The sequence below is a fragment of the Paenibacillus jilunlii genome, assembly GCF_900102965.1.
In the GTDB taxonomy this organism is placed as follows: domain Bacteria; phylum Bacillota; class Bacilli; order Paenibacillales; family Paenibacillaceae; genus Paenibacillus_AQ; species Paenibacillus_AQ jilunlii.
The window spans coordinates 1-57,671 of the sequence record NZ_FNGM01000029.1; the positions used below are offsets into that span (position 1 = coordinate 1).

General features: G+C 51.7%; 49 protein-coding genes (1 of these 49 running past the window's edge). 10 read left to right on the forward strand and 39 right to left on the reverse strand.

Features of this window, described 5'->3' with window-relative positions:
• The 4 genes from BLQ82_RS29015 to BLQ82_RS29060 form a co-directional block, all read right to left on the reverse strand.
• On the reverse strand, window positions 1-291 hold a 291-nt coding region (locus BLQ82_RS29015), incomplete at its 3' end, for a transposase (protein WP_074648789.1).
• A gap of 187 nt (window positions 292-478) precedes the next feature.
• Window positions 479-2,767 carry a helix-turn-helix domain-containing protein gene (locus tag BLQ82_RS29020; RefSeq protein WP_062519811.1) on the reverse strand — a complete coding sequence of 763 codons (2,289 nt, stop codon included), beginning with the start codon at window positions 2,765-2,767 and terminating at the stop codon, window positions 479-481.
• 295 nt (window positions 2,768-3,062) lie between these two features.
• Window positions 3,063-6,950, reverse strand: coding sequence for a X2-like carbohydrate binding domain-containing protein (locus tag BLQ82_RS31190; protein ID WP_083351124.1), 3,888 nt, complete (start codon window positions 6,948-6,950; stop codon window positions 3,063-3,065).
• A 1,086-nt stretch (window positions 6,951-8,036) separates the two neighbouring features.
• Complete coding sequence (locus BLQ82_RS29060) at window positions 8,037-8,555, reverse strand: MarR family winged helix-turn-helix transcriptional regulator (protein ID WP_062519817.1); 519 nt, start codon at window positions 8,553-8,555, stop codon at window positions 8,037-8,039.
• A gap of 207 nt (window positions 8,556-8,762) precedes the next feature.
• Between BLQ82_RS29060 and BLQ82_RS29065 the strand changes: the two genes are divergently transcribed.
• The gene (locus tag BLQ82_RS29065; protein WP_082722529.1) at window positions 8,763-10,394 is read left to right on the forward strand and encodes an MDR family MFS transporter; all 1,632 of its coding nucleotides are present in this window, start codon (window positions 8,763-8,765) and stop codon (window positions 10,392-10,394) included.
• A gap of 152 nt (window positions 10,395-10,546) precedes the next feature.
• Here the strand turns inward: BLQ82_RS29065 and BLQ82_RS29070 are convergent, their stop codons facing one another.
• Window positions 10,547-11,020 carry a MarR family winged helix-turn-helix transcriptional regulator gene (locus tag BLQ82_RS29070; RefSeq protein WP_062519820.1) on the reverse strand — a complete coding sequence of 158 codons (474 nt, stop codon included), beginning with the start codon at window positions 11,018-11,020 and terminating at the stop codon, window positions 10,547-10,549.
• Window positions 11,021-11,109: 89 nt separating this feature from the next.
• Window positions 11,110-11,544 (reverse strand): MarR family winged helix-turn-helix transcriptional regulator, encoded by a 435-nt coding sequence (locus tag BLQ82_RS29075; protein ID WP_062519822.1) that lies wholly within the window; start codon window positions 11,542-11,544, stop codon window positions 11,110-11,112.
• A 135-nt stretch (window positions 11,545-11,679) separates the two neighbouring features.
• Here BLQ82_RS29075 and BLQ82_RS29080 point away from each other — a divergent pair, with 135 nt between their 5' ends.
• Window positions 11,680-12,135, forward strand: coding sequence for a CBS domain-containing protein (locus BLQ82_RS29080; protein ID WP_062519824.1), 456 nt, complete (start codon window positions 11,680-11,682; stop codon window positions 12,133-12,135).
• Between the two features lie 130 nt (window positions 12,136-12,265).
• Here BLQ82_RS29080 and BLQ82_RS29085 read toward each other — a convergent pair whose 3' ends face one another.
• A complete protein-coding gene (locus BLQ82_RS29085) occupies window positions 12,266-12,868 on the reverse strand; it encodes a TetR/AcrR family transcriptional regulator (RefSeq protein ID WP_062519826.1) in 603 nt (200 codons plus the stop codon).
• 168 nt (window positions 12,869-13,036) lie between these two features.
• Between BLQ82_RS29085 and BLQ82_RS29090 the strand changes: the two genes are divergently transcribed.
• The 3 genes from BLQ82_RS29090 to BLQ82_RS29100 all read left to right on the forward strand — a co-directional run bounded on the left by BLQ82_RS29090 (window position 13,037) and on the right by BLQ82_RS29100 (window position 16,130).
• Window positions 13,037-13,930, forward strand: coding sequence for an ABC transporter ATP-binding protein (locus BLQ82_RS29090; RefSeq protein WP_062519828.1), 894 nt, complete (start codon window positions 13,037-13,039; stop codon window positions 13,928-13,930).
• A complete protein-coding gene (locus tag BLQ82_RS29095) occupies window positions 13,927-14,739 on the forward strand; it encodes an ABC transporter permease subunit (protein WP_074648793.1) in 813 nt (270 codons plus the stop codon). Before BLQ82_RS29090 ends, BLQ82_RS29095 begins: the two co-directional genes overlap by 4 nt.
• Before the next feature lie 185 nt (window positions 14,740-14,924).
• Window positions 14,925-16,130: an ROK family protein gene (locus BLQ82_RS29100; protein ID WP_244281051.1), complete on the forward strand. Its 1,206-nt coding sequence runs from the start codon at window positions 14,925-14,927 to the stop codon at window positions 16,128-16,130.
• 30 nt (window positions 16,131-16,160) lie between these two features.
• On the opposite strand, the gene BLQ82_RS29105 is transcribed toward BLQ82_RS29100, so the two are convergent.
• The 3 genes from BLQ82_RS29105 to BLQ82_RS29115 form a co-directional block, all read right to left on the reverse strand.
• Window positions 16,161-17,816 (reverse strand): DUF6138 family protein, encoded by a 1,656-nt coding sequence (locus BLQ82_RS29105; RefSeq protein ID WP_062519879.1) that lies wholly within the window; start codon window positions 17,814-17,816, stop codon window positions 16,161-16,163.
• 481 nt (window positions 17,817-18,297) lie between these two features.
• A complete protein-coding gene (locus tag BLQ82_RS29110; RefSeq protein ID WP_082722530.1) occupies window positions 18,298-19,323 on the reverse strand; it encodes a CapA family protein in 1,026 nt (341 codons plus the stop codon).
• 62 nt (window positions 19,324-19,385) lie between these two features.
• Window positions 19,386-20,258: a PhzF family phenazine biosynthesis protein gene (locus BLQ82_RS29115; protein ID WP_062519834.1), complete on the reverse strand. Its 873-nt coding sequence runs from the start codon at window positions 20,256-20,258 to the stop codon at window positions 19,386-19,388.
• Window positions 20,259-20,352: 94 nt separating this feature from the next.
• On the opposite strand from BLQ82_RS29115, the gene BLQ82_RS29120 reads away from it, so the two are divergent.
• Window positions 20,353-20,859: a hypothetical protein gene (locus BLQ82_RS29120; protein WP_062519836.1), complete on the forward strand. Its 507-nt coding sequence runs from the start codon at window positions 20,353-20,355 to the stop codon at window positions 20,857-20,859.
• A gap of 839 nt (window positions 20,860-21,698) precedes the next feature.
• On the opposite strand, the gene BLQ82_RS32465 is transcribed toward BLQ82_RS29120, so the two are convergent.
• The 13 genes from BLQ82_RS32465 to BLQ82_RS29190 form a co-directional block, all read right to left on the reverse strand.
• Entirely contained in the window at window positions 21,699-25,088 is a 3,390-nt protein-coding gene (locus BLQ82_RS32465) for a glycosyl hydrolase (protein ID WP_208810632.1), read from the reverse strand.
• An 8-nt stretch (window positions 25,089-25,096) separates the two neighbouring features.
• Window positions 25,097-26,098 carry a glycoside hydrolase family 130 protein gene (locus BLQ82_RS29135; RefSeq protein ID WP_062519842.1) on the reverse strand — a complete coding sequence of 334 codons (1,002 nt, stop codon included), beginning with the start codon at window positions 26,096-26,098 and terminating at the stop codon, window positions 25,097-25,099.
• A 122-nt stretch (window positions 26,099-26,220) separates the two neighbouring features.
• On the reverse strand, window positions 26,221-27,057 hold the full coding sequence (locus BLQ82_RS29140; RefSeq protein ID WP_062519844.1) for a carbohydrate ABC transporter permease: 837 nt from the start codon (window positions 27,055-27,057) through the stop codon (window positions 26,221-26,223).
• Between the two features lie 13 nt (window positions 27,058-27,070).
• Window positions 27,071-27,973, reverse strand: coding sequence for a carbohydrate ABC transporter permease (locus tag BLQ82_RS29145; protein WP_062519846.1), 903 nt, complete (start codon window positions 27,971-27,973; stop codon window positions 27,071-27,073).
• Window positions 27,974-28,080: 107 nt separating this feature from the next.
• A complete protein-coding gene (locus BLQ82_RS29150) occupies window positions 28,081-29,478 on the reverse strand; it encodes an ABC transporter substrate-binding protein (protein ID WP_062519848.1) in 1,398 nt (465 codons plus the stop codon).
• 181 nt (window positions 29,479-29,659) lie between these two features.
• Window positions 29,660-29,872, reverse strand: coding sequence for a hypothetical protein (locus BLQ82_RS29155; protein WP_062519849.1), 213 nt, complete (start codon window positions 29,870-29,872; stop codon window positions 29,660-29,662).
• Window positions 29,873-30,255: 383 nt separating this feature from the next.
• Window positions 30,256-31,887, reverse strand: coding sequence for a response regulator (locus BLQ82_RS29160; RefSeq protein ID WP_062519851.1), 1,632 nt, complete (start codon window positions 31,885-31,887; stop codon window positions 30,256-30,258).
• Complete coding sequence (locus BLQ82_RS29165; protein ID WP_062519853.1) at window positions 31,874-33,703, reverse strand: cache domain-containing sensor histidine kinase; 1,830 nt, start codon at window positions 33,701-33,703, stop codon at window positions 31,874-31,876. The genes BLQ82_RS29160 and BLQ82_RS29165 overlap by 14 nt, the downstream gene beginning before the upstream one ends.
• Before the next feature lie 18 nt (window positions 33,704-33,721).
• Window positions 33,722-33,847, reverse strand: a complete 126-nt coding sequence (locus BLQ82_RS33030) for a hypothetical protein (protein ID WP_280117263.1) — start codon at window positions 33,845-33,847, stop codon at window positions 33,722-33,724.
• Between the two features lie 417 nt (window positions 33,848-34,264).
• Complete coding sequence (locus BLQ82_RS29170; RefSeq protein WP_062519856.1) at window positions 34,265-34,930, reverse strand: SGNH/GDSL hydrolase family protein; 666 nt, start codon at window positions 34,928-34,930, stop codon at window positions 34,265-34,267.
• Between the two features lie 728 nt (window positions 34,931-35,658).
• On the reverse strand, window positions 35,659-36,054 hold the full coding sequence (locus BLQ82_RS29180; RefSeq protein ID WP_062519858.1) for a VOC family protein: 396 nt from the start codon (window positions 36,052-36,054) through the stop codon (window positions 35,659-35,661).
• Between the two features lie 124 nt (window positions 36,055-36,178).
• The gene (locus BLQ82_RS29185) at window positions 36,179-36,631 is read right to left on the reverse strand and encodes a DUF3888 domain-containing protein (RefSeq protein WP_244281052.1); all 453 of its coding nucleotides are present in this window, start codon (window positions 36,629-36,631) and stop codon (window positions 36,179-36,181) included.
• A gap of 501 nt (window positions 36,632-37,132) precedes the next feature.
• A complete protein-coding gene (locus BLQ82_RS29190) occupies window positions 37,133-37,792 on the reverse strand; it encodes a TetR/AcrR family transcriptional regulator (RefSeq protein WP_062519859.1) in 660 nt (219 codons plus the stop codon).
• Between the two features lie 242 nt (window positions 37,793-38,034).
• Here BLQ82_RS29190 and BLQ82_RS29195 point away from each other — a divergent pair, with 242 nt between their 5' ends.
• Entirely contained in the window at window positions 38,035-39,027 is a 993-nt protein-coding gene (locus BLQ82_RS29195) for an aldo/keto reductase (RefSeq protein ID WP_062519861.1), read from the forward strand.
• A gap of 39 nt (window positions 39,028-39,066) precedes the next feature.
• On the opposite strand, the gene BLQ82_RS32245 is transcribed toward BLQ82_RS29195, so the two are convergent.
• From BLQ82_RS32245 to BLQ82_RS29205, 3 genes are all read right to left on the reverse strand, one after another.
• Complete coding sequence (locus tag BLQ82_RS32245) at window positions 39,067-39,333, reverse strand: hypothetical protein (RefSeq protein WP_163704254.1); 267 nt, start codon at window positions 39,331-39,333, stop codon at window positions 39,067-39,069.
• Window positions 39,334-39,655: 322 nt separating this feature from the next.
• A complete protein-coding gene (locus BLQ82_RS29200) occupies window positions 39,656-41,053 on the reverse strand; it encodes a helix-turn-helix domain-containing protein (RefSeq protein ID WP_062519864.1) in 1,398 nt (465 codons plus the stop codon).
• 149 nt (window positions 41,054-41,202) lie between these two features.
• Window positions 41,203-43,881: a YhgE/Pip domain-containing protein gene (locus BLQ82_RS29205; protein WP_062519865.1), complete on the reverse strand. Its 2,679-nt coding sequence runs from the start codon at window positions 43,879-43,881 to the stop codon at window positions 41,203-41,205.
• Between the two features lie 222 nt (window positions 43,882-44,103).
• Between BLQ82_RS29205 and BLQ82_RS29210 the strand changes: the two genes are divergently transcribed.
• Window positions 44,104-44,631, forward strand: a complete 528-nt coding sequence (locus tag BLQ82_RS29210) for a hypothetical protein (protein ID WP_062519867.1) — start codon at window positions 44,104-44,106, stop codon at window positions 44,629-44,631.
• 606 nt (window positions 44,632-45,237) lie between these two features.
• On the opposite strand, the gene BLQ82_RS29215 is transcribed toward BLQ82_RS29210, so the two are convergent.
• The 5 genes from BLQ82_RS29215 to BLQ82_RS29235 form a co-directional block, all read right to left on the reverse strand.
• Window positions 45,238-46,200 (reverse strand): glycoside hydrolase family 43 protein, encoded by a 963-nt coding sequence (locus BLQ82_RS29215; RefSeq protein ID WP_062519869.1) that lies wholly within the window; start codon window positions 46,198-46,200, stop codon window positions 45,238-45,240.
• 219 nt (window positions 46,201-46,419) lie between these two features.
• Window positions 46,420-47,898: an alpha-N-arabinofuranosidase gene (locus tag BLQ82_RS29220; RefSeq protein ID WP_062519871.1), complete on the reverse strand. Its 1,479-nt coding sequence runs from the start codon at window positions 47,896-47,898 to the stop codon at window positions 46,420-46,422.
• Window positions 47,899-47,929: 31 nt separating this feature from the next.
• A complete protein-coding gene (locus BLQ82_RS29225) occupies window positions 47,930-48,844 on the reverse strand; it encodes a carbohydrate ABC transporter permease (protein ID WP_062519873.1) in 915 nt (304 codons plus the stop codon).
• 51 nt (window positions 48,845-48,895) lie between these two features.
• Complete coding sequence (locus BLQ82_RS29230) at window positions 48,896-49,774, reverse strand: carbohydrate ABC transporter permease (protein ID WP_020429502.1); 879 nt, start codon at window positions 49,772-49,774, stop codon at window positions 48,896-48,898.
• Between the two features lie 80 nt (window positions 49,775-49,854).
• Window positions 49,855-51,057, reverse strand: a complete 1,203-nt coding sequence (locus tag BLQ82_RS29235) for an extracellular solute-binding protein (RefSeq protein ID WP_062519882.1) — start codon at window positions 51,055-51,057, stop codon at window positions 49,855-49,857.
• Window positions 51,058-51,524: 467 nt separating this feature from the next.
• Between BLQ82_RS29235 and BLQ82_RS29240 the strand changes: the two genes are divergently transcribed.
• Window positions 51,525-52,478 (forward strand): ArsR/SmtB family transcription factor, encoded by a 954-nt coding sequence (locus BLQ82_RS29240; protein ID WP_062518960.1) that lies wholly within the window; start codon window positions 51,525-51,527, stop codon window positions 52,476-52,478.
• A 146-nt stretch (window positions 52,479-52,624) separates the two neighbouring features.
• Window positions 52,625-52,783: a hypothetical protein gene (locus BLQ82_RS29245; RefSeq protein WP_025705470.1), complete on the forward strand. Its 159-nt coding sequence runs from the start codon at window positions 52,625-52,627 to the stop codon at window positions 52,781-52,783.
• Between the two features lie 143 nt (window positions 52,784-52,926).
• Here the strand turns inward: BLQ82_RS29245 and BLQ82_RS29250 are convergent, their stop codons facing one another.
• The 8 genes from BLQ82_RS29250 to yqeH all read right to left on the reverse strand — a co-directional run.
• Entirely contained in the window at window positions 52,927-53,697 is a 771-nt protein-coding gene (locus BLQ82_RS29250; protein WP_062518962.1) for a class I SAM-dependent DNA methyltransferase, read from the reverse strand.
• A 142-nt stretch (window positions 53,698-53,839) separates the two neighbouring features.
• The gene (locus tag BLQ82_RS29255) at window positions 53,840-54,775 is read right to left on the reverse strand and encodes a CvfB family protein (RefSeq protein ID WP_062518964.1); all 936 of its coding nucleotides are present in this window, start codon (window positions 54,773-54,775) and stop codon (window positions 53,840-53,842) included.
• On the reverse strand, window positions 54,772-55,119 hold the full coding sequence (gene rsfS / locus BLQ82_RS29260; protein WP_062518966.1) for a ribosome silencing factor: 348 nt from the start codon (window positions 55,117-55,119) through the stop codon (window positions 54,772-54,774). The genes BLQ82_RS29255 and rsfS overlap by 4 nt, the downstream gene beginning before the upstream one ends.
• Window positions 55,116-55,694, reverse strand: coding sequence for a bis(5'-nucleosyl)-tetraphosphatase (symmetrical) YqeK (gene yqeK, locus BLQ82_RS29265; protein ID WP_062518968.1), 579 nt, complete (start codon window positions 55,692-55,694; stop codon window positions 55,116-55,118). The genes rsfS and yqeK overlap by 4 nt, the downstream gene beginning before the upstream one ends.
• Window positions 55,666-56,268, reverse strand: coding sequence for a nicotinate-nucleotide adenylyltransferase (locus tag BLQ82_RS29270; protein WP_062518970.1), 603 nt, complete (start codon window positions 56,266-56,268; stop codon window positions 55,666-55,668). The genes yqeK and BLQ82_RS29270 overlap by 29 nt, the downstream gene beginning before the upstream one ends.
• 62 nt (window positions 56,269-56,330) lie before the next feature.
• Entirely contained in the window at window positions 56,331-56,624 is a 294-nt protein-coding gene (gene yhbY / locus BLQ82_RS29275) for a ribosome assembly RNA-binding protein YhbY (protein WP_039838004.1), read from the reverse strand.
• Window positions 56,625-56,726: 102 nt separating this feature from the next.
• Window positions 56,727-57,596: a shikimate dehydrogenase gene (gene aroE / locus BLQ82_RS29280; protein WP_074648798.1), complete on the reverse strand. Its 870-nt coding sequence runs from the start codon at window positions 57,594-57,596 to the stop codon at window positions 56,727-56,729.
• A 21-nt stretch (window positions 57,597-57,617) separates the two neighbouring features.
• Window positions 57,618-57,671, reverse strand: the 3' portion of a protein-coding gene (yqeH, locus tag BLQ82_RS29285; RefSeq protein ID WP_062518984.1) for a ribosome biogenesis GTPase YqeH. Its footprint extends 1,065 nt past the window's final position; the window shows 54 of its 1,119 coding nt (coding positions 1,066-1,119); its start codon lies off the right edge, out of view — the gene reads right to left on this strand; it ends in the stop codon at window positions 57,618-57,620.

The following is a 57,671-nucleotide window of genomic DNA, read 5'->3' on the forward strand; positions in this document are numbered from 1 at the left end:
CACAGCTTTTTTTACGATGGCGAGCTCCTCTTCGACGTCTGCAATTCGCTGCGCCCTTGCCTGTAATTCTTTTTCTTGTTCCAACAGTCGCTGCTCGAGTTCACGAACCTTTTCCGCACTGTTTACAGGTTCATTCCCGAACTCCCGATACTTTGCCAGCCAGTTGTGCAGTACGCCAGGGGAGATGCCCAGCTCCTCACCAATCTCCACCACCGTCTTCGTCTGTTCCTGAATATACTTGACCGTTTCTCTTTTAAACTTTTCATTGTACCGTTGCCGTTGTTCACCCATGTGAACACCTCCTCGTTAAGTTCATTATTCATACTCTCTTAACGGGTGTCCACTTTTTATTCTACTTTCATTTTTCCACTTAGCCTGCTGAGCGCGGGGGGCTCGGGCCAATTAGCGTTACTTTTTCCACTTAGCCTGCTGAGCGCGGGAGGCTCGGGCCAATTAGCGTTACTTTTTCCACACTTTTTTATTCGGCATGTGATTGTCTGTATGTGCTGGGAGAAATGCCGGTTAACCGCTTGAACGCTCTGCGGAACGAATGCGAGCTGTTGTAGCCTACCCGTGCTGCAATCTCATCCACCGTGTACCGGCTGTCCTTCAGCAGGACCGCCGCCTGATCCATCCGCACTTTGATCAGATGATCGGAATAATTCACGCCGGTCACCTCCTTGAACAGCTGGGAAATATATTTTTCCGGCCGCTCCACATGTTCAGCTACCCGGTACAGGGTTAGTTCGGAGTCCGAATACATATCCTCGGTGTACTGGTAGATCTGCTTAATAATCTGAGTGTGCGCATCTTTCTTTTTATTGGTGATGTATCCGCATAACCCCTCCATGATGGCATGAAATCCGGCCTGGATGTGGTCCAGCGGCTCCGTGGAGCTGATGTCAATGATCCGCCGTTTGGCACTTTCGAACAGCGGGGATTCCATGAAGGTTTTTTGGTCCAGCAGCTTGAGAAAGGTGCCCTTCATCTCCCCGATCAGCTGATGCTTCATCTCAATGGACAGCTCCCGTTCACCAAGATTCTGTGCAAAGATCGCATCGATGATACGTGTGGCTTCGGCCAGTTCCCCGGCACGCAGCGTGCTGATCAGCCGCTGCTCCGTATCCAGCGGATAGTAGTAGGTCGTGTTCTCGATTTGCGCCTCATGATTCCACAGGATACCTTTCTTGTTCATATACACGGCGTATTCCAGCGCCTGCTTCGCCTGCTCAAAGGACCCGCTGACCTCTGTAACTGAAGCGAAATAGCTCCCGAACCCGGCCTGGACTGAAATCCGGTATTCCTTCAGGACCAATTGCGTAAGGTTCTCCATAATGTGCGTAACCGCCACTTCCTGGTCCGCTGCAGATTCCCCGGAGCCGGAGAAAAACAGGCAGACCATTTTGTCCGAGCCCATGTCGGCCATGGGGAGCGGTCCGGTTAGCGCAGCAAGCGCCTGCTTCACCAGCAGCCGGGCGGCGTTCAGCTCATTGAGGATCTCCACACTGTCCATGCCGGAGTAGCCGTTGATCTGGATGATCCCGGCATAGCCGGTTCCCTGATTCAGCCCGATATCCGCCTGGGCGGCAGCAGAGACAATTTCCTCCCGCGACTCAAATTCCCCGGCAATCAGCCGCTTGATAAAAGCATCCCTGACTAATGGAAGCTGGCGGTGAAGCTCGCTTTCCAAAAGCTTGTTCTTGGTAATCATATTGGCAATATTCCCGCTCAGGAAGTCGAACTCACTCTGCTCCACCGTTTCTTCTTTGCCGAACTGCTCCTTCATCACACTGAGCATCCGGTTAATCGGAGCACTGTTCCGGTAAGCAAGCACAAGTCCGGCCAGCAAACCAAGGAACAACGCGCCTCCGGTGATCAGCCAGGACATGTATTTGATCTTATTGGCATTCTCCAGCAGAATACTGCGGGGGATTCCCGCCTGATACACCCAGCCATTCGTATCTGAACGGGTGGTAATCACGAGATCATCCTGGTAAAACTGGCTCACCTTGCCCTTGTCGAACGAGGAATCCGCGTTCAGCCTGCTCATATACGGCTCATCTTTCCCTTGCAGCACGATGGTCTTCCCGTCTGCATCGCTGATATGAACCCAGCCCCCGTAACGCTCGGTCAGGCCGGACAGCAGGCTGGCAATGATTTTCTCATCGATAATCACGACCACAACGGCAGGAGAAGAATCATTGAAGCTGTCGAGCGGCAGCGACTGCATGTAGGTGATGACCGAGGTTTGTGCACCTTTGCTGACAAAAGCGCTTAGCGGCCTGATTTCACTCCGGTGGGTTTTCTCTAGTACCTGCTTCTTCCACTCTGCCTGCGGCAGATCGTTATAGTGAAAAATCTCATAGTAATGCTCGGGGCGGTAAGAGGAGCCTGGGGTTAGGACCAGATCGTAATTGGCGAGATAAATATAATAATCCTGCAGAAAATCATTTGTCTGACCGAAGGTCAGAACATTGCGCATGGTCCTCCAGATTCCGTAAACATTGGTCTCCCGGCCGCGTTCATTCAGCAGCACGTTCAGTTCAGGATTCACCGCCAGCTGTCTTGTCAGCCCCTCCACCTCGGCCATCCGCCGCTCCAGAATTTCCTGGCTTTTTTGCAGCTGGATCACACTGTTCTCAATGGAGATGGACTCGGTTACAGCAATCGATGTGCGGTAAGACATGTAGCCGCCTATGCTTGGAATAATTAGAATAACGATGTAGGAGATTAGAAATCTGCGGAAAACCTTGGAGTATTTGAGCATCGCTTGATTCTCCTCTCAGTTGGTAGCGCTCACATAGCATAAGCTTAAAACAATTTGCCTCACAGTCAAGTCTTTGTCCTCTATCAAGAGTCCGCATCACCAGAAACCATTGCTGCTCCGGTTCCTTCTCATACAGGTTTTAAGTCATTAATCTCCTGTTTTCATTGCCTGGGAAATGATGTGCAAGCTGCGGCGAATTTTTCCAGACTCATTATATTTTGAAAAGGAGCCGTTGCCGGCTCCTTCTGTTCATCTGCTCCTATCCTGATAAAACCATCAATGCGGAAATTGGCGGCTATTCGCTCAGCTCTTCACCGCCTCCAGCTCTATCCTTGTATGCATGGGCGGTGGAAGCTTCAAGTATATCCTTGAATGCCCAGTGTGTAAGCGGCACATCGCTCCATGGGGAGGCTTTTGCTCCGAAGAGCGGGCCTCTGCCAAGAGCTCTGTTAACAGCCGTAACAGCTTCGGCACGGGTCAGCGCCTTGCCGGGACGGAAAGTGCCGTCTGCATAGCCATTCAGGATACCTGCTCCCTGTGCCTGAAGAATGGCTGATAATGCCCAGTGACCAGCGGCAACATCCGTAAATCCTCCTCCTGGGACATCATTACTCTTGCTCAGTTGTGCGGCCAGACTGGCCATTTCTGCACGCGTAATCTGCTCTTTCGGCTTAAAGCTGCCATCGGGGTAGCCGGTCATCAAGCCCATTTCCACTGCGCCCGCTATAGCTTCCGCCGCCCAATAACCGGCGGGGACATCGCTAAAGGCTGCCGCCGCTCCTTGCTTCTCCCCGGCGGCGGCCTTGAAGAGCAATGCCGCCATCTCGGCACGGGTAATCTTCTGATCCGGCTTGAAGGAGCCATCCGGATAACCGCTCATGTATGCCGAATGCTTCATCACCGCATCCTGCTCAGCTTGCGGAGAAGCACTTGGAGCAGGAGTGGCTGATGGAGACGCGGATGGGGCCGCAGATGGGGCCGCTGTAGCCACCGGTCCCGGATTGACCCGACCCGGAGTTTCCGTGGAGTCAGCCGACGGTGTTGGTGTTGATATTGGCGTTGAGGTTGGCGTCGGCGATGGGGTCGGTGTTGGTGTTGGTTGTTCACCCGGATCTGTGCCACCTGCGCTGACAGTGAATTTCAACTGGTCTGCAAACATCAGCGTACCCGATTTCTTCACTGCCTTCAGCACGTGAGCACCGTCTGTCAGCTTTTCAAGGCTGAACAGGTTCTGCAGAATCTGCCGGTTATCGCTGTAGGCGCTCACGGTCTGAACGGGTGCCCCGTCCAGGTAGATTTCCATATTGCCCATATCGGGCCCTTTAGGTCCAAGCAATGCGATTCCGGTCCCGCTGAACGTATACTCGAAATAATCACCGTCTGTCTCCGTAAAGTGAACATCATTCTGATAATCGCCATTGAAGGAAAATTTGAGCTGGAGACTGCCCCCGGACTGCGCGTCGAGATACGCAGCCTTAAGCGTTACAGTATCTCCTGTAAGTGTATAATCCGTGCCCTCTGCCAGCTTATAGGCGCCCTGGCTGATGCCGCCGAACAGCTCCGGCTGACGCAGCAGCTTCACTTCGATATCAGCGGGGGCAGCTTTGTCAAAGGCGGCTTCCACCGGGCTCACCAGGTCGGGTATTTCCACCTTAAGCATATCCAACAGCATGAAGGTGCCTGATTTTTTCACGGCCTTCAGAGTATGGAAGGCTTCGGGCAGGCCTGTAATGCTGAACAGATTCTGCTGAGCCTGACGTCCGTCATGGTAGGCGCTGACTGTTTGCTGGAACTGATTGTCCACGTAGATATCCATGTCGCCTTGTGAAGTATCCGTTTCGGTATACAACTGAATGCCTGTGCCTCTAAAGGTGTATTCGAAGGAATCGCCATTTTTCTCGGTGTACTGTACATCATCCTTGTAGTCGCCCATTCCTCTGCCGGTACTCCTTGACCAGGAGCCGTTGTAGACAATCGCCGGATCGTCATTGTTAATCATCGAGTAGCGGACCAAAGCGGAGCCGGTGATGTTCACCATCAGCCCCCCGCTTGCGCCTCCGTCAAAAAAGAACATGAGCTCCGCAGCGCCTGACGGCAGATTAAAAAGGTATTCCTTCTTAATCTTCACAACGCCTCCGCTGACGGTATAGTCGCTTCCTTTCACCAATGCCGACCCGCCGTTCTTGATCTCCAGCAGGGAGTCACTGCCCGCAGGCAGCGTTACCGCTACATCGGCCTGCTTGTCAGGCGCCTTGTCGAAGGTTCCTGTGACAGGGTTAAGCAGTTGATTGACGCTGATCTTCAGCGCATCCAGCAGCATATACTGGCCTGAGCCTTTGACAACCTTGAGCGTATGTTCTCCATCCGCAAGGCCTGTGGCACTGTAAACCACTTGCTGGACTTCCTTGGTCCCTGGGGTATAGGTGCTTACCGTCTGTGGACTCGCGGCATCATCCAGATAGACCAGCACATCCCCTTGCGAAGAATCCTTCTCCGTCAGCAGGTCAATACCCGTGCCTTTGAAGGTGTACACGAAGGAATCGCCTTCTGTCTCAGTGTAGTGCACATCCGCCCCGTAATCTCCGGCGGTTCTTCCGGACTGCGAGGACCAGGTGCCGTTGTACACGATGCCGCTGTCATTGTCGTTAATATACACCGAACGGGTAACCGGGTTCGGGGGAAGTTCTCCGCCCGGCTGTCCATCCCCGGGAGCTCCCGCCGAATCCGTGATCTTCACAGTGATATCCTGTGAACCTGGTGTCTGCTCTTTCCCTCCGTTACGCTGCCAGGCGCCGGTATAGCGGACATTTGTATCGTCGTCGTTGACGATAGAGGTGCCGCTCTTGGCTGTTACTTTGAGCATCCGGGAAGCATGGGGTTCCAGCACTCCGCCGCTGTAGCCCGTATCGAAGGTGCCCAGCTCGCTGCGGCTCCACAGATCGCGGACCGAAGCCGGCCCCGCAAGGCCAATGTCGCTCCATTTCACATCGACTGCGGCGCTGCGGCTGCCGAGGTTGAACAAGGCGACATTATAGGTTCCGTCGCCATTGTTGGCAAACCAGACCTGCTGCTGGGTATCCATCGACACCGGGTGAGCCGGATGCCCGGCCTGATTAACGGCGATTACCTCGTCGTTGGTCAGCAGCTCCAGGCCATAATCATCCAGCCGGGTCATATCGTTGCCGAGATAGAGCTGTGCCGCAGATACCGCCCAGAAGGTCATGGCCGTCTTCCGCTCATCCTTCGTCAGTCCGTCCATGGCACCGTTCCCGACATTCAGGGAATCAAAATCATTCCAGCCGCCGGGACCGGCATCTCTCCACCAGATGGCCGCGTCCGGGAACAGCCTGGCAATATTGGCCCACTGGGTCAATCCGACGCTGCTGTCATAGGACTCCACATCCCACTGAATCCGCCAGCCGTTGGCATATTTTTTCCAGAAGTCCACATAGTTGTGGTCCAGCGCCCATGAAAGCTCGAACCAGATATCATGCTTCGCCAGCGCCTTGGACCAGGCCTCGACATCTCCGCGTGCATCACGGCTGAGATTGTTGATGCCCGACCCTGGAGTCACACTGTCGAACTTCACGAAGTCAATGCCCCATTCCCTAAGAAGATCGGCAATCGAGTCGATATACTTCTGGGCGCAGGGGTTGCTGAAGTCGATTTTATAGGTGTAGGAGTTCCAGTAATCCATAATTTTTAGCGGCTGTACCGCAATATCGCGTACCCGGCATTCCCCATTCGTTCCGTAGATTTCAAGGTCATTGTTATACGCTTCAATCGACAGGCCCGGAATCAGATAAATTCCGATCTTCTGCCCGTTGTTATGCACATAATCAATAACCTCCTGAAAACCGTCCGGATAACGCTCAGTGTTCGGCAAAGGCCGCCCGTATTCATCCATACCGCCATTCCAGCCTGCATCAATATTAATATACTCATAGCCGTGCGCTTGCAGCTTCTCGTGCATGGCGTCAGATTGCTTCTTGATGCTCTCTGCCGATATCCAGTTGCCGGCTGGATCATACACCTGCATACTGTAGCTGCTCCAGCCCATATATGGCTTCTGCGCCAATGCTTTGTCCGCTGCCTCCGCCGCGTTCCTTGCAGTTCCCGCCACTCCGGCCTGTACAGCCACCATCATAAACAGCAGCAGACTGATCCCGATCTTTTTAGCCAAAGACTTCAAATCTCCCAGCTCCCCTCGCAGTTTATAAAGCGCTTTCCTTTTCTGCCAGACTCATCAGCACGGAAACCGCTCCGAATGATAGCGCTTTCCATACGAGAAGATCATAGGGGGAGCCGCCCCGTTTGAATAGGTACAATTGCGGTGTTCGGCGTACACCTCCCCCGGTTCCCAGGGGGCAAATCCCGTTAGAACAGCCAAATTTCCTTAGGAGGTATTTATACCTCTCATTTCACTCCGTACGCCGGAAACCCCGAATTCAGAGGTATTTATACCTCTCATTTCACTCCGTACGCCGGAAACCCCGAATTCAAAGGTATTTATACCTCTCATTTCACTCCGTGGCCCGGAGGCGCCGAATTCAGAGGTATTTATACCTCTCATTTCACTCCGTACGCCGGAAACCCCGAATTCAGAGGTATTTATACCTCTCATTTCACTCCGTACGCCGGAAACCCCGAATTCATAGGTATTTATACCTCTCATTTCACTCCGTAGCCCGGAGGCGCCGAATTCAAAGGTATTTATACCTCTCATTTCACTCCGTGGCACGGAAGCGCCGAATTCAAAGGTATTTATACCTCTCATTTCACTCCGTACGCCGGAAACCCCGAATTCAGAGGTATTTATACCTCTCATTTCACTCCGTACGCCGGAAACGCCGAATTCAAAGGTATTTATACCCCTCATTTCACCCCGTAGCCCGGAAACGCCGAATTCAGAGGTATTTATACCTCTCATTTCACCGTTCAGTAGGACTACGTGCTTACCTGCCATTAAATTTTCGTACGCCGCCGTTTGTCTCAATCATCATTTTCTATACAAAAACCCCGAGGGGGTATAATCCCCTCGGGGTTCCGAGCTTCTCTCAAGCTTTCTCAGGTACTCTTAATCTCACTCAGACCCACTCAAGTACTCTTAAGATCACTCAATCTCACTCAATCTCACTCAATCTCACTCAATCTCACTCAAGATCACTCAAGATCACTCGAGCTCGCTTAATCTCACTCAGGATCACTAAAGCTCGCTTAATCTCTCCCAATCTCTCTCAAGCACTCACCAATCAACACAACTGTACAACTACACCGGCTCTTCGACAGGATGCTCCTCAGCAGACTGAAGATTATGGAGCAGCCGGGGCTTCACTTCGTTCACCACTTCCTGAAAACGGTCACACAGAAAAATCAGCTGATCGATTTCCTTCCGGCCCACTTTCTCGATGATCTCATTTAGAACACTGGAATAACGGGCCAAATTCATCTGCAGAACGGCCTGGCCCTTCTCCGTTAGACAAATGTAGATCACTCTGCGGTCCGAGGTGGACATCACCCGCCGGGTATATCCCTTCTCTTCCATGCTGCTGATCATTTGCGAAGCGGTAGGCCTGCTGATCTGAAGCAGCTCGCTTAATTTGGAGATCATCACCCCTGGGGAGGCCTCCTTCTCCTGCTCCGCTTTTTGCATGCTGGCGTGAATCACGAACATTGTCAAAAATTCCGCACGCGGAATGGAGGCAAACAGTTGGGGACGCGTAGTCAGACGTTTTATATTTTCCAGTGCAATGAGCAGCTTTCTCTCTTGACTGTCCTGGGTATCCATAAGGCACCTCCGGTTAATGGTTGGGAGCAGAGGATGGAAAACAACCTCATTTTATTTAGATTACCTACCTATTTTACAAAAATCAAGGAAAACTCAACTTAATTTATTAAATTTCAAAAAATATTTAGTTGTACTATGCTTTTATTTTTTGTATGATACATAAAAGATAGTTTGGCTACCTAATTAGAATGAAGGAGAGGAATCATTGTGGAGCATCTCACGCAAAAGAAAAAAGTTACCATTATGATCGCATTAATGGCGGCTATGTTTTTCGCGGCAATCAACCAGACGATTGTAGGCACCGCGATGCCGCGCATTATTGCGATGCTGGGAGGGATTGAGCATTACACCTGGGTCATCACCATCTATATGCTCACCTCCACTATCGCTACCGTGCTTGTCGGCAAGCTGTCCGACATTTATGGCCGCAAGCCGTTCTTGCTTGCCGGGATTATTATTTTCGTGATCGGGGCTTTCCTGTCGGGACTGTCGGCCAACATCTTTCAAATGATCACTTACCGCGGGATTCAGGGGATCGGCGGCGGGATTCTGATGTCCGCGACGGTAACTGCCGTAGGGGATTTGTTTGCTCCAAGGGAAAGAGCCAAGTGGACGGGAATTATGATGGCAATGTTCGGATTCTCCAGCGTCATCGGGCCTACCCTCGGGGGCTTCATGATTGACCATATGGCCTGGAAGTGGATCTTCTGGATCTTCCTGCCGCTGGGCATTGTGGCCTTTGTCATGATCTGGAGAATGTTTCCCAAAACGACACGCGCCGCTTCCGAGTCTATCGACTATCTGGGATCGGTTTTCCTCTCGCTCAGCATTGTGGCCCTGCTGCTCGGATTCTCCTGGGCAGGCACCCAATATGACTGGGGATCCCCGCAAATTCTCAGCCTGTTCGCAGCAGCGGTGGTCTTCGCGGTCATTCTGATTCTGATCGAGCGCAAAGCCAAAAGCCCGGTGCTGCCGCTCTCGCTGTTCAAAAATTCGATCATATCCCTGTCGATGATTATCGGCTTCCTGATGAATGCCGGCATGATGGGCGCGATGATCTATCTGCCGTTCTTCGTGCAGGGCGTGGAAGGTGTATCGCCTACCAATTCCGGCTTCATCAATATGCCGATGTCCCTGATGATGATTGTGCTGAGTACACTGGTCGGCCGCTGGATTTCCAAATCGGGAAAATACAAGCGTTATGCCCTGATCGGCATGCCGTTTATGGTCGCGGCGATGCTCATCATGGCCTTTATGAACAGTATTGCGATGGCCGTGGCCAGCATGATCATCTTCGGGATTGGTCTGGGCCTTGCCATGCCGGTGTTTACATTAACCGTGCAGAACGCGGTTGCACCCGCCATGCTGGGTGTCGCTACCGCCACCTCAACGCTGTTCCGCAACCTGGGCGGCACGATCGGTATTGCCATTATGGGGACGGTTATGAATACAACCCTGACCCATAAGCTGGAGAATGCAGTTCATTCCGGGCAGGGTCCCGATATGTCCAAACTTGATGCAGAATCCGCCCGGCAGCTGTCGGCGTTCATGAATCCGCAAATGCTGCTGGATCAGCCCAAGCTGAAGGAGCTGCATGCGACACTGCCGGAACAGATCCGGCCTCTCTTCAACCAGCTGATTGAGATGCTGCGGTCCGCCCTGAGCGATTCCTTGACCGTTGTATTCCTAAGCGGTACAGCGCTTCTGGTCATAGCGGCACTTCTGGTGGTATTCCTCAAAGAGATTCCGCTGCGGTCCAGCGAAGCCAGAACAGAGGTCAAAGCCGGGGAAAACGCAGCAGACAGCAAACTGAAGGAGCAGGCGCCTGCTGTGCAATAAGCATGGAAGGTAGTTTTATAAAGTGAAGGTAGTTTATAGAGTGAAGGTAGTTTATAGGTTGAGGGCAATTTATAGAGTGAAGGTAGTTTATCGGGTGAGATGTCCCAAATCAGCGTAAGCTGCGGGGCATCTCTTTTTTATATATGCGCGGGTTAAAATTCGTCCTGCCGGTTGTTCAACTGTTCAAAATAATCATACACGCTGTTCAGCAGCTGCCGAAGGGTGTCGCTCGGCTCCTTGCCCAGATAATCAATCATTCCCTTAAAGGTTTCATGGGTTCTCACCGTAACCAGCTCTGCCAGGTGCTCACCCCGGTCCGTCAGCGTAATCTCGCTGATCCGGCGGTCCTGGGCATCTGTAGTGCGGATGGCGTATCCTTGGGAAATCAGACTATTGACCATTTGGGTAACTGTGGGGGAAGTGACCTTAAGCTGCTTGCTGAGATCGGAGACGGTCTGCCCTTTCCTGCCTTCCCGTTCATTTCCCTGTCTGATCGATACCAGCATCCGGAGCTCGCTTGGCTTCAGACTGGATATGGAGTTCCTGCGCCAATTCAACCGGGAAAATTGCTGGAACGCTTCTATTAAAGCATCAATATTTTCATAGTCGTCCATTTCGTCTGTCATCGGTACACCTCATATGCTCAATTATCATAGTAATTATAGCCTAAACGCTTCGTAAAAAAAATTCGCCCGCACACAGGGGCAGGCTTGTCTTATTCTGATGCTTCTTCAAGAATGGCTGTATTGAATTTCCGCAATAGCTCTCCAAAAATCACACGTTCCCCATCGCTCCAATTGCTGAGCATTTTGCCGATGCTGTCCTGCCGTGCCTTCTTGTTCTCGTTCAGCACTTCGAGGCCAGCTTCCGTCATTTCCAGCGAATACGCCCGGCCATCAATGGGGTCAGGGATGCGCCTTACATATCCTTTTTGCTCAAGCGCTGCCGCCTGTCTGCTGACCGTCGAAATATCCAAGTGGAATTCATCGGACAGCGCCTTCACCCCGGCCGAGCCGTAGGAGTCGATTTGATACAGCAGCAGATAGGCGGAGCGGTCCAGATTGCCGGTTTTTTTATAAGTGGTCATTGAAACCAGGCGGCGCACCAGGATGGCCATCTCCAGCTCTATGACATCAACTGCATTATTCATGGCGTTGTATCCTTTCTTCTTAAGTTGAATCTACATATTATGATCATTGACATTACCATCCCCGCTTGTATAATACAAGTATATACTTTCATTATACAAGTTATTTTCCGGAAAGATAAGCTGCGGAGGGACATTATGAAAGCTCATGAATTTATGATCAGACAAGTATACAAAGTCAAGGAAGCCGATACGGTGCGGACCTTTATCGAACGCTGTATTCAGTTCCGCATCAGCGGCATGCCTGTGGTCAATGATAGAAATGAAATCGTCGCCTATTTAAGCGATGGGGATATCATGCGTTATATCGGCAGACATGAAGATCTGATCGTCGATTCTTTTTTTCAGATCAATGTATTTGTGGGGGATAATGAGGAGTTCGAGGAACGGACCCGCAGACTGCTGGACCTGAATGTAATGGATATCGCCAAGAAGAAGGTCATCACTGTTCCGTGGGACGAAGATATTGAAAGAATTGCAACCATTCTCGGCAAAAAACAGATCAAAAAAGTCCCGGTCGAGCGGAACCGGGTGCTTGTCGGCATTATCAGCCGCGGCGATGTCATCCGTCACAGCTTTAAAACCCTGCTCTAACCCGGATCGGGGCCATCCGATCCGTTCAGCCTCCGGCTGCCTGTCAACAGATTACCTGTTCCAGCCGGAGCCGCTTCAGCTTTGCCAGCTTCATGTTATCCCCGCACTCCACACACTAGAGGCCTCTTCCTTATTTCTCCGGCTCCTGGCCGCACAGCCCATAGAAAAAGACATGGAACAGCTCATCCAGGAATTGATTCTTGTCCTTATGCTTCGCCGCACTGTCCAGTATTTCCCCGGAGCTCTTGATATACATCTGGATCATCACCAGCACCGCTTCCACGGATACCTTTTGCGAAATTTCTCCGCTGGCCTTGCCCTCCTCCACCATTTGGACCATCAGCGGCGTGACCCTGTCATCATACTGCTGCTGGATATACTGGTACATCGCCTGATCATCGAACAGGATCTCTTTGACAAGTCCAGGGCTCAGGTTAGAGTAAGTTTCCTTATCCTTGAGAATAAAATAGGTGATCCGCTCCTTCAAGGTTTTCTGCTGCCGCATCTCTTCTTCGAACTCCAGAAGGGATTCCTCCACAAAATCCTTAAAGGACTCGCTGATCAGCGCCTCCTTGCTGCCAAAATAATTATAAATCGTCACCTGGGATACCCCTGCCGCCTTGGCAATATCGGCGATCCGCAGTTTTTTGATCTCCCAAGTCTTCAGCAGCTCCATGGTTGTCTTCATGATTTTATTTTTGATCAGGGCTGCTCTCTTCTCAAAACCGTTCATCTTCGTCCTCCTAAGCGGCCTATATAGAAAATATGCTATTCCAAAAATAATGAAATATAAAAGACAAATAATTTCATAATTATATTGACTTCGCCTAATCCCAGGACTATTATAACATATGAAATAATCAAGCAATAATATTTCATCATTTGTTGCGGAGGTGGCGTCATGCTGAAGGTTGAAGGGCTCAGCAAGCGGTTTGCAAATGGCAGAGGCATTGACAATGTATCATTCACAGTACATCAAGGCGAGGTGTTCGGATTCCTGGGACCAAACGGGGCGGGTAAATCCACAACCATCCGCCACATCATGGGGTTCATGCAGCCGGATCGCGGCTCGGTGACGATTGGCGGGCTAGACGCCTGGAAGGGGCAGGGAACGGTGCAGAAGCTGACCGGGTATTTGCCGGGAGAGATTAACTTTATCGACGGCATGACCGGCACAAGCTTTCTCGATTTCATGACCTCGATGCAGGGCGTGAAGGATACCTCCAAGCGGAACCGCCTGATCCAGCGCCTGCAGTTCGATGCCGCTACGCCCATCCGCAAAATGTCCAAAGGCATGAAGCAAAAGGTCGGCATTGTGGCCGCCTTCATGCACAGCCCGAAGCTCATTATTCTGGATGAGCCGACCTCCGGTCTGGACCCGCTGATGCAGCGGGTATTTATCGAGCTGGTATTGGAGGAAAAAGCAGCGGGAACCACCTTTCTGATGTCCTCGCACAGCTTTCAGGAGATTGAGCGCACCTGTGACCGGGCGGCGATTATCAAGGACGGCCGGATTGTCACCGTCAAGAATATCCACGAGCTGCAGTCCATGCAGCGCAAGCTGTTTGAGGTGGTCTTTGCAACACAGGAGGATGCCGGAAGGTTTGCCGCTTCGGGACTGCAGGTCGAATCGCATGAAGGCAACCGGGTGCGGATCGCCATTCAAGGCGATTATGCGGCATTTACACAGGAGCTGGCCCAATATGCCGTACGCAGCATCGACATCTCTACGCAGAATCTGGAGGACATTTTCATGAACTATTATGACCGGGACCGCGAGGTGAATGCAGAATGAACTTTTCACTCTATAAAGAAATGATGCGGGTTAATCTGAAGGGGATTATGAATTACGCCATGGGTTCAGCTTTTTATATGCTGTTCATGATCTGGCTGTATCCCGGTCTTGGCGACAGTACAGCAGCCATAGATGAACTGGTCAAGGCGATGCCGGAAGGCGTAGGCAATGCGTTCGGGCTGAACAGCGGCTTTGCAAGTGCCGAGGCTTTTATCTCCGGGGAATATTACGGGCTTATTCTCGTTCTGATCCTGTCCATCGTCTGTGTGCAGCTCTCTACTCAGCTTATCGCCCGGCTGGTGGACCGCGGTTCTATGGCCTATCTGCTGGCCACTCCGACCACGCGCCGCAAGGTGGCCTTCACGCAAGGCATGGTGCTGGTCACCTCTCTCTTCATAATATTGGCGGTCACCCTGCTGGCGGGGTTTGCGGGCAAAAGCTGGTTTCTCGGCACTAAATATGAATTCGACATGAGCCGCTTCACCCAGCTGAACACCGTGGCCTTCATGCTGTTTTTCGCCATCGGCGGGCTGTGCTTCCTGGTCTCCTGCGCCTGCAATGACGAGAAGAAGGCGCTGGGTATCTCCGGTGCGGTCACCTTCGGCTTCTTCACGCTCGACCTTCTCGGCAAAATCAGCGATAAGCTCGACGTGCTGCGCTACTTCACCCTGTTCAGCTTCTACCGCCCCGCCCATATTGTGCAGGGCACAGCCGAAGTGACGCAGATTTGCCTCTGGCTGCTGCTGATCGGACTTGCGGCTTTTGCCGCAGGCATCCAGATCTTCCGGCGGCGGGACCTGCCGCTGTAAGTGGATCAGGCGGCGCTGCTTAGGCGGCGCTGCTTAGGCAGCGTCTGCACCGGGCAGCACGCCCCTCCGGCAATGGCCGGTTCATCATTCAGTTGCGGCCCCCTCCTTTTTGTGTCATTGTAATATCAGGTTTAGATTTGACCTCTTTACCTGATCGGGATACTTATCAATAAGGAGAGACCCTTGTGCTGCCTATTCATGAACTTATACCTAATTCCAGAACCAAAGAGATGTACTTATCTGTCCGAAAAAAAGGGACCGTATCCAAACAAACACTGCTGGAGGAAAGCGGCCTGACTGTCAGCACCTTGACCCGGATTCTTGACGAGCTGCTTGCCCAGAACCTGCTGCTGGAGGTAGGCTTCGGGGAATCCACGGGCGGCAGACGGCCCACCCTATATGAAACCAATCCCGCCTATGGCTATGTCTTCGGCCTGGAAATCTCCCGGACGTTTTCCAGGCTGGTGCTTGCAGATCTCCATCTAAATCTGCTCAATGAATATTCATGGCCTATGGATGAGCAGGCCACGCCGGAACGCCTGATCGAATCGGTTCATGCCCAGGTGCTGCGGATGCTGGAGCAAGCCTCCATTGATATCAGCCAAGTTATCGGGCTTGGTATCGGAGCCGTCGGCCCCTTGGACCGCAAGGAAGGAATGATTCTGGAGCCAGCCGGCTTTGCAGCTCCGGGCTGGTCACAGGTTCCGGTCAAAGAACGGCTGGAGCAGCTTCTTGATGTGCCCGTGTGTCTGGATAATGGAGCCAATACCGCGCTGCTTGGCGAATATTGGGCCGGCGGCGACCGGCGGCAGCATCAGCTGCTCTATCTTCATGCCGGGATCGGGCTGCGCTCCGCGATTATGAACGAAGGCCGGATTCTCTATGGTGTCATCGACACGGAAGGGGCCGTCGGCCAGATGATCATTGAGAGCTCCGGCGTTCCTTCCAGCGTGCCGGGCGGCAATTCCGGCGCATGGGAATCCTATGTTTCTATCCGCACCCTGGAAATGCAGGCCCGGGAGGAATGGAAACGCGGCAGACCCACCTTGCTCCGTGAGCTGGCTGACCGCCCGGAGGATATTGAATTCGCACATTTAGTTGAAGCGTTGCAGGCCGGGGATTCTATGGTGCATGGAATATTCGGGCAGGCGGCAGCCTATTGCGGCATTGGTCTGGCCAATCTGATCAATATTCTCCATCCGGAGGAGGTCATTCTGGGCGGCCCCCTGTTCTCGGCTGCGGATTTCTTCTATCAGGAAGCCACAAGGACTGCCCTCGAGAAGACCTACTACCGCGGGCAATACAAGGTCCGCTTCACTCAAGGCAGCTTAAGCGACACGGCCGTCGCCGCCGGGGCAGCCGCCCTCATCCTGAATCAGCTTACCGGTTGAGGAGGCTGTGATCACCCCAAAGCCGTAAGGTTAGCCGCGGCTGGCAGCCTGTGCCAGCTCGGAGAGCCATTTTCCCCGCTCTCCTTCGGCTTTGGCGGCGATTCTTTTCAGCTTGTCCGCTCCGCCCCAGATCAAGTACACGATATGCTCCACCTCATGGCGCTTAAGGCCGCGAACTTGTTCCAGCAGCAGCCTGAGAATCCTGTCGTCTCCCAGATCGGCATCGATCTTCAGCTTCATCGAATCGCCGCTATGCAGCATACACTTCACCAGTGTAGGAATCGTCTCCGCGTTAACCCCATGCCGCCCGGCTATAGCGGCCGTGAAGCCGTTCTGAACAGACTGGTGTTCTTCGTCGACCTTCTCCATATATTGTTCTACCATTGGAAAATAAGCCCGATCCGTGAGTCCAAGGCCGAAGACCGCGTAACTGCCCGGCATGCAGCTTTTTTCCCCTTCTGTATCCGCATACCATTCGAAGGTTTCCATTGCCACCCCGGCGTACTCCTCCAGTAAAGGATGCAATGCCGGATACTCCAAGGCGTTGGCAAAGAACCGGTGCGTGCCCGACTTGGCCAGTCCTTTGACCGGAAGCCATTGCTTGACGGAGGATTTCAGCTTGATTTGATAGCTCTTAGGAAAACCCAAACTTAGCAAGCGGATAAGAAACCGGAGTGCACGTGCGTAGCTCTCCTCCGTTTCTTGCTTAATGGCTATGGTCACCTCGGCAAACACATCGTTGGCTGTGCATTCCACCAGTTCATCCCGAAGGCTGATATCTTCCCGGGCGAACATTCCGCTGCCTTCCACAGTCAGACGTTTGGCCCGGGCGCTTCCCAACTCGATAGCGCAATTCAACATCGCCAGCCCCACACTTCTGCTATAGGAAGGCTCATATTTCAGAATCAGGATTGCGGAATACAGCACCAGTTCGATTGGGCCTTGCTCGGTATGGTCCAGCCGGGCCTCACTTTTTCGCTTGTATTCTTTCTGCCACTCGGTTCCTGCATTATCGAAATAACGGGGCAGCCAATGATTCTCCACCCAATCCCGCAAAGCCCCGCTCAGATTGTTCCGGTGCTCGGCAAGATGTTTATTTCCTTTATTCACTTGTTGAATGTTCTCGAAAACAGAAATGACCCGGCCAGGGTCCGCCTCCGGGAACAGTCCCTCATCCAACAGGTGCCTGGACAGAAAAAACGTCTCCAAGGGTTTGGTCGGGTATTTTCCCGCTTCGAGCTTATTCCCGATATAGGCGGAGATTCGGTCCAGCAGCAGTTTCTTCTTCGCCTCGTCGACGTGTTCAAGAATACGAACGTTGACCCCGCCTTCCCGCACCCGGAACTTGCCGTCAAAAGTAAATTGATAATCGATTAACGCCGATGGCATCCCGTTCAATTTATGCTGCATATAGGAAGCAAGCTCAGGGACGATCTGCTCCCGCACTTGTTCCCCGGTCAGCCACTCGTCGGGTCCGGCCTTGCCTCCCGGCACCGTAAGATCAAGCTCCCCATCCGTCACGTCCACCCTGTCCCTGGCATATTCGAGCAGAGCGTGACCGTGAATCCCCACCTGCAGCGTTGTGCGTTTCACGATTTTTTCCGCGTCTTTATTACTAATATAAGCTGCCCATCTATCAATCTCCTGTTTCATTTCGTCCAAAAGCGTTTCCAGTGTGTGATCCATATTCATCCAAAGCTCCTTTATGCAGAGTTATAGATTTTTTACGCTCCCATACGGCTGGCTGCGGGTTACTTTTCTATCTTAGCCTGTCTCCGCAGACAGGACAATTAGGCGTTGGACTCAGTTCCGTTGGTTAATATAGTACAAGCTTTGTGTAAAAGTATAGCATTTGCCCGTTAGCCTAATAAGACATCCTATATAAATTGAACCGGCCAGAAATGCGATTTTGAGTTTGCTGCGGAACGATTGCCTGCGGAGATTGTCCAAGCTTTTCACGCCTTCCCTTAAAGTCTCTATGCTACGATTATGTCACTCCAGGCCCCAATTCGACAATGTGCGGCGCGGAGGACAGTGAAATGACCGTATGCCGGCCGTGGTTTCACCGTATGCCCCCCTTAACAGGAACAGCGGCAGCCACGGGCTAACGTCCCGGACTACCGCTGTTTTATCAAACTATGATGTTCCAGTTAATGATCGGGGGATGTTAATGAAGACTCTTTTCCCTCTTCAGAATGGATTCGGTATGGTTCAACATCCGGTTCAGGAGATTCCGCCGGCCCGTTCTATCCGGTATGCCTGTCTTCAATGCATCGCGGATGGGGACAACCTCAGTCCTACTGCTGCCGCTTGTCAGTCTCCGGTCCACGCCAGTCGGGATGTAATGGACGTTAGTGATATTCGTGTTTCCTTTTTGATCCTTTTGAATGGCGAGATTAAGAATGATTGCGCTTTGTGTATAAGGAATATTCATAAGTTTAGTCGACACAAAGTTACCCAGCGAGTAAATAACAAATTTTTTCTTTCCCCGGGATTCCAAGGGCTGGAGAACATGCGGATGAGATCCCAGAATGATATTGGCGCCATTTTTGAAGAAAAGGTTCACCAGCTGCTTTTGCCTCTTGTTGGGAGTATAGCGATATTCGTTTCCAAAATGCAGATACAGCAAAACCAGATCGGCCTTCTTTTTTAATGCCCGGATCTCCCGGTTGATTTTGCCGGTATCCATCCGGTTGACGAGCCACGGCCGGCTCGCCGGCACGGGAATCCTGTTGGTTCCTGCCGTATAGGAGAGGATTCCGATCTTAATCCCTTTTACGTTTTTGATCAGAACTTGCCTGGATTCTTCCAGTGACCTGGATGTACCGGTATGGCTGATTCCATGGCGGTCCAGCACCTGCAGCGTCCGGATCAGACCCGGGACTCCATAATCCATACAGTGATTGTTTGCTGTCACTAAGACATCGAACCCGGCTTTTTTTAGCGCGGGGGCCAGTTCATCCGGGCACTTGAATATCGGGCCGGAAGAGCGCAGCGTTTTCCGCGAGTTTGGCCCGTTGCCGGCAAAGGTGGTTTCAAGGTTTCCGATCGTCAGATCTGCCTGTTTCAGATATGGAGCCACCTTCGCAAACAAGGGGTCGAACGAATAGGTGCCGTCAGACTGTCTGGCCTCTGAAATAATATAACGTTTGACCATAAGGTCCCCCACAGCAGCTATTTGTATTTCCGTCATTCCATTCACCCTTTTGGCTTTTTCCATAGGATATGACAGAAAGCTGATATGGGTTAATATACTCAGATGACGATGCTTCTCCGTTCAATGCCGGCAGCTACCCCGCCCACCTGAACCCGGGTAATATCTCCGCGGTCGTTCAGGCTTAAACCAGCCTTAATCTCAGAAGGGCAGTTCATCGTATAGCCTTGCCTGAACACCGCTTGCTGAACCTGCTGTAGGGAAAGCTGCCCGTATTTATACAAATAACTGAGCAAAGCGCCGCTTGCAGTACCTGTAGCGCTCTCCTCGGGAATGTCATACAGCGGCGCAAAGTTCCGGCATTCAGCAGTGGCGCCATCCGGGGTATCAAGTGTGAACAGGTGGAAGCCGATGACGTTATACTTCTTGCTTATAGCTGTTATAGCGGCAAAATCCGGCTGTATCCCGGCTAACCGCTCACGGCTGTTGACCGGAACCAAGATATCCGGGAGCCCTGTGGAGACAATCTGTATGGGCAGCTCCCCGGCTAAATCCTCAATACGGATACCAAGTGACGCTGCTATTTCTGCTCTTGGCAAGGTTTCACCGAACTGCGGCAGCGCCTGCGACAGATAGACCTCCCCGCCACTGCTGATGCTGACCTCCAACAATCCGGCTTTAGTCTCCAGGGTATAAGTACCAGCCGTCTCCAGACCCAAGGAATACATCAGATAAAAAGCGGCAACCGTCGCGTGCCCGCACAAATCCACCTCACTGGCAGGGGTGAAATAACGTAGCTTATAATCGGCAAGCGCCGATTTTTCCACAAAAGCGGTCTCTGAAAAACCAACCTCCTTCGCCGTACGCAGCATTTCCGCTGCATTCATTAAGCCGGCATCCAGCACCACCCCTGCGGGATTTCCGCCCCTGCCATCTTTGGCAAAAGCATTTAAAGTGTACACTTCCACATTCATCTCCAGTTCGCCCTCCCCTGCGATTTCTAAGTGGCATAAAGCTGCTGCTTGTCCTAGAATGAGAATTATAGTTCATTATGGAAACGGGGACAATATGCGAAAAAAACACATCGTCCAAAAATTATACAGTCTATTTACCGGCGAACTGTTTGCTGTCATTATGTTTGCCGTGCTCTGGGTATTATATCTGCTAATGTTTGACTGGGCAGCAGCCTACTTAGCTTCTTTATCGTCTATTTTCATCTTTGTTGTCCTGGAGTTCATTCTGCTTCAAGGCAGCTATTACTGGTTCCTCAAGTGGAAACAGGTCCGGCGCAAGGATTATTCGGCTCTGCCCGCCCGGCAGCTGCGATGGTTCAGCTGGTTCCAGAAATGTAATCTGGCCTTCCTTGCCATTGCACTCTTGATTCTGCTCGATCAGATGGTGTCCCATTCGGTGGAGCGGTATTGGTTCTTGTTCCTGTATCTTTTTGCGCTGGTGGAGTATATCAACTACTATCATGTCCGGCTGTCTTTTATGAGCATTAGTGAAGTTAAAGAATTCATCCATCAAAAGGGATTTCGCAGCTCCAAGCTGGCAAAAGAATTGAAAAAGCGGTAAAGGGAGCGCCCCGCTGTCCGCGGGAGACGCTCCCTTATACCTGGTGCCACAGTCCATGTTCATCCTGAAGCCCGAGAAATCCCTGGCACAGCTCACAGAAGAACAGCATCGGCTCCGGCTGCGGCGGGTGCTGAATTCAGAGGTACTTTTACCTCTCATTCCGCCAATCTGCCCGCGTGTGCTGAATTCAGAGGTACTTTTACCTTTCATTTCGCCAATCTGCCCGCGTGCGCTGAATTCAGAGGTACTTTTACCTTTCATTCCGCCAATCTGCCCGCGTGCGCTGAATTAAGAGGTACTTTTACCTCTCATTTCGCCATTTAGCCCGCGCGCGCCGAAATCAGAGGTACTTTTACCTTTCACAACAGTTAGAACTCGGGGGCAAGCTTAAAAGAAGACAAACATGAACTCTACCAGCAACTCAATCAGCAATCGGCTTCTGCCCCGAGGAACTCATACTATATCGCCCAATCCGAAATCAAGCCAAAGAGCCGCTCCGTGCATCCGGGGTGGCTCTTTGGCTGTAGATGAGGTTAGTTTCCATCTATATAGAGTGAACTTAAGATATTTACATTAGGGACTTCGTCGGGACTCCGGAGAATGTTTGGACTTCCGGCCGCTGCCCGTCTGCAGATTTCTCGATTTGTACCGCTGTTCGCGGTGGAAATCCGCAGACAAAGCATATGCTTACGAAGCCAGCTTTCCTGCGGAAAGCTCTCAGGCGGACGCATTCACTCCGTAAGTATCCAAACTTCCCCTCCATCCCTTTTCCCTTTTGTTAGTTTTTCAAGTTCACTCTATATAACAAGTTATTTTCACGCAACGATGGGCAGTCTGTACTAAGCCTGCTCTACATAGATAAGCGGAGGCGCCGCCAGTCCAAATTTTACAAAAGCGTACCGCGTCTGATACACATGCGTATCCTTATCCAGGTCCTTGTCGGTCCAGCCCGGCTTATCCTTATAACTGTCCGGCCCAACCTTGTACACTTCACCTTTGATATGATGATGCGGTCCCAGCAGATTGCGGCAGCTGCCCGTCAGCTCCAGTTCAATGACGTTGCTCCCGCTGTGCAAAAAAGAAGAAATGTCCGCGTGATACGGCTCCCACAGGAAGCTGTGTACCTCCACTCCGTTGATGAACAGCTTGGTTACTATTGCGTCAGGGGGGGCTTGGAAGAACCATTGTGCTCCCAAAGCTTGCGCTGCATCAAAGGCCAGCGTCTGCCGTAAACGGAGGCTGCCGGAGAAGAACGGAAAACCCTGCCTGGTCAAATCCCCCGTCTGTACATGCCGGGCCGGTTCCATCAATTGAAAAGGCCCTTCAGTAAATACCGCTCTCCGCTCCCCGTCCGTGAACTCCGAGCCGGATTGAACTCCGAAGTCACCAAGCAGATAGATGCTCTCCAGCTCCTGGTCGATTGTCAGCTTATTCCCTTCTGCCTCAAACGCCCGGGCCCGGGCCAGCCGCTCCGAGATTTCCTGCGAGCCGCGGAATTCCATTCGCAGAACCAGTGTGTTCCGGCCAGCAGCCGCCAGGCCGCTAATGTCGACGGTCCTAAAAGAGATATCCCGCCACCAGCCGCTGCCGGCCGTCTCTACCCTGGCCCCGTTCAGCTCAATCTCCAGCTCCTCCGGCCGTTCGATTACGAGATACATCTCCCGCTGCCTCGCGGTATCGAAGCTGACTGCAAATGCAAATTCCAGTTCTGCCGTCACCGTCCGGCCATAAGCCAGCAGCTGTTCCTGGATAAATATCACAGGCTGCGGCTCCGACCATTCTCCGCCATCTACACGAAGGCGGGCGTTGTCCAGTGTCAGGCTGTTGAGATCGGCATGCACAACTTCCCAATCCGCTGCAAGCACTATCTGCAAACGTTCTTGATGATCCGATTGTTCCCGCACACTTCGCTCTTCCCCGGTATGCCCCAGCTTCACTGCCGCTGCTGCCCGGATATCTGCATGCTCCCTAATATCCGCCGGTCTCACTGTTACAGCATCTTGGTTTTCCGAGTCCTCTCCGGGTCCCTCAAACGCAACCGCCTTGCTGTCCCCGGCAAATGGAGCTGAAGCTGGGATCGGATCAACCTTCAGCATATAGGATTGGCCGGGATGCAGCGGGAGCTGCAGGCGCACGCCCTGTGGTTGTAGTTGTTGCCCCATCTGCTTTTGCTCCACCTGCACCTGCTCCAGCTCCATTAGTTCCTGCTCCAGCGGCTCCCGCTCCATTAGATCCCGCTCCAGCTGCCCCTTCTCCAGCAGCTCCCGCTCCATTAGATTACGCTCCAGCGGTTCCTGCTCCACCGGGTGAATTGCTCCGGTTTCCAGATCAACCAGCGAAACTATACCCTGGCGGGTCAGCTGTATATTCAACAGCGGGTAGAACTCCGTGCCGGAGTTCACTACATAATGCAGAATCGAACCTGCAAGCTCCAGCGTCCGCACATTGAGTGTATCCGCAGCAACGGGTTCCCCGTTCTCGCCGTAAATACGGAGGAATGGTCCTGCCCCGGCAGACACCGCCCGGCACAACGCTTCGCAGCTCCATTCCGGCAGGGCAGCTGCCTGCATGAAGCGTGCGAACTCTGCATCTTCCTGCCCGTCAACCAGCACCGGATAAGGCTCAAAAACAATCAGTGTCCCGCCCTGCGCAGAAAATTCCCGAAGCAGCTCTGCCGTACGCCGGTCCACCGTCACACTTGGCGGCACTATGACTACGCGGTACGCCGCTTCGCCGACTATGAAGCTGCCGCCGCTGACCCGGCCATGTCCGGCGATAATGCCCTCGCTGCCATAGTCATGCTCAGTCAGGCTTTGGCACAGCCATCTGGTGAGCTGGGCGAATGCCTCATGATAAGGGATCACAGCGGAATAATCTCCGCCGCGCTGCAGCATCCAGGCTGTGCGCACCGGATGCAGCAGAAGCACCTCCGCCTGGCCGGTGCCTTCGGACAGCAGCAGGGACAGCCGGGCAAAATAGTCGTTGAAGCCTTTATAGTCACTCCACCACGGCTGCTGATAGAACAGGGACGGCGGGTAATCCCGCTTGCGCAGCCCCCTTAAGGAATAGCCCTGCAAATGCTGGCACATCAGATTGATGCCATGCACGAACTGCCACTCGCCGATCCGCTTGAGGTCGGCAAAGCTGACGTTCCAGCCGGAGCAGCCGAAGCTCTCGGTGATGGCCCGCTTTTTGCCGAGCTGGCGGGCCACCGAGCTGACCTGCTTCGGCACCATGGCATCGCTTCCGACGAACCGGCCCAGCCAGTCGCAGCCGGGAATCTGCAGATGCTCATAGAAGGCCATCGGATCGCCGACGGAGGTCACCTGATGCATCAGCTCCTGCTCATCGACGACATGTCCGGTCGCCGACCAGCCCCTGCCTGCGCACCAGTCGCCGATTTGCTTGGCATAGGCCTGCGTGAACATAAAGGTTACGGTCTCCCAGTAAGCGTATCTGGCCCTGCTTGCGCCCACCGTATCCAGGAAGAGGGCCGGCAGAACCTCCTTCACGCTGCCGCCATGTCTTCTAGTGAACATACCCTCCAGCTCAAAAGACCAGGGAAGCCCGCCGCGTCCAAACTGCGGCTCATCCGTGAATACACCGCTCAGCTCCCCGCCGTATTCTTCTCCGAACTGCTTCCAGTAGCGCTCATAAGTGGTGTTGATAAATTCTTTTACAGCCATAGAACTGAGCGTATCCGTATAGTACGGATTCACATCATAGCAGATTCGAAGATCAGCACGGGCTTCTTCACCCGGAGGCAGCAGCCGGTAGTCCGCTCCCCCCTCCGCTCCAGCGGCGTACCAGCCGATGATCCGTTCCGCTGGGACATCCTGAAATGGAGCCTGTTCACAGACCAGCCGTTTCTGCTGATAGTCCAGCCCTTTGGCGGGAACCTTCCCGTCTGCAAAACCGCTGGGCCAACCGTTCTCGTCATAGAACCAGGCGCTCATCCCCAGCTCACGGCTTTTCTCAATCAAGGTGCGAATGGCCTCCATCCATTCTTCGCCCATGTACGGCGTTTGCAGCCCGCCCCGGGCATGCATAAAGAAGCCGCCGATTCCCGCCCGGTGCATCTCTTCAATCTGCCGCTCCAGCTCCTTTTTCTCAAGTAGGTCATTCCAGGACCAGAGCGGAACGGAGCGGTAGGCGGCAGGCGGGTTCTTCAAGGTATCCCACGGGTTTAATATCCTGTCCGTCACCCCGTTCGTCTCGCCGTTCGTCATCCTGGCCATCAGCCTTTCAGGCACAGGGAGATCAGATCATCCACATGCGCGGTAGCAAGGCATTCAATCGTATCCGCAGAGCCGTAATAAATTTTGACTTCGCCGTTATCCTCCAGAATCATTCCGCCCGGAAAAATAACGTTGTTGCGGAAGCCGCCGTCAATCTCATAGCTGGTCTCTGGTGCAAGCAACGGCTGTTTATACATGCCGAGAATTTTCTTCGGATTCTCCAGATCCAGCAGCATGATCCCTGCAGTATACCGCTTCTTCCAGGCTGGCTCCCAGCCGTGCTTGCCGCGTGACGGGTCAATATCCACCGCATGGAAGGTGGTCAGCCAGCCCTTGTCCGTCTTCACCGGAGGCGCGGCAGGTCCCACCTTGTCATTGGCGAACGGCACATGCTCCACAGCTAACAGCAGGTCGGAATTGCCCCAATATTTCAAATCCGGGGATTCCGAAATCCAGGTATCGAAACGGTCCTGCCCGCCCCGGCTGTACACAGTGAACGGGCGCTCCAAGCGGACGTAATTGCCGCCGATTTTTTCCGGGAACAGTACCATGTTGCGCAGATCGGGCGTCGACAGGCTGAGGATCTCAAACTCCTCAAAATCATCCGTCACCGCAATCCCGCCCCGGATGCCATGATGGGTATCCACAGCAAAACACATATAGCAGCGGTCCCCAATCACCGTCAGGCGCGGGTCGTAGGCGCGGATAATCTCTTTGTCATGCAGCTTGAAGCATTTCTTGGGACTGGCCTCCCAGTGGATTCCGTCATCGCTGAAGGCGATCCCCAGGTCGGTTGTATGATGCGGCTCAATCGTCTGATCGGCAAGCGAGCCATAATCGTTGCGGAACACCATCACATACTTGCCTTTGAATTTGGTCACACCTGCATTGAACACAAGCGCTGTGTTATAGGGCACCTTAGACGCGTCCAGCACCGGATTGCCTTCATAGCGGTGAATCGACGGACTCGATGTAAGAATTGCGGGAACCTGAACTGTCATGCTGTAAACCTCCTGATTATTGACTAATAGGATTAGTCAGAGTCTCAATTATACTTCTATTCCCATTGTTATACGCAGTATAGATCGTTAATAGCAGTGTCAGCGAATGCCAGAGCGGGAGTCTACCCCTTCAGGGAACCCGCAGTCATCTGCATAAAAGATTTATTGGCAAACACATAGGCTATGAGAATCGGCAGAATGGACAAGCAGGCACCGGCCATCATGTAATGGGTCTGCGAGGCGGCGGAAATGCCGTATTTCAGATTCGCCAAACCAACGGTAAGTGTCTGCAGCTCCGGCTTCGTCATCGTGAACACGAGCGGCAGCAGGTATTCATTCCACGCGCCGCGGAAGGTGAACAAAGCTCCAACACCCAGGCCGGGACCCAGCAGTGGAAGAATGATGGTCCAAAAGGTGCGGCCCAGCGAACTTCCGTCGATCCGTGCAGCTTCGTCCAGCTCACGCGGAATGCCTTTCATAAAGCTCAGCAGGATAAAAAAGATCGAAGCATGCGCGGAGATCAGAATCAGAATGACGCCCCACAGCGAGCTGTGCAGATGCAGCTTGACCATCAGATCGAACTGCGGACGCAGCACCACCGCACCTACGGCGACAAACATGGTGAACGACTGCATGCCAACATAGATTTTTTTGCCGAAAAAGTCCATCCGGTCTACCACATAAGCAGCCATGGAAGCTACCAGCAGCGTACCGGCTACTGTGGACAGTGACACGATCAGACTGTTCATCGTATAGGTGGAGAAATTGGCCTGGTCCCAAGCTTCGGCGTAGTTGGAGAAATGCCACTTGCTGGGCAGAAAGGTTGCGCCTGTAGTCAATTCACTGTTTGTTTTGAACGACCCGAGTATGGTAATCACAACAGGGATCAAGGTTACAAAGGCGAGTGCCAGCAAAAAGATCCATAAAACCGTCTTCCCCGTTATCTCTTTTGTTCTCATGTCACATCTCTCCTCAATCGATCCGATTCATTCGTCTGGAGGCGTAGAAATAGATCAGCGATATCATTCCCACGATAACTGCAGACATGAACGCGACTGCACTGCCATATCCAAACTCCTGCACCTGGGTAGAGGCTGCGCTGCCGCCGACCGGAAAGAACAGCTTATACAGGTAAAGGAACATTACTTCCGTTTTACCGGCAGGGCCGCCTTCGGTGAGTACCATTATGCTCTCATAGCCCTTCAGGGCATTGATAATCGCCAGCATGATGACCATCTGCAGCACAGGCCCCAGCATCGGCAGGGTGATGAAGCGGAACTGCTGTATTTTATTGGCTCCGTCCAATGAAGAGCTCTCGTAAACATCCTCGGGAATATTCTGTAGCCCGGCCAGGAACAGCAGCATATAGTTGCCGACAGCGCCCCACACCGCTACCAGAATGACCGTAAGCATGGCATGCTTCGGGCCCAGCCAGTCAATGCCGGAGGATGAAATGTTAAATTTGATCAGGAACTGGTTCAGAATTCCGTTGTATGAATTGAAGATGGTGAAAAAGACCACAGCCATGACGGCTGTACTGATTACCGTAGGCATAAAAAAGACTGCCCGCAGCAGCTGTCTTCCCCTGATCTTGCGGTTCAGTATCGCTGCCAGCAGCAGGGACAGCGGGATCGAGAGCAGCAGCTTGCCTCCCGCATACACAAATGTATTCACGACCGAGTTCCAAAACTCTGCGTCGCGCAAAATCCGGCTAAAATTATCGAGGCCGATGAACCGGGCTGTTCCATAGCCCTTGTAGTTGTAGAACATGTAGCGGAATGCCCAGGCAATCGGGTAAATTCCCAGCACCAGCGTGAGCAGTGCGCTCGGCAGCAGAAAGCTGTAGGCAAAAGCGGCATTCTTGGATTTGTTCATGGTTCTTCCAGGCTCCTTTCCTGTCTTGCAGTAGACCGGGGAGGATGGGGGATAAATCCCCCTCCCCAGGTCATCTCTATAAACTGCTCGAATTAGCTTGCCTTAACTTATTTGGCAAATTTGCCGGCAAGCGCGGCCGGGTCAAAGCTTGGGTCCGGTTCTGCTTTCAGGCCGTCATTCTTGATCGCGTCATCCAGTGCAGCGTTGTAGCGCTTATTCAGATCGGAGATGGTTGCATCCAAATCTCCGCCGTTCAGCATGTATTTGAAGAAAGCGTCATCTGATTTCATGCCTTCCGGCGCCACCGACGGATATACCGGCCATACGCCGTCATATTGGTTCGGCAGGAACCCTTCGATACCGTTGACCTCCGGGGTTTTGGCTGTAGCGCTGATGGAAGGAACCATCGAGATGCCGAAGCCTTTTTCCTGATAGGATGTCAGCATTTGATCGCTGTACATGTACTCCATGAACTTCCAGGCAGCATCTTTATGCTTGGACTTGGAGCTCAGAGCCAGCCATTGTCCGCCGAGGAAGCCGGAAGCGCCCTTGACCTTGCCGTCAATCGTTGGAGCGGGTGCCGCAGCCCAGTCGATTTTGGCCGGAAACTGTGTGCTGTAGACCCCTGGCTCTGAGGAGTAGCTGAGGTACATCCCGATCTTGCCTTCGGCAAACTGTGCCCGCAGCGGATCGATATCCAGCGATTCCACACCCGGCAGCATGCTGCCGTCGTCCTTGATCTGCTTGAAGGCCTCAATAATGGGCTTGAAGCCGCTGAAGTCAAAACGTGCTGTTTTGAAATCATAGCCAAAGCCGCCGAACCCGCTCATCTCAGCAATGACGCGGGCCGAGCGTCCAAGTGCGCTGGTTGGACTTTTGAAGTTCTGTGCAAAGCCGTAAGCGCCGTCCGCTTTTCCCGCAGCAGTCAGCTTCTTGGCGGTATCCACCAATTCCTGCAGAGTGGCCGGCGGATTCGTAACCCCCGCTTTGGCAAACAGGTCCTTGTTGTAGATCAGGCGCATCGTTGTTCCATAGTTCGGCAGGCTGTAGCGTTTGCCGTCAAAGGTGTTCAGATCCGTCATCTCTGGAAATTTCGCCTTCATGTCATCTGACAGATATTCGTCGATCGGAGCCAGGTACTCTTTTTTATAAAAAGTACCGATGGTGTTCTCCTTCACCCGGATCACGTCCGGAGAGTCGGAAGTCTGGAAGGACAGGTCCAGTGCAGTATCGAAATCGTCACCTTTGACAACCAGCTCCACCTCAATGCCGTCGGTATTCGTTTCGTTGAATTCGGCTACCTTCTCCTTCACAAATTCAGCGTCATGGCGGTCACCCGTCCAGTAAGTGATTTTGGTTTTTTCGCCCGATGCCGCTCCCGCGTCTGATGCTTTCCCCGCGTTTGAGGCCTCTCCGGAATTTTCAGCGGTATTGGAGTTGCCGCAAGCGGCCAGGCCTAATGCCAGCACCGCGCTTAGTGAAGTCAGAAGCAGTTGTTTCTTCATTTCTGTTAGCCCCCTTAAATGTTCAAAGCTGTGTTTGCCTTACACCCTGATTATAGGGCAGGCCATTCATCTGCATAATGCGGGTAAACCCACATTAAGGGCAGAAATTTGTTGAACTAATGCCAAACGGGGATGAACCCCCGCAGCATCAGCGGATCGTTCATCCCCGTGGATTTGTAAGTTATAGAGCGCCCAGCTCTGGGGCGGCGCGGTCCGCGTTGGCGGCATGGCGGCGCGGTGCGGTGCGTCTAACAACGGCATTTCTGCCGTTGTTTTCGCCTACTCCGGCCATGGCGCCCCTAACAACGGCATTTCTGCCGTTGTTTTCGCCTACTCCGGCCAGGGTGCCCCTAACAACGGCATTTCTGCCGTTGTTTTCACCTACTCCGGCCATGGTGTCCCTAACAACGGCATTTCTGCCGTTGTTTTCGCCTACTCCGGCCAGGGCGCCCCTAACAACGGCATTTCTGCCGTTGTCCCCGCCTTTCTACCCCGTGCTGGCAAACCAAGTGGAAAAAGGGAACCTATTCCAGCAATCTTCCTTATCAGGAGCGAAATAGGGCTCAATTAGTGCACCTTTTTCCACTTAGCCTGCCGGTTCGCTTGATGCTCAAGCAAATTAGTGATACTTTTTCCACCTATCCAGCTAACGAAGCGCTAAGAAGAGATACGTACTCTCCTTACATAAACTTCCCGGCACTGCCCGGCGGCGCACACCCAACAACGCAACGGCGTTTCTGCCGTTGTTTCCGCGCAAGCAGACCATATGGCTGCAGCTTATTTCAACCTGCCGAGATATGAAATCTTGAACTCCGACGGGGTCATGTCGGTGTATTTCTTGAACACCTCGCTGAAGTAGCGGCGGTGCTCGTAGCCGAGCTCCATAGCGATTTCCTGCACCTGCATCCCTTCAATCAGCATGGTCTTGGCCTTCTCCATCTTCTCGTGCATGACGAACTGTTGAAACGAGATGCCCGCCACCTTCTTGAACAGGTTCGAAAAATAGCCTTGGCTAAGGTTAATTTGCTTCGCCACCTGCTCCAGCGTCAGGCTGGTGTGCAGATTGGCGCAAATGTAGGCCTTGGCCTGCTGGATGATCCGCGTGGATTCGACCGAACGCTCTTCTTCAATCCAGCGGCAGCTCTCGGCGCACAACTCTTCGAGCAAAGAGCGGATTTCCTGCAGCGAAGGATGCAGGCGGTTCTTCAGCAGGTTCACCTGCTGCTCCAGCGGCTGAACCTTCTCATAGGGGAACAGCTCCAGCATGACCCGGCAGATTTTGAAGGACAGCTCATAGCCGATGTTCTCCACATACTGCGGGGCAGGCAGCGGATCGAGCTGCAGCAGCTCATCAAAAATCTGCTGAAGCACCAGCCGGCTTTTCTCACGGTTCCCTGATCGCAGGGCAAAGAGAAATTCCTGTTCGGCGGCAGCTGAATAATGGCTCGCGGCCCGGGGTTTATGCACGATGCTCGCGTAACTGTACACAGCGTTCCCACCGGTATAGAAATGATACGCCAGCGCGCTGAGCGCCTGTGCGTAAGAGTCCGCCAGCTCATGGATCGCAGCCACGCAGAGTCCCACCCCGATCGAGACCGTGCAGCGGGAATAACGGCTGACATTCGCACAGCAGGCTTCGGTGATCAGCCCGGCAGCATGGGGGTCATCCCCGTTGATGATGCAGACATAGCGGTTCGTCGCTTCGCGGAAGATGATTCCCTGCGTCCAGGCCCGGACCGTTTCCTCCAGTATATTTTGCAGGCTGAAGCGGATCAGCTCGATCTCCTGCACCGGCTGCATGCCGTATTTCCCGGCAAAATGGTCAATCTCCACGATAAATACCGTGAAATTTTCCTGCGCCAGCGGAATACCAAGATACTCCCAGCGGGCTTTTGCACTCGGCTCCGTCGCCCGGTGCTGCATCAGGAAGGTTAAATACTCCTGGCGCAGAATCGGCAGGCTCTCTTTAATCTGGGCCTTCATGGCCGTGATCTTCTCCTGCTCGTCACGTTCCTGCAGACACAGCGCCTTCGCTTTCAGTACGACGTTCACAATCTCCTCCAGCGAGAAGGGCTTTTTGACAAAATCCATCGCCCCAAGCCGGATCGCCTGCTGGGCATAGGAGAACTCCGAGTATGCGCTAAGTATAATAATTTTACAGTGGGGGGCAAATTCGAGAATCGCCTTGGTCATCTCCAGGCCGTCCATACGCGGCATGCGGATGTCTGTAAGCACAATATCGGGCTTCTGCCCGCGGACCATCTGCAGTCCTTCTTCACCGTCAAGCGCAGTGCCAGCCACCTCAATGCCATACTCCTGCCACTGGGGCTTGCGGGCGATCATGTCCACCACGCTTTTGATATCGTCGATCACGCAAATTTTAACCGTTCTATCTTCAGGATATTCCATAGTTTCCTCCCTCTTCCCTCAGTGGGCTAAGCGGTATCCACAGATCTGTGCGCGAGCCTACGCCCGCCTGGCCGGACAGCTCCATCCGTGCCTCATCGCCATAATACAGCTGGAGCCGGTGCCTGATATTGACCAGGGCGTAGCCTTTTTTCGAAATCTCCCGTTTGGCCATTCCCTGCTCCACTTTGGCGGCATCCATGCCTTTGCCGTTATCCTCCACCACAATATGCAGCATGGACTGCTCCAGCGAAATCCGCACATGAATGCAGCCGCCGCTCCTCCTGTCCGAGAACCCGTGCTGGATGCTGTTCTCCACAAGCGGCTGCAGCAGGATTTTTGGAATGAGGCATGACAAAAGCTCCTCCGCCTCGGCTTCGGCATGATACTCGAACAGATTCTCATAGCATTTTTGCTGGATGGCGCAATATTGCTGCACATGGGACAGCTCGTCCTCCAGCGTAATCAGATCCTGGCCGCCGCCAAGCCCCAGCTGGAACATTTGCGACAATGCGAGGATCATCTCGTTGACATCATCATTTTCGCCCATCACGGATTTGCAGTAGATCGTATTGAGCGTGTTGTACAGAAAATGTGGCTCCATCTGCGCGGTCAGCGCCCGGATCTCCGCATGGCGTTTGCCTTTTTCCTTCTGGCGTACATCTTCGATCAGCGTTTTGATCTCTGTCATCATCCGGTTGAACTGAAACCCCACCTGGGCGATTTCGTCGTTATATTTACTCTCAAAAGAAACGCTCAGCTGGTTCTCCTCCACCCGGCGCATCAGCCTGCTCAGCTTGAACAAGGGCCGGAGCAGCGCCGCCGTCAGCTTGTTCGAGAAAAACCACGTCGTCAGCAGAAAGACAAGAATCACATACAAAACCGCCCGCTGCACGCCCTTGAGCTGTCCCAACAGCTGATCCTTAGACTGCATCCCGGCGAGAATCCAGTTCGGCGCAACCGCCGACTGCTTATAGTTGACCAGATAATTCTCACCGTCAAAAGGGTAAAAGAAATTGCCCTCGCTGTCCTCCGTGCTGGCCTGCAGAAATTCCGGGGCCTTTGGAGGCTCCCCCTGGGCAGGCCAGCCTGTCTGCACTACCGTCTCTCCTTCCGTATTCAAAAGCAGATATTTCCGGTCATTCCCGGATGTACCCTGGCCAAGCAGTGAGGCGATTTTATTCTCCCTGAGGTTGACCACAATGAAGACGTTGGTAATAGGCGTATTCTCATAAATCCCCCGCACGACAAAAGAAACCACCCGCTGGCTGCCGGTGAACAGCCGGTCGTAATGGCCTTTGGCCCAGTAGCCGCCGGGGCTTTTTTTGCTGTTGTCGTACAGCTCCGAGCCGTAGAACGAATTATCCTGCGCACGGACCTGGGTGGTGGAATAAAAGTCGCCGATCGGTGTCGCTATGAGAACGTTCTCAATCATCGGCTCGTTGAAGGTAGCCTGCGAGAGCACGTACTGCATTTCCGATAAATGAACATAATAGTTCGTCACATCATGAGCCTGCACATCAATCATCATCTGCCTGTAGGCATCGCTCAGCATCAGGGACTGGACCGACATCGCCACATCATTCAGGCGGTAGTCCAGCAGCTGCAGGGTTTTGTCCACCGTCTCCTGGCTGGTATCAAACGCATTGTTCTGAATTTCCTTCCCGGCTATCCGGTAGGTCAGCACGCCCATGGCGCTGATTGACAGCGTTATCAATACAATAAAAGAGAGTAACACCCGCTGCTTGATGGACACCTGATAAAAACGTTCACTCCACTTGCTCCAGATCAGGCCGCCCCATTGTCTCAGAAGCTTCATGGATGCCTTCTCCCCTTCCTACAGCAGAAATTTCGCCAGCTCCCCGGCAACCAGCGCATGCCCCCGTGCATTCGGAGGATTCACATGGCGCAGCCAGCTTTCATCCCCTGTACCATACGACTGATCCCGGGCTGGTGTCAACAAAAAAAGAATATCAATGTTGTTTCATCTTCATTCCAAAGATTGGTATCCGGTGTAACGGCACATCAAAAGAGCCCCCCTCCAGTATTAAGGGATGCTCTTGTTTATCTTGCTATTCGCCTATGAGTCACCTGCCGAGTCACCTGCCTAGAAATCCCGGTGTGATTGCACTTTGTGCAACAGATTGCACCGTATGCTGCCGGAAATCGAATTCTGCTGCATTTGGTGCAATTGATTTCCAGATTTCTGCTCAAAAACACCTCTTCCGCAAGAATCTGCTGTACGGAGTACAACAGATTCTGATTTCAGGCTGATTTAGGAGTAATCTGCTGTATGAAGTGCAATAGAATGCGCTCCGCCCCGCCTGCCTCGGCCCGACCATAATAAACTGGATACTATCAACTTCCAGGTGGATCTATATTAGCTGTTCAACAGACCAGCTTTCCCGGCAACACTCAGCCATTCATTGGCAATCAGGTCATGGCCGGCATGTGTCGGATGGACGCCGTCCCAGAGCCAGTAGGCGGCATCCGCTCTTGACGCCGCCGCATCGAAGGCGGCCTGCAGCGGAACATGCACTGCGCCGAACTCTTCTGCCAACGCACGGACCACCTGCTGATAAAAGGTCATATGCTTCGACCATTCGTCCCAGGCTTCGGCTGGGGCTCCCGTCTTCAGGATAAACGGCTCGCACAGCACCAGCTTCGTCTGTGGCAGCACTTCCCGGGTTTCCTCCAGCACATGGCGGTAAGCCCGCTCAAAACGGTCGGTTACCCCGCTGGGCTCCCCCTTCATCATTCTCCAGAGATCATTGACCCCGATCAGAATGCTGAGCACATCCGGCTGCAGATAGATTGCGTCTTCATTCCAGCGGGCATAGAGATCTGAAATCCGGTTCCCGCTTATGCCCCGGTTATAGAACACCGGTTTCTGCTCAGCCAGCTCATTGCCAAGCCTGCCGCCGATGATATACGCATAGCTGTGGCCAAGAATATGATTGGGGTCCTCGTCGCGGCCCCGGTTGCCGTCAGTAATCGAATCGCCCTGAAAAAGAAAAACCTTGCTTTTGCCAGAAAAAGTAGACATGAATACTCATCCTTTGATTATGATTTAGTAGTTATTCGCCTGCGGTTAACATTCGTATTCTACCGTGATCCGGGTCTTCTCTTCAATGATCTGCGTCGCCATCCACTGCAGCAGCTGGGGTAGTTCCTTTTAGTCTATCGGTTTCAGCAGGTTGTCATCAATCTGCTGGCGCAGCGCCTCACGGACATATTTGTCATCAGAAAATAAAGGTTTAGACTGAATGTCTTTATTCCATGCGGCTTCGAATTGTCATACCGTCAGACTCATATAATAATTTTTAGACTGACCCTAGAAATTGAAATAGCGACAGCAAAGGACGAAATAAAGTCCTAGACTGTCGCTGTTTCATTGAATTAACGTTTCCCGTTAGTTTAATATCGCGGCACATAAATACGCCCAGTATCAATATCGATCACGCAATCTAACCTTACCCCCTCATCATATTTTGAGGGAAGTCGCTCAAAGTTAAATAGCTTACAAAAGGTATCTGTAAAATCATCTATGTTAGTACAATGAGTTTTGGTAACTGTAACCCTTCGACTTAATTCCATAATAGAACATGTCTTGCCAGCAACAAGTTCATTTTCGAAATAACCATCAATTTCAACGATCATTTTCACCACCGCTGGTTGCTAACCAGCTTCTTGAGCTCAAGGTAACTTACGGAAAAATTATGGGCACTCTTCGACTTGTTTAACTGAGGTTTCCCGATAGTTTAGGTTGTTTTCTTAAAAGATTAATTCACAATCCTTATGCTCCCATACATCAAATAAGTTTCCATCTAGGTCCTCAAAAACAAAAAACTTGCCATATATGCCTTCATCACTTACTTGTCTAGCGTTAACTCCTTCTGATATTAGTCTCGTGTGTAGTGATTCAATATCATCTGTAAAAAATGTTACAATCCACCTTGACCGTCCGTTTACTTCAAAAATTGCTCTTGTGTCATTATCAGATTCAATTAAATCAATGATTGGACGGTTATCCCTGAATAGACTTATATAATTCCCTCTATCGTTCCGGACATTAAAACCAAAGTGACTGACAAACCATTTTGCAGATTTTTTTGCATCTTTGACCGGAACTACATTATATGCGATACCTAAGATTCTCCCATTTATCATACTACTCAGCCCCTGTGATAAATATATCTCTAATAATTATTTCGAGGTAGCTACCATACTATCCTGCCCGTAATACAAAAAGTCGTTCTTCTATCCTTAGGAAGTTGTACCTCCGATAGTGAAGTTATTTCACAGGCTTCTTTACAATGTTCTGCCAATGAGGAGGGAGTTCATAACTCTTTAAGTGGGTGTAATTAACCAGTTTAACCTCAGGTCCCACTGAGATTTGAAACGTTAACCTGTCTTCTCCAACAGAAATATGTGGTCCGACAACAGGCGTTACATCGAGCGTTATGGATAAGTTAAAACCACGAAACCCATTTATCCTCATTGAGTCGACCACATTAACGAAATATGGATATACTAGCGGCGATTCCACTAATAAACGTCGATAATAATCCCGAACAGCATCATTAATATATGGAGTTAAAAAATTCAAAAGCATATCCTGCAATCTCAGCTCCTCTGAATCTTCCTGAGGAACGCGATAACTAGCTTCTGCGTTTGATTGCAAAGGAGATGACAGGCTCAATGTCACAGTTAGAACAACAGCTATAATGACTCTTATCATAATCATTGATTACACCTCATCCATGTTTACAGATAGGGTGTCCAATTTTTGAATATGAATGCTCAATACTGCCCGTTAGCTCAATCACATATCATTCAAATTCAAATAACTTCCTATCTATTTTGGCCATATTGAAGAAGCTTTGTCGAAGAAACTAAAGTTGTTACAAGTTGTTACAAGTCGCAACACAGACAGCTCCAGGCGCAGGTAGCGATCTACTTGATGCTACTTGGTTCGTCCAAAGGAAAACGAATACCGATCTGCCTTACTTAACTTGGTAGTCTCAGTATTATCAATGAGTTGTAATGCTTTCAATAAAAGCAATTTCTCCATTCATGCAGACCAATCATACGTTGCTAAGTTTTAGGATCCTCTACCGTTAACAATCGATGGGTCTCACCATAGTAATCGTAGTATATACCTCTAAATTGACCAACAGCAATTGCTTCAGTAGGCAAGTCTGTATTCCTTGCTTTTGACATGGACAATTAATCCTCATTGCTAAGTTTAATACAAGTTCTTCGAAATTTTTTGTGCCATATGCTCAATTCTAGGGATCATCAAGTTGTCATCCATCATTTTAATTTTATCAGGTTTAAACAACTGGAATTTCTTTAGATTGTAATAGTCAAATAGCACCTGATACACGGTCAAATGGTTCTCCATCAAGTACTTTACATCTAAAACGTTACTTAGAATCTCATCTTGCATAATGATAAGCCTGCCATCAATCTTATTAAAAAAACCCTCTTTTATTCCTTCATCATAAAAAGCCAATTCCTGATATTCCCGTTGCTTCATGGCTTCTTTTAGTCGCTCATAGTTCTCAGGGTAACTATTTTCAAGTTCCCTTAGGAAAATGTCTGTGATGTACTCTTTTAATAAGATTGTTTGTTCAAATGTTTGCTGAAATCGCTGAACGAATACTTGATCAGAGCCAGAATCTTCAATAATCTCGTGGATGTATTCGACAAAAGAACTCACAATAAACGTAATAATATCTTCTTTGGTGGAGAAATATTTATATAAAGTCGCCCTGCTTATATTCATAATCTTTGAGATTTCATCCATCTTCAAACCTTGAAACCCATTTTTTCTAACGTGTAATAACAATCTGTTAGTAAGCTTTTGCCTCATCTGGTGTTGTTTTTCAATCTGCCGTTCCATCTAACTGCCCCCTTATAAAATATATTATATCTCAAAATCATCATTTTAAACAAACTATACTAAATAGACATTTTGTATACTTTTTGTTTACTTTATTCAGTTCTCATGATATTATGTTTTTTGTTCCTATGAATAACAGAGATGAAAATTCATATTGAACGAAAAGTTTGGATACTTTTTATCTAGGCTTTAAACACTTGGGTGATAACAATCTAATTTTCATTATTTAGGGAGGAACAAAAATGCAAACTCGAATTCTTGGTCAACAAGGTTTAAAAGTCTCTTCTATTGGTTTGGGTACTATGGGGATGACAATGGCATACGGTCCTTCAAATGAAAATGAAGGAATAGCGACTATTCGTCGAGCTTATGAGCTTGGAGTTAATTTCTTTGATACGGCAGAATTATATGGATATGGAAATGGTCACAATGAACAGTTGCTGGGTAAAGCTGTGAAGGATTTTCGTGACAAGGTAGTACTGGCTACCAAATTTGGATTTGACATGACAGCCGAGCAACTCGGAACACGTTTTAACAGCCGTCCAGAAAATATTCGTAAAGTAGCTGAGAACAGTCTTCGCTATCTGCAGACGGATTACATTGATGTTTTCTATCAGCATATCCCTGATCCTGATGTTCCTATCGAGGAAGTAGCTGGGGTCGTTGGAGATCTTATCAAAGAAGGGAAAGTTAAATATTTCGGTTTGAGTAATACGGGTTCCAAAACAATCCGTCGAGCTCACGCTGTTACCCCGGTGTCTGTGCTTCAGACTGAATACTCAATATTCGAACGCGAGATCGAGGACGATATACTACCGACTTTGAATGAATTGGGTATAGGTCTAGTACCCTACTCTCCATTAGGCAGAGGGTTCCTGACAGATGCTGTTAAACCATCCCACGAGTACGCCGAAGACGATATGCGTCGATTCGATGAGCGTTGGCAAGGGGAAAACTATATCTACAACCTAAAAGCAACTGAACAACTTAAAGAACTTGCTTCTAACAAAGGTATTTCTGTAGCAGAATTGGCACTAGCTTGGCTTCTCAACCAAGGAGAGAATATCGTCCCAATCCCTGGTACACGCAGTGTTACTCGGGTTGAGCAAAACATTAATGCTGTTAATGTCAATCTTACAGAAGCTGATCTTGGGCGTATTAAAGAGATCCTCCCACATGGATCAGCAGGTAGCCGGTATCCAGCTGGAATGATAGAGAACTTCACAAGAGATTGATAGTTTTTATAAAAAATTAAACAGATAAATAAAAAACAGCTAACTAAGAACATAATCATAGTTAGCTGTTTTTTTATCAACACATGATTGGCGAAATACCAGCGTAGGTGTCACTACGCGCAAACGTAGTTTCACTTGATAAACAGCCTGATCCAATTTCGTGGCAGCTTCTTTGATCCGTTCGGAAGGTTGCGGAATCGAGGTATGCAGACGTTCTCCTGTTTGCTTATCAATTGCAATAAACAATGTTAACTTCAAGGTCAGATTTCGTCCCAAGCAAATATTGTCACTCACCCAGCTCTTCATCTCACAACTTACCGACAGCCTCTATAAATCCCACCAGAAACTATCATGCTATTATCCACATCCATTTGCTTGCCTAAAATTACAGCAGCAGGCGTATTTTCTGCTTTTGCTAAATAGTATGTAAAATCTTCTCCACCCCTCTTGTGAAAGAGAGGTTTGGGTTGCTTTTGAAACTAACCGCCTGACAAGGTGCAGAAAAAAATTCACGTTGCATCAGTTATGGACCTATTCGGCACCGATTCCATGCGTCAAAGGTTCAATGCTCGAATGGGCGGAAGCGGATTGCATCACCAAAGCCCGGGCTTCTACAGCCAAAACAATGCTACCTATTGCCAGCAGCAGCGCCAATTTTCTTTTCATTAATCTTCTGCACCTCGCCAATTAGAATTTTATATCTTTCCCGGTCTTCGACGGAGCTGAGATGTCTGTACTGCTCAAATAATGCTACACACCCAACAATACCGCTGTCACTGTTCATTCTAACAGAGAGGTCCAGACTCTGGAATAAATAAACGAGACCCCTGTGGACTCTCTGGTTTTTTAAATAATACACAGACAGCTCATATAACAAAACCGCATATTGGTCTTCGGTGACCTGCACATTCCGTTTCCCCATCCGGGTCCGCTGCTCTTTGAATCCCGCGCGGGATTCGAAGCGTTCAATAATAGGGTCCACGTTCAAGCCAAAGCGGTTGGCCGCTTGCATGATTTTCGTCAGGCCCGGAATAATTTCATTCTCTCTGGTGCTGATGAATTCAACATAGTCCGCAAGCACAGCCGTCTCTCCTGACATCAGGCGGTACAGATATGTATTCGCCTCGGCCCATTCCCTAAACTGCTCCATAATCTGCCGGGCCTCCTCCGTTCTTTCCTGGACCCAGCTGAAATCGGAATAACGCGAGACATAGTGGAGGGCCTGTCCGTAATCCCCGTGTTCAGCACAAACTGCCGAACGAAGCAGATACGAATACAGAATATAGAAACAAAGAGGCCTGCCGGTTTCCTTAGAGACCGCACGGCGGCTGGCTTTATGATATTTATTCTGATACTGAATGGAGGCCTTGCGCCCCATTACCTCTGCTATGACATCAACGTTGTTCCAGCGGTGCAAGGAAGCGTAAATATTCGCCAAATCCTTCAGCGCATTCAATTGGTCCGCCTCATCCAGCCGTTCCACAAAATATTCAAAATGCATCGCCGCCCGCAGGTTGGCTTCCTGATCTTTTCCCAGTGCAATCTTGAACAAACGGTATTGGCATAAGGCCAGCCGTTCTGAATGCTGATATTTCTCACTTTCCGCCACGCTTTCGTACAGCAGCGCAGCAGCCTGGCGTTTGCCTTGTGCGAACCATTCCTCTCCCATTTCAAATACTGCCTGGGCATAGGATATATTATCCATAATGATCCGGACGACCTGCCGGATGCATTCCAGCTTGTCCAGCTCCGCACAGCGCTGCAGAAAAGGTCCCAGCCGCCGCCAGTCAGGGGTGGAGCGGACAACATATTCATCTATATATAATTCATACCATTCACCTTCGGGAAGTCCCATTCCTGCTGTAATCCGGTCCAGCTGCTTCACGGCAACGGGACGGTTCCCATTAATAATACTGCTGAGCGTACCGGAGTTCACACCCGAAATTCCGGCAAACTGATTGATGGTAATGCCTTCTCTCTTCAAGTATGCGTCAAGTTTTGCCTGTATTGTATTTTTCAATTGCAAATAAACACCGTCCTAAGAACCATATATTTGAATGATAATCCAGATATTCCTATATCTTAGGTTCTCGTATGGCACAGGTCAATGTTCATTGGCAGGTTGAACACAGGTTGACAGGAAAGAATTAGGTGTTCCAGTATCAGACAATGGTTTTAGGAGATCAGCTTGGACGCCTCTGCCTGTTCAGCCGCACGCCGGATGAACCGCTCCAGCGGCTTCTGGAGGGTAAGCGCCAGCACCAGGGCGAGAATACCGAACAGAACCAGATACAGGGCGTCACGGACAGCAACCTCCGGCAGAATGCCGCCAACGGCTTCTCTCAGCAGACTGATGGCATAGGTAAAGGGCATATACGGGTTCAGGATTTGAAAAAAGCGCCCTGTGGTGCTGATTGGAAAAGCCCCGCCCGAACTGGAGAACTGGAGCACCATGAACACGATGGCTATGCCTTTGCCGATGTTGCCGAAGACGTAGACCAGTGTAAATACGATCGTCACAAAAACGATGCTGATCAGGACGGCAAACAGCGTGAACCACAGCTTGTCGGCAACATAGCAATTCAACAAATACATATTACCCAATACCGCTATCAGAGCCTGAAAAATGCCTACGGTAAGAAAAGTCAGCAGGCGGCCAAAATACAGCTGGTAGCGCCGGTATGGAATTCCACCGGTATCAACGGCGGTCCGCAGCAGAGAAATCAGCAGGGTGCCGCCTACCCACAAGGACAGCACTACGTAAAACGGTGTCATCGCTGATCCGTAATTAGGGATGGGATACAGCGCCTTTTCCTTCAGAACCACGGGGCTGGCCAGAAAATCGCTGGTGCCCTTGATATCCCCGCCCAACAGTTGGGCAATCTCCTCCAGATTGACCTCCCGCTTGATTTCGCGGACCGTATCGGCGGCGCGGCGGACGGCATGCTCCAGGGCGGGAAGATCATTCCGCACCAGCTCGGCCGCCCGGTTCACCCCCCGGTCTGCCCGGGGAAGGCCGGCGGTGATCCACTCCGACGCGCGGCGGAATTTCTCTTCCGCCCCCGGCAGGTCATTCCGGGCGAATTCAGCTGCTTCATGAATGTTGTCTCCGGCAGCAGGCAGCCCATTCTGAATGCGCGGCAGCACCTCCGTCACGAAGCCGGTGAACGCTGCCAGCCTGCTGTTCATGCCGGCTGCCGCCGCGCTGACTTCGCCCGCTGCCGCGGGCAGATTGTCCCGCAAGGCGGCCAGGCCGGCCTGCCCGTACTGGATGGCGGTGCCCGCTTCATCCAGCACCGCGCCCAGCGCCGCCAGCCGCTGCGGCGCCTGCTGCAAAGCCGTGGCGGCGGTCCCCGCCACGGAGGTCAGCTGCTGCAGCGTGCCCTGCAGCGCTGACTGCCCCTCCGCGCTGTAGCGCGCGAGGATTCCGCCAAGCGCCGCTGCGCCCTTGGCGGAATCCCGGCCAAGCTGCGCCAGCGCGGCAGGGTCCAGCCCGCCGCCGCCCCGCAGCGCGGCGGCAAGGCGGGCCGCCTGCGCAGCGCCGGCGGCCCAAGAGGCCCGCGCCCCGGCCAGGGCGCGGAGCTCGCTGCCCGGCACGGCGCCGGGCGCGAGGGTGTTCACGGCGGCGAAGAGAGCCGCCGTGTGCTGCAGCGCGCCGCTTCCGGCGGTAAGCCGGTCAGCGGCCAGCTGCAGCCGGGAAGCCGCCGCTGCGTCCGGCGGCGCGGTGCCTTCCGCGAGCTGGCTGGCCAGCAGCGCTGCGCTGTCGGCATTCTGCTGCAGCAGATGGAGATTCTGCTGCAGCACCTGCGGAACCGCGGTGAAGGCCGCGCGGTTCTGCGCCAGATACTGCTGCAGCTCCTGCCCGAAGGCAGGCCCCGCTGCAGCGATCCGGTCCGTCTGCGGCAGGGCCTGGGCAGCCGCAGCAACAACCTTCCCGGCCTCCTCCAACCTGTCCGAGGCCCGGTCCAGGATCTCCCCCACCCGGCTGAAGTCAACATCCAGGCCGGACAGCAGCTCCGCCGCGCGGGCCAGATCCGGGAGCCTGCCCTGCAGCTCCTGCAGCCTGCCCGCAGCATCGCTGATCTGCCCCCAGTGCTCATCCAGCAGCTCGGCCGCCTGGCCCGCCTGCTCCACTTCCGGCAGCTTGTCCGTAAGCGCAGCCATCCTTCCGGCCGAATCCGCAAGCTGCGGCCAGTCGTGCTGGAGCTTGAGCACAAGCCGTCCTGCCTTTTCAATCTCCGGCAGGCTTGCCTCCAGCTGGAACAGCCCCTGCTCCACCTTGCGGATAACCGGCAGCTCAGCCTGGAATTCGCGGTCGATGGCACTAAGGGCCGTTAGCACCGTGCTGCTAAGGGTTTCCGTGAACCGCTCACTGATCTGCGCGGTAATCGTTGAAGCCCCTTTCGCCGTGATTTTGGGTGCAATCGCGTTGATTTTTTCATTTACGGTATAATCCACCTCCGGCTTCACAAGTTCTCCTTCGAGAACCCCCGCCATCCGCTGTGAGAATTCTGCCGGAATGACGATGCTGGCATAATAATCCCCGCGCTGCACCCCGCGTTCTGCCGATTTAACATCCGTGAACCTCCAGCCCAGCGACTTGTTGCTCCGCAGGCTCTCCAGTACCTCATCTCCGATGTTGAAGCTCTTGCCATCGACAGCAGCTCCCTGATCCACACTGGCCACGGCAATTTGGATGCCGGATGTATTGCTGTAGGGGTCCCATACCGCGGCCACATTCACCCAATCGTAGACCGAGGGAAGGAGCGCGAGTGCTGCTATCAACAACAGAGCTACCGGCGCTTTGAACAGGCCCAGCCAATCTTTTTTATAAATCCGCCACACTGCCGCCATGTTTCACCACACCTCTATGCTGTAATCTGAATAGTTTAATATGCCCTGGCGCCGTTCTTTTTACTTTCCTTACTTTCCCACATCACAGGCCGGAAACTTTTTGCAACATTTTTTCCCGATCTACGTTTATAGAGGTATAATACCCGTTTGAGAAATATAGCGAAGGGTAATTAGGTATATAGACGTATACCGTGTCATATTTATACCAAGGGGGAATTGTACATGTTCAAAAGAAAATCGGTTTATCTCTTTCCTGCTCTGGTTCTGCTGCTCCTCTCCCTTGTGACTACGGCAAGTACAGTAGGTACGCGCGCAGAAGCGCAAAGCGGTGATAAAAGTCAGGAATTGACGGTTTACATACACGCGCTGAAGTCCAAAGACGGACATACGGTCATGACAGCCGACCAGATCGAATGGTATGAAGGCGCTGAAGCCGACCGCATCTTCGCCGAACGTGAGCCTGATGCAGCGGCTGAGCTTGGCGGCACACCGGATGGTTACTATATCGTAAATGACAGTGACTCCCTTACTTCCTATCCCATTGCCGATAATGCTGGGGTGACGATGCAAATTTACGATCATACCGGGCACATGGAGGATCTGGATATCAACTGGAATGAGAGCATTTCTCTTCATAAGTTCATCGGCGAATTCGCCAAAACCGGCATCATCGACCTGAGCCAGTCCCCTTACCACATTACAATCCAGGCTGGCAAAGTTACTTCCATCGTACAGCAGTACACTCCATAATCTTCAGAGTCTGCTCGCCAAAAAGCACCGCCCCTTCGGCGGTGCTTTTTTTGCTTTGCTTAGCTTTGCTTTGTTTTACAGCATTAATTGCACTTCGTACAGTTAAAAGCTGCCTTTTGGCAGTCCAACTGGTTTTAATTGCACCTTGTACAGTTATTTTTGTTGAAAAGGGCTAATAGTGGGCTGCAAGCCATTTTTAATTGCACAAACTGCAGCTAACGCTCAAACACATCCATTACAGCTCTTTTTAGTTGCACAAAATACAGTTACTTAGCCATAAGCCCGAAGGTTAAAGCCGTTCTCAGTTACTTTTACCATACGCCGGGGTTAGAGCTACTTCTCAGTTACTTTTACCATACGCCTAGGGCTAGAGCTACTTCTTAGTACTTAAACCATTCGCCAGGGCTAGAGCTACTTCTCAGTTACTTTCACCATACGCCAGGGTTAAAGCCGCTTCTAGGTTTCTTTAACCATACGCCAGGGTTAGAGCCACTCCCGAACAAAGCAAAAAGTGTCCCGCTCCCCTTATCAGGGAAGCCGGGACACTTCATCATAGCCAGTTAGGCTATTTATCTTTGCAAAGTTATGAGGGCACAACTGATTACCTTACTTCCTGCCGTCCTTCACCGGCGCGCCGAAGTTCGGCGTACCGTCTTCATTCCACTCCAGCACCTGGGCACGGGTGTGGCGGTTCGGATCGTACAGCGGATCACCGGTAATTTCCTTGTAATTGCGGGCATGGTAGATCAGCACATCTTCTCCGTCTTCATTGACTGTGAAGCTGTTGTGTCCCGGACCGAATTGTCCGTTTTCTTCACTCGTCTGGAATACTGGCTCAGGGTGCTTGCTCCAGGAAGCGGCATCCAGCAGATCGCTGTCCTCGTCTGCCGTCAGCAGCCCCATGCAGTAATTATGGTCGGTCGCACTGGCTGAGAAGCTCATGAAGATTTTGCCGTTCCGCTTAAGTACCGCCGCACCTTCGTTGACGCTGAAGCCGATGGTTTCCCAGGGATGCTCCGGTCTGGCTATCATCGTCTGCGGGCCGGTCAAAGTCCAAGGGTTCTCCATCTCTGATATGTACAGGTTGGAGTTCCCCGGAATATCCGGGTCCTTCTGCGCCCATACATAATAGAGCACACCCTTGTGCTGGAATGCTGTCGCGTCGAGAGCAAATGACTCCCAGGCTGTTTTCACCTGGCCTTTTTCCACCCAGCGGCCCTCCAGCGGATTCGCCGATTCGTTCTCCAGCGCATACATGCGGTGATCGAACAGCCCCTCCTTCGTCTCTGTTGTCCGGGCCGCCGCGAAGTAAATGTACCATTTCCCGTGGATATAATGGATTTCGGGCGCCCAGATATTGGCGCTGAGCGGTCCCGTCTCATATTTGCGCCAGGCGACGACAGGTTCGGCATCTCTCAACCCTTCAATAGTTCCGGCCCTGCGCACTTCGATCCGGTCATATTCGGGCACCGAGGCTGTGAAGTAATAATAGCCATCCGTATGTTTATAGACCCAGGGGTCCGCACGCTGCTCCACAAGCGGATTGCTGTATTCTTTTTTCCTGCTCATAATGGTTTCTCCTTTTATCTATATAAGATGAACTTGTCCCCAGATTTCTTGATTTGAACCGCCTTTAGCGGTTGAAATCCGGTGACTGATTATGCTGAAGATAGCGAGCTTTCCTACGGAAAGCTTTTAGGCGGACGCTACCGCTCTGTAAGTATCCAAACTTCCCCTCCGCACTTCTTCCCTTTTATGAATTTTTCAAGTTCATCTTATATATTTCTCTTATTCTAGGGTCAGGACAACTACGGATGCCGGAGGAAGCTGACAGTCCAGCACCCCGTTCTTCAATGAAGCCCCCCCGAAAGCGGCTGGAGCAACGGTTACCGGGGCCTCGAAGGTATTGTGGGCATTCAGATCGGAATGGGTCAGGATCTGCCCGGTCACTGTTCCAGCCGATGTTCCGGCAAGTTCCATACGGAGTCCGGCGCTGTCCTCGTGGCTAAGATTGCACAGGGAAATATATACCCTGCCGGCTTCATCCCGGGATGCAGATACGCTAAGCTGAGGAATAGACTCTCCGCCCATGCTGTACACCGGACTCTCCAAAGACACCTCAAGCAGTTCGTTATCCTGATGCACCTTATACATGTCAAAAACATGATAAGTAGGAGTAAGCAGCAGCTTGTCGCCTTCGGTTAAGATAAGCGCCTGCAATACGTTAACCATTTGCGCGATATTGGCCATTTGCACCCGCTTGCTGTGATTCTGGAAAATATTCAGGTGAATCCCTGCCACCAATGCATCGCGCAGCGTATTCTGCTGATACAGGAAGCCCGGATTGGTGCCCGGCTCGCTGAGGAACCAGGTTCCCCATTCATCTATAATCAATCCTACCCGCTGCTCCGGATCATACTTGTCCATGATATTGGAATGACGGGTAATCAGCTCATCCATATGGAGGGACTTCTTCATGGTTTCGAACCATTCGCCGTTGTCGAAGCCAAGTGCGAAACGCTTCTCTTCCCAGCTTCCTGGGATCGTATAGGAGTGCAGGCTCAGACCATCCATGAACTGTCCGGCTTCCCGCATCAGCACTTCCGTCCAGTTGTAGTCATCCACATTGGCGCCTCCGGCGATTTTGTAGAGCTTGTTGTCCCCGTAATTGCGCGCATAGGTCTGATAGCGGCGGTACAGGTCCGCATAATATTCCGGACGCATGTTGCCTCCGCAGCCCCAGTTCTCATTTCCCACGCCAAAATATTTCAGCAACCAAGGCTGCTCGCGCCCATTCCCGGCCCGCAGTCCGGCCATTGGAGACTCACCGTCAAAGGTCATGTATTCCACCCATTCGGACATTTCCTGCACCGTACCGCTGCCTACATTGCCGCAGATGTACGGCTCACACTCAAGCAGCTCGCAGAGCCGGAAAAACTCATGCGTGCCAAAGTGGTTGTTCTCCACTACGCCGCCCCAGTGGGTGTTGATCATCCGCTTGCGGGTTTCAGGCTTACCGATGCCGTCCTTCCAGTGATATTCATCGGCGAAGCAGCCGCCCGGCCAGCGCAGCACGGGAATATTCAGTCTCTTCAGCGCGGTAATCACGTCATTGCGTATACCGTCCGTATTCGGGATCGGCGAATCTTCTCCCACCCAGATACCTTCATAGATACATCTGCCGAGATGCTCGGCAAAGTGCCCGTAAATATTTTTATTAATTTTACTCTTTGGCATATCCGACAGGATTCTAGCTTTTGTAGTCATCGTTTCTCTCTCCTTGGCTGTCTCTATTTTTTTAACCCTTAATGCCTGAATTCAGATTGATGGATTGGACAAAGTATTTCTGCGCGAACAGGAACAACAGCAGGGTTGGAATAATCGCCAGAACCGCTGAACCCATCAGCTGACCAATCATGCGGTAATTTCCATAGATATCTTGAAGAAGCAATAACCCTGCTGTAACCGGCATTTTGTCCACATCCGTAAACACGATTACAGGCCAGAGGAAGTCATTCCATGATCCGGTGAAGGAAAATAAGGCGCATACAATCAACACCGGCTTGATGAGCGGCAAAATAATCGAGAAATAAATCCGGAAATGCCCCGCACCGTCCACGTGAGCCGATTCATCCAGGTCCTTCGGAATTCCGTTCATAAACTGCCGGACCAGAAAGATATTGCCCATACCCGCCAGTCCCGGGATAATCATGGCCCAGGAGGTGTTGACCCAGCCCAATGCGTCAATAATTTTGTATGAGGGAATCAGATTCACTACGCCAGGAAAAAATGAGATGCCGAGCAACGTGAAAAAGAGCGTATCCCTGCCTTTAAATTTCATCCGCGAGTAGCCATAGCCGGTAATGGAGATGACCACAACCACCAAAAGGGTGTGCATGGTCGCAATAAACAATGAGTTCATCAGCCACCGCAGAATAGGGGCGGTTGAGGTATTCTCCAAAATCGAGACATAGTTGTCAAAAATCCATTCCTTGGGGAACAACCTGAACCCGGAGGAGACCACTTCTGACTGTGACCGGAAGGAAGTCGTGATGCCAAAAACCACCGGAATAATCCAAATGATACAAAGCACGATCAAAAACAGATAAGAGATATATTTTGAGATGCTGATTCCCGGGCTTTTTCTTTTTACTGTGTCCTGCTCTTTGATGCGGGGACGTTTATCGTATTGCTGCGCCACCTGATTGGACATACGGGTACACCTGCCTTTTCAATTTCCATTGCTGGTTCCTTGTTATCGAAGTTAAGCCGCATTCCGGTTCATGACATAATATTGCAGAGCCGAGATGACCAGTATGACCAGTCCTAGCAATACAGCCATAGCGGACGCCATACCCGCAATGGACTCTCCATTGCCGAACGCCAGCTGGCGGATATACATCATAAGCACATGCGTACTCTGGCGCGGTCCCCCGTCTGTCATCATCAGCGGCTGACCGAATACATTGAAGGCCCCTGCCGTGGTCATGACAAAGGTGTAAATCAGCGGGAAGCGGATGGAGGGCAGCGTAATGCTCGTAAATCTGCGTATCGTTCCGGCTCCGTCCATCTCTGCCGATTCATACAAATCCTGCGATACGCCGCTTATGGAGGCACGGTAAATAATCATGTTGCCGCCGACTCCCCCCCAGATCGTGATGATAATAATGAGTATCCAGGCATACGGCTGGTTAGCCGGCCAGGAAACATCCGATCCAAAAACATTGCCGGCCATTCCAAGCTGCTTATTGAACAGCAGCAGCCAGATCAGTGCTCCCGCAGATATGGAAATCAGGCCCGGAACGTAAATAATGGACTGGATCAAGCTTTTCCCTTTGACTTTTTTGTGTTCAAGTGCTACAGCAACAAGCAGCGGAATCACGATTAACAGCGGGACACTGAGCAGAACAAAAATAAATGTATTCTTAAGCCCGTTGTTGAATTGCGTGTGGAAGGTGGAGCCGCTGTCAAAAAGAATGGTTTTATAGTTGTCGAGGCCCACCCAGACCGGCTCGTTCATCAAATTCCATTTGGTGAAGGAAGCATATATTCCGTAAAAGGTTGGCAGCAGGATAAAAACGGCAAATAAGATGACATGTGGACCTACAAAGAAAGCAGGCGCGAGATTCAGTTTCTTTTTCATAGGCATTCTTTTCTCCTTTGGCATGAAGCAATGTTCCGGAAGGCGGTCCATTGCCCCATGCAATCATTTCCGCTTTTCGTTTACTTCGCTGCTCCGCCCGTTCCTTCGGCGATTTTATCCTCCACAAATTTTTGCATTGTCTGGAGGGTTTCATCAATATCCACATTGCCGCGCACAATATCCCCGCAATACGTATCTACGGCTTCCGCAATATACGGATAATATTCATAAGTGTAAATGTAAAGGGATTCAATTTCTTTTTCACTGGAGGTGAAGAAGGATTGGATATAATTTTTGAAATCAGGACTTTCATTGACTTGCTTACTGGCTACGATCTGTCCCGCTTTAGCCCACTCGATTGAATTCTCGCGGATGAACTCCAGGAAATTACCGATGCCCGCAACCTTTTCTTCGGATCTGTCTTTATTCTTCATCATCGAGAACAGGTGGGAGGACGATCTGTTGGTGAACTTATCTGCAGTGGGCGAATATACATTGGTTACCCCGAAATTCAAACCTTCCACCCCGGCATGTGCCGTAGAACTCCAGGTGCCGTCCGTCGAGAACAATACGTTCCCGGATTGGAACATCAGGTATCCGTCTTCGCCAAACGGCGTCATCAACCCGGCATCGTTGATCTTTTTCACATTCTCAAAGGCCTGCTTCATCACCGGGGTATTTACGGCAGGCTTGCCATTCTCCTGAATATCTCCGCCGAGGTCCTGAATCTGTGCAAGAATGACCCAGCCCAGCAGCGCATCATTAACGACATAATCTCCTTCATCCAGCTTTCCTTGCAGAGAGAGCATTTCATCAATCGTCACCACATTATCGTCGAGGAAAGATTCCGCATGGTATTTCTTAAGCAAATCCTTATTGTAATACATAACATTACTGTGGATATCAAGAGGTACTGTATATTGAGTGCCGTCAATCGTGCCTGTTGACCAGGCTTGCGGCAGATAATTCTCCTGTTTGATCTCAGGCTGGGCGGTTGTTACTGCTGTCATCGGCTCAAGCACCCCCTGCTTGACATAGCCGGGAACACGGTCAGCATGAATAATAGTCAAGTCCGGAACACCTTTGCCCGAGTTAAGCACTGTGGATAGCTTGGTGTACATATCAGAGGTGATTACATGCTTTACTTTAATTTCCGGGTTAGTGGCATTGTAATCCTTAACAAGCTGATCCATATAGGCACCGTCATCACCGGTTAGCGGAGTCCAGAATGTAATCGTCTTGGAGTTGTCTTCCCCGCATCCCGCTAACAACGTTGATAACATTAGAACAAGTACTAATACTGAAAACCCCCATTTTTTCTTCACACTTTCTCCTCCTAATGAAATAGTTTTAGTGAATCATCTACAAAAATGTTTTTGTAAACAATTAACTCAGACGTCTTCTTTCACACATTCATGAAATAATTAAAAAACATTTGAATGTATTCGCTTACAGGTATAAAATAACATACAAAAGACACCTTGTAAACAATAAAATCTAAATCTATTTATATATATACAAAGCAAAACGAGAATAAAGCATATTCAAAAAAATAAACCGCTATTTCCATGTAAATACACTCATTTATATTTATAATATTATGAATTAAATACTCATTTTCGTTTGGAATATAATTAATTTTTAAATTATCAGACAAATAAATAGAGAATACTTTCCTTTTGGACCCGATTAGTTTATAATTTTATAAAATAGTTTTGATAATGACGTTAGCGGAAGAAGGTACTTGACCATGATTTATATTAAAGATCTAATGAGCGGGATTGATATCTTCAAGGCACTCAGCTCGGAGATCCGGATTCAAATTCTGGAGCTGCTCGCCACCAATCAGGCTCTCAATCTCAATGAAATTGCCAAGAAGCTGAATCTCAGCAATGGAGCCATTACTATGCACATCAAGAAGCTGGAGGAAAGCGGCCTGATCGAGATTAATACTTCCGTAGGGAAGCATGGCATCCAGAAGGTGTGCTATTTGAATAAGGATAAGCTAATGGTGGATCTGCGGAGCAAGGAGACAGACAATCTCTATGAGGTCGAAATCCAGGTCGGACATTACAGCAACTACCACGCCGTGCCGACTTGCGGACTGGCTACTAAGGACAGTATCATTGGCGACTTTGATGAACCGCGCTATTTCGCCGATCCCCAGCGGATTGATTCCGAGATTATCTGGATGGCTGAAGGATTCCTGGAATACCGCATCCCTAATTATCTCAAAGCTAACCAGTCCTTCCGGGAGATTCAATTCTCCATGGAGATCGGCTCCGAAGCACCAGGCTTCAACGATAATTATCCTTCCGACCTGTATTTCTATGTAAACGGGATCGAAATTGGTTTCTGGACGAGTCCAGGAGACTTCGGCGATGCCCGGGGCACTTTCAATCCTGACTGGTGGCCTCCTCACCTTAACCAGTATGGAATGCTGAAGCTGATCCGGATCAATAATGAGGGAAGCTTCATTGACGGCTGCCGCATCTCGGATATTACCCTTGACGATATCAAGCTGGATTACAAAAGCGAGCTGACCTTCCGTATTGCCGTCACCGACAAGCCGGCCAACAAACGCGGACTGACCATTTACGGCAAGCATTTCGGCAATTACAGCCAGGACCTGCTGGCCCGTGTGCTCTACGATGTTCACGAGGTCGAAGAAGTCGCCGGCCCCACTCTAACCCGCGCGGAATAGCCGCGCACTGCAAAGACCATGTGCAAGGCAAGCTGCCGGCACATGGTCTTTGCGCTTTTATGGAAGTCATCTCCGCAGTATAAAGTTTCGCTCCTTAACCCACACTAAACATGTCTTTCAAACCAGCGTAAGAGGGAGTGTTTCGAATGCGTGAAGGTATGATTCCCACCGTTCTTGGAACTGTAGTCACCGCTTCAAGCGCAGCTTTTTTAGGCAGCCGGTATAAGATGGCCGCTACAGGTATTCTTGGATTTGGCCTCGCCCACATCGTGCTGGGAGCCATTGATCTGTTCGAGCACCGCTGAAAAAGGTTGAAAGATGCCGGCCCATACTGGGCCGGTTCTTATTGTTAACAGAGCTGCATTCACAGATTTTGCAACGTAGTTTCCCGGTTGCCTCTACAACAAAAAGGCCCTCCCTAGGCGGGTAGGACCTTATCAGCTATTGTTTATTTCACCGCTACATAGAACAGCCGTCCGGCACTGTCGTCGGCCTCCACCCACTCGAAATCGGCGTAGACCTTCACCTCGCTGAAACCCGCCTTCCGCAGCTCTTCTGTCATCCATTCGGGGTCGTAGGCCCGCTGGATGTGCGTCTCTTCAAAACGGCGGTATAGGCCGCTCCCTCCCTCTTCACGGGCGAAGATAGACAGATGATGCTCAATCTCCCGGCGCGGAACATCCATTTCACAGGTCCAGATATATGATACCGCAGGCTCGTCCAGCACAAACGGCTGCTCTTCCTCATAACGGATGAGTGTATTCGGATGATGCACATCGAACAGGAAGGTGCCTCCGGTCTTAAGACCGGCATAGGTACATTCAAATACGGAGCGGATATCCTGCTCTTCCAGCACATAATTCAGGCAATCGCAAAAGGAGATGACCGAATCGACCGGTTCCGGCAGCTCCCATTCCTTCATGTTCTGGCGAACCCACCGCACACTGCCCTCGCGCAGAAAACGCCGCCCCTGCGGATGGCGTTCCATCTTCATCTGTGCCACAGAGAGCATATCCGATGAGAGGTCAATCCCGGTCATGTGGTAGCCGGAGGCCGCGAGCGGAATGGTGATGCTTCCGGTTCCGCATCCCAGCTCAGCAACCGTCAGGGGCTTGCCGTATTTGCTCCATGCCGTCTCCGCAAAGGCCAGCCAATCCGGATACGGCATATCCGCCATCAGCTCATCGTACACATATGCAAATTTCCCATAGGAAGACACTGGCTTACACCGGCTTTCTGTAAATCGTGATCGTGACTGCAGAGAAGGTTGGGGCTTCCGGCTGCTTACGCTCCTTAAGTGTCCCAACTTCTCCCCCGCCACCTTATTTCGGACAGGCAACAGGCCAGCAGCTTACGGCCCGTTAGGATTCGGGCAATCCGTTCTCCTTGGACTGTTCCTGATCCGTTCCATCCTCTTCGCTGCGGGCCAGATAGGTCCAGTTCTCCTTTTGGGTAACCAGACCTTCCTTCATCAGCTTGCCGAGGGCACGCTTGAATGCCGACTTGCTGATGCCAAACCGCTGCTTGATGATCTCCGGCGGTGTGGCATCCGAATACGGCATCGCGCCGCCCGGCCGTTCCTTCAGGAAGTCCAGCAGCGCGGCGGAATCCACATCCCGGCCGATTTCCTTGCGCTGGGACATGGACAGGTTCACCCGGCCGTCTTCACGGATATGGGAGACGCGGGCCTCGAATTCCTCGCCCAGCCGCAGCAGGCGGCTGCGTTCGGAGGAGTGGACCATGCCGATGATCCCGAAGCCCAGCACACCGCCGTCCACAAGCACAAAGGTACCCATCTGCAGCGGCTTGTACACCCGGGCCTTAACCGTCTGCCCCATCCAGGAGGCAGGCGCAGGCAGCGCAAGCGGTGCAAGCTCCTGCTCCCCGGCCAGCTTGGCGCGCAGGCGCCCCTGCTTGTCATGCTCCATGAGCACGAATACCTTGTCCCCTACCTGCGGGCGCAGCTCGATCAGCTCCGGAAGCTCACGGATCGGCAGCAGCAATTGCCGTCCCAGCCCCATCTCCAGGAAGCAGCCCAGACGGGGGTGAATATCCGCCACCTCCAGCAGGGCCATCTCGCCCAGGGTCAGGAACGGCTTCTTCATTGTGGCCGCCAGGCGGTCCTCCGTATCGAAGAAGATGAAGACTTCCACCTTGTCTCCAATCTTAGGCTTGCTGCCAACGAGCTCCGTATAATGCAGCATAACATCCTGGCCACCCTCGCCCAGAAAGTATCCGTAAGGGGACACCTCACGCAAGACTTCCAATGTAACCGTAGTTCCGGCAATCAGACTCATACGGGTTCCACAACCTTGGCGTCGGACCACAGACGCTCGATGTTGTAATATTCGCGCTCATCACGGTGGAAGACATGCACAATTACATCTCCAAGATCCATCAGGACCCAGCGGGCTGCATCCATGCCTTCAATGCCGCGGATTACGCCGCCGGCTTCATGAACCACCTTGCGTACTTCTGTGGCTATAGCCTGCACCTGTGTATCGGAATTCCCGTGGCAGATGACGAAATAGTCACTGATCGGTGAAACGCTGCGCAGGTCAAGCGCGACCACATTCATTGCTTTTTTATCATCAGCGGCCTTAAGGGCCAGTTGCAGAAGCTTGCTTGATTCTATCGTCATATTGTATCCTCCATTATTCTTACTAGGTCATTGCGTGCCAGTACGGTCAGCGGGAACACAATCTGCCGCTTCCGCAGCAGCAGGCTAATCGTGGAGTCGAATCCGGCGAGCAGCCCTTCTTCCAGACTGGACTTGGACAGCTTGCGGATATCATCAACCCCCGGAAAATCCCGCCCCGGTTCAATATAATCAGCGAGACATACAATCTTCTCCAGCAGGCCCATGTTCTCGCGCCCGGAGGTATGGTACCTTATAGCATCCAGCACCTCAGGATCGGTAATCCCGTATTCATCCCCGGCCACAAAAGCACCTACCTCCGCATGCCACAGCTGCTTGTCATAGTTCAGCAGCTCGGCGGACAGCCCGTTTGTCTCAATGATCTCCTTCATTCGTTCGACCGGCCAGTATTTGGCCACATCATGCAGAATCGCCGCCGTTTCGGCACGGACGGGGTCACCGCCGTAACGTTCTGCCAGCTTCACCGATGTCTCCATCACGCCCAGTGTGTGCTTCCAGCGTTTGTCGGGCATCTGTGCGGAGACGGCTTCAATCAGCGCTTCGCGGCTGAGTGCCATACAATCCACTCCTTTGAACATAATCATATACAGCATCCGGCACCATATAGCGGATTGACTTGCCTTCGGCCGCCCTGGCCCTCAGCATCGTTGAAGAAATATCCACGAGCGGCATGTCCGCCAGCAGCACCTTCTCGGCAATGAAGCCGGGCAAGGCCTCAAGATCCAGCGGAGTGCCTGGCCGTCCTACCCCAATAAAGGTCAGACGCCGCACCAGCTCTTCAATTCCGTGCCACTTCGGCAGATACTGGACCATGTCCGCACCCACAATGAAAAAAAATTCATGCTCCGGGTATTCCTCCTGCAGCATGGTAATCGTTTCAAAGGTGTAGGATACGCCGCCCCTGGCAATTTCGAGGTCCAGAATGCCAAAAGCTGCATGATCCCTTACAGCGCCCTCGACCATGGCCAGCCGTTCCTCGCCCGACGCACCGGCCTCATGCTTATGCGGCGGGATATGCGAAGGCATGAACCATACCTCTTCCAGTGCGTAGGACTCCCTGGCAGTCTCAGCTGCCATCATATGGCCGATATGAAGAGGATCAAAGGTCCCTCCCATAATTCCAACTCTCAAGAGGTCTACCTCCTCTTACTAACAAGGTTAACTGCGTGCTCCCGCAAGCCGGGAGGCCGCTTTTAGCGGGGCAGCTCAATGGTTTTGTTGTCGCGTGATTCCTTGTACAGAATGATCGTCTTGCCGATGACCTGCACCAGCTCGGAGCCTGACTGCTCCGCAAGTGCGGCACCGATTTCCTTCGGATCATCCGCATTGTTGTTCAGCACGCTGATCTTCATCAGCTCCCGTTTTTCAATCGCCTCTTCGATATGGCGGACCAGATGATCGTTGACGCCGCCTTTGCCGACTTGAAATACGGCGTCCAGATGATGCGCCAGCGAACGGAGATAACGTTTTTGTTTTCCAGTTAACATAAATGAACAAACTCCTTAATTAACAAATATTATTACCCTTACTGCAACGATCTATATAAGTTGAACTTTAGTTTTACATTGCGGGGTATAAACTGTACTACTTCAGTCGCTGCCGCCGAGACAATCCATAATCGTCTGCCGCATGATATCTACCGGAGCGCTCCGGCCGGTCCAGTATTCAAGCGAATAGGCTCCCTGGTAGACGAACATGCCCAGGCCGCCGTGAATCCGGCAGCCCCGCTCCAGGCTCTCCGTGAGCAGCCTTGTCTGCAGCGGGTTGTAGATCAAATCACTGACGATCATGCCTTCACGCAGCAAGCCGGGGTCGATTGGCATAACGTCTATATGGGGGTACATGCCTACGGAGGTAGTATTGATTACGATATCCATATCCGCAATATGGGCTGCGATCTCATGGTTGCCGATGCCGCTAACCATACCTTTGGCCTGGAAAGCCTCCGCCAGCTGCTCCGACTTATCCACGGTCCGGTTGGCAATCACCACTGCCGCCGGATGTTCCAGCAGCAGTGCGGCAATGATCCCTCTTGCCGCCCCGCCGGCCCCGATGACAAGAATCCGGGAGCCTGCCAAATCCGGTGTTGCTTCCGCTTTCAGCGAACGGACATACCCGATCCCGTCCGTATTGTACCCGGTCAGAACGCCATCGTCGTTGACTACCGTATTGACCGCTCCCACAGCTACCGCGCTGTCATCAAGCCGGTCCATATATTCCATCACCGCTACCTTATGCGGGATTGTCACGTTCACTCCGCGGAATCCCAGGGTACGGATTGCCTGAATGGCTTCGCCCAACTGGGCGGGGGCAATATGCAGCGGCACATAGGCTCCCGGAATGCCGAGCGCCTTCAAGGCCGCTGTATGCATAAGCGGGGATTTGGAATGGGCGATGGGATCACCCATTACCCCCAGCAGTATATCCTTGTTCCAGTACTGGCCGTTTGCACTTGTCACAGCGTATTCGCCCTCCTTAGGTCAGATCAGCGACGGGCGGGTCAGAACCTTAATGCCCCTCGGGACGTGAACAGC

What these genes read in the sequence shown, in the direction of transcription:
- BLQ82_RS29170 (WP_062519856.1), bottom strand. Translation starts at nt 34,930, where the DNA reads ATGTCTACTTTTTCTGGCAAAAGCAAGGTTTTTCTTTTTCAGGGCGAT.
- BLQ82_RS29020 (WP_062519811.1), bottom strand. Translation starts at nt 2,767, where the DNA reads ATGCTCAAATACTCCAAGGTTTTCCGCAGATTTCTAATCTCCTACATC.
- BLQ82_RS29135 (WP_062519842.1), bottom strand. Translation starts at nt 26,098, where the DNA reads ATGACAGTTCAGGTTCCCGCAATTCTTACATCGAGTCCGTCGATTCAC.
- BLQ82_RS29075 (WP_062519822.1), bottom strand. Translation starts at nt 11,544, where the DNA reads ATGAATAATGCAGTTGATGTCATAGAGCTGGAGATGGCCATCCTGGTG.
- BLQ82_RS29235 (WP_062519882.1), bottom strand. Translation starts at nt 51,057, where the DNA reads ATGTTATCAACGTTGTTAGCGGGATGCGGGGAAGACAACTCCAAGACG.
- BLQ82_RS29110 (WP_082722530.1), bottom strand. Translation starts at nt 19,323, where the DNA reads ATGACGGAAATACAAATAGCTGCTGTGGGGGACCTTATGGTCAAACGT.
- BLQ82_RS32245 (WP_163704254.1), bottom strand. Translation starts at nt 39,333, where the DNA reads ATGAAGAGCTGGGTGAGTGACAATATTTGCTTGGGACGAAATCTGACC.
- yhbY (WP_039838004.1), bottom strand. Translation starts at nt 56,624, where the DNA reads ATGTTAACTGGAAAACAAAAACGTTATCTCCGTTCGCTGGCGCATCAT.
- BLQ82_RS29255 (WP_062518964.1), bottom strand. Translation starts at nt 54,775, where the DNA reads ATGAGTCTGATTGCCGGAACTACGGTTACATTGGAAGTCTTGCGTGAG.
- BLQ82_RS29120 (WP_062519836.1), top strand. Translation starts at nt 20,353, where the DNA reads ATGCGAAAAAAACACATCGTCCAAAAATTATACAGTCTATTTACCGGC.
- BLQ82_RS29230 (WP_020429502.1), bottom strand. Translation starts at nt 49,774, where the DNA reads ATGAAAAAGAAACTGAATCTCGCGCCTGCTTTCTTTGTAGGTCCACAT.
- BLQ82_RS29195 (WP_062519861.1), top strand. Translation starts at nt 38,035, where the DNA reads ATGCAAACTCGAATTCTTGGTCAACAAGGTTTAAAAGTCTCTTCTATT.
- BLQ82_RS29095 (WP_074648793.1), top strand. Translation starts at nt 13,927, where the DNA reads ATGAACTTTTCACTCTATAAAGAAATGATGCGGGTTAATCTGAAGGGG.
- BLQ82_RS29080 (WP_062519824.1), top strand. Translation starts at nt 11,680, where the DNA reads ATGAAAGCTCATGAATTTATGATCAGACAAGTATACAAAGTCAAGGAA.
- BLQ82_RS29225 (WP_062519873.1), bottom strand. Translation starts at nt 48,844, where the DNA reads ATGTCCAATCAGGTGGCGCAGCAATACGATAAACGTCCCCGCATCAAA.
- yqeK (WP_062518968.1), bottom strand. Translation starts at nt 55,694, where the DNA reads ATGGCACTCAGCCGCGAAGCGCTGATTGAAGCCGTCTCCGCACAGATG.
- BLQ82_RS29240 (WP_062518960.1), top strand. Translation starts at nt 51,525, where the DNA reads ATGATTTATATTAAAGATCTAATGAGCGGGATTGATATCTTCAAGGCA.
- rsfS (WP_062518966.1), bottom strand. Translation starts at nt 55,119, where the DNA reads ATGACGATAGAATCAAGCAAGCTTCTGCAACTGGCCCTTAAGGCCGCT.
- BLQ82_RS29205 (WP_062519865.1), bottom strand. Translation starts at nt 43,881, where the DNA reads ATGGCGGCAGTGTGGCGGATTTATAAAAAAGATTGGCTGGGCCTGTTC.
- BLQ82_RS29185 (WP_244281052.1), bottom strand. Translation starts at nt 36,631, where the DNA reads ATGATTATGATAAGAGTCATTATAGCTGTTGTTCTAACTGTGACATTG.
- BLQ82_RS29060 (WP_062519817.1), bottom strand. Translation starts at nt 8,555, where the DNA reads ATGGATACCCAGGACAGTCAAGAGAGAAAGCTGCTCATTGCACTGGAA.
- BLQ82_RS29070 (WP_062519820.1), bottom strand. Translation starts at nt 11,020, where the DNA reads ATGACAGACGAAATGGACGACTATGAAAATATTGATGCTTTAATAGAA.
- BLQ82_RS29085 (WP_062519826.1), bottom strand. Translation starts at nt 12,868, where the DNA reads ATGAACGGTTTTGAGAAGAGAGCAGCCCTGATCAAAAATAAAATCATG.
- BLQ82_RS29190 (WP_062519859.1), bottom strand. Translation starts at nt 37,792, where the DNA reads ATGGAACGGCAGATTGAAAAACAACACCAGATGAGGCAAAAGCTTACT.
- BLQ82_RS29245 (WP_025705470.1), top strand. Translation starts at nt 52,625, where the DNA reads ATGCGTGAAGGTATGATTCCCACCGTTCTTGGAACTGTAGTCACCGCT.
- BLQ82_RS29220 (WP_062519871.1), bottom strand. Translation starts at nt 47,898, where the DNA reads ATGACTACAAAAGCTAGAATCCTGTCGGATATGCCAAAGAGTAAAATT.
- BLQ82_RS29180 (WP_062519858.1), bottom strand. Translation starts at nt 36,054, where the DNA reads ATGATAAATGGGAGAATCTTAGGTATCGCATATAATGTAGTTCCGGTC.
- BLQ82_RS29160 (WP_062519851.1), bottom strand. Translation starts at nt 31,887, where the DNA reads ATGGAATATCCTGAAGATAGAACGGTTAAAATTTGCGTGATCGACGAT.
- BLQ82_RS32465 (WP_208810632.1), bottom strand. Translation starts at nt 25,088, where the DNA reads ATGACGAACGGCGAGACGAACGGGGTGACGGACAGGATATTAAACCCG.
- BLQ82_RS29155 (WP_062519849.1), bottom strand. Translation starts at nt 29,872, where the DNA reads ATGGCCGGAGTAGGTGAAAACAACGGCAGAAATGCCGTTGTTAGGGGC.
- BLQ82_RS29105 (WP_062519879.1), bottom strand. Translation starts at nt 17,816, where the DNA reads ATGGATCACACACTGGAAACGCTTTTGGACGAAATGAAACAGGAGATT.
- BLQ82_RS29140 (WP_062519844.1), bottom strand. Translation starts at nt 27,057, where the DNA reads ATGAGAACAAAAGAGATAACGGGGAAGACGGTTTTATGGATCTTTTTG.
- BLQ82_RS29115 (WP_062519834.1), bottom strand. Translation starts at nt 20,258, where the DNA reads ATGAATGTGGAAGTGTACACTTTAAATGCTTTTGCCAAAGATGGCAGG.
- BLQ82_RS29165 (WP_062519853.1), bottom strand. Translation starts at nt 33,703, where the DNA reads ATGAAGCTTCTGAGACAATGGGGCGGCCTGATCTGGAGCAAGTGGAGT.
- BLQ82_RS29215 (WP_062519869.1), bottom strand. Translation starts at nt 46,200, where the DNA reads ATGAGCAGGAAAAAAGAATACAGCAATCCGCTTGTGGAGCAGCGTGCG.
- BLQ82_RS29145 (WP_062519846.1), bottom strand. Translation starts at nt 27,973, where the DNA reads ATGAACAAATCCAAGAATGCCGCTTTTGCCTACAGCTTTCTGCTGCCG.
- BLQ82_RS29150 (WP_062519848.1), bottom strand. Translation starts at nt 29,478, where the DNA reads ATGAAGAAACAACTGCTTCTGACTTCACTAAGCGCGGTGCTGGCATTA.
- BLQ82_RS29090 (WP_062519828.1), top strand. Translation starts at nt 13,037, where the DNA reads ATGCTGAAGGTTGAAGGGCTCAGCAAGCGGTTTGCAAATGGCAGAGGC.
- BLQ82_RS29210 (WP_062519867.1), top strand. Translation starts at nt 44,104, where the DNA reads ATGTTCAAAAGAAAATCGGTTTATCTCTTTCCTGCTCTGGTTCTGCTG.